The sequence below is a fragment of the Bradyrhizobium sp. LA6.1 genome (assembly GCF_040547805.1).
In the GTDB taxonomy this organism is placed as follows: domain Bacteria; phylum Pseudomonadota; class Alphaproteobacteria; order Rhizobiales; family Xanthobacteraceae; genus Bradyrhizobium; species Bradyrhizobium barranii.
Window position 1 is genome coordinate 227264 of record NZ_JBEPQK010000005.1, and the last position, 56415, is coordinate 283678.

51 protein-coding genes (2 of these 51 only partly in view) are annotated in these 56415 nt (G+C 63.9%); 22 read left to right on the forward strand and 29 right to left on the reverse strand.

Annotated elements, in window-relative coordinates; genetic code table 11:
- Window positions 1-91, reverse strand: the start of a protein-coding gene (locus ABIB99_RS14870; RefSeq protein ID WP_354176351.1) for a bifunctional transaldolase/phosoglucose isomerase. It extends 2759 nt beyond the left edge of the window; only the first 91 of its 2850 coding nucleotides appear in the window; its start codon is at window positions 89-91; the stop codon falls past the left edge of the window.
- A gap of 304 nt (window positions 92-395) precedes the next feature.
- Here ABIB99_RS14870 and ABIB99_RS14875 point away from each other — a divergent pair, with 304 nt between their 5' ends.
- The 4 genes from ABIB99_RS14875 (at window position 396) to ABIB99_RS14890 (ending at window position 6139) form a co-directional block, all read left to right on the forward strand.
- Entirely contained in the window at window positions 396-1115 is a 720-nt protein-coding gene (locus ABIB99_RS14875; RefSeq protein ID WP_354176352.1) for an STM3941 family protein, read from the forward strand.
- A gap of 242 nt (window positions 1116-1357) precedes the next feature.
- On the forward strand, window positions 1358-3301 hold the full coding sequence (locus tag ABIB99_RS14880; protein WP_063981411.1) for a PrkA family serine protein kinase: 1944 nt from the start codon (window positions 1358-1360) through the stop codon (window positions 3299-3301).
- A 28-nt stretch (window positions 3302-3329) separates the two neighbouring features.
- Window positions 3330-4607 carry a YeaH/YhbH family protein gene (locus ABIB99_RS14885; protein ID WP_208089552.1) on the forward strand — a complete coding sequence of 426 codons (1278 nt, stop codon included), beginning with the start codon at window positions 3330-3332 and terminating at the stop codon, window positions 4605-4607.
- A complete protein-coding gene (locus ABIB99_RS14890; RefSeq protein ID WP_028147051.1) occupies window positions 4604-6139 on the forward strand; it encodes a SpoVR family protein in 1536 nt (511 codons plus the stop codon). Before ABIB99_RS14885 ends, ABIB99_RS14890 begins: the two co-directional genes overlap by 4 nt.
- 230 nt (window positions 6140-6369) lie before the next feature.
- On the opposite strand, the gene ABIB99_RS14895 is transcribed toward ABIB99_RS14890, so the two are convergent.
- The 5 genes from ABIB99_RS14895 to ABIB99_RS14915 form a co-directional block, all read right to left on the reverse strand.
- On the reverse strand, window positions 6370-6810 hold the full coding sequence (locus ABIB99_RS14895) for a DUF1801 domain-containing protein (RefSeq protein WP_354176354.1): 441 nt from the start codon (window positions 6808-6810) through the stop codon (window positions 6370-6372).
- Between the two features lie 2 nt (window positions 6811-6812).
- The gene (locus ABIB99_RS14900) at window positions 6813-7031 is read right to left on the reverse strand and encodes a hypothetical protein (RefSeq protein ID WP_071910157.1); all 219 of its coding nucleotides are present in this window, start codon (window positions 7029-7031) and stop codon (window positions 6813-6815) included.
- A 44-nt stretch (window positions 7032-7075) separates the two neighbouring features.
- Window positions 7076-7507: an SRPBCC family protein gene (locus tag ABIB99_RS14905; RefSeq protein WP_014492803.1), complete on the reverse strand. Its 432-nt coding sequence runs from the start codon at window positions 7505-7507 to the stop codon at window positions 7076-7078.
- Complete coding sequence (locus tag ABIB99_RS14910; RefSeq protein WP_028147048.1) at window positions 7504-7827, reverse strand: ArsR/SmtB family transcription factor; 324 nt, start codon at window positions 7825-7827, stop codon at window positions 7504-7506. Before ABIB99_RS14910 ends, ABIB99_RS14905 begins: the two co-directional genes overlap by 4 nt.
- Before the next feature lie 87 nt (window positions 7828-7914).
- Complete coding sequence (locus tag ABIB99_RS14915) at window positions 7915-8346, reverse strand: DsrE family protein (protein ID WP_354176356.1); 432 nt, start codon at window positions 8344-8346, stop codon at window positions 7915-7917.
- 229 nt (window positions 8347-8575) lie between these two features.
- Between ABIB99_RS14915 and ABIB99_RS14920 the strand changes: the two genes are divergently transcribed.
- The 3 genes from ABIB99_RS14920 (at window position 8576) to ABIB99_RS14930 (ending at window position 11503) form a co-directional block, all read left to right on the forward strand.
- Window positions 8576-9160, forward strand: coding sequence for an STM3941 family protein (locus ABIB99_RS14920; RefSeq protein ID WP_354176358.1), 585 nt, complete (start codon window positions 8576-8578; stop codon window positions 9158-9160).
- Between the two features lie 262 nt (window positions 9161-9422).
- Window positions 9423-11039, forward strand: a complete 1617-nt coding sequence (locus ABIB99_RS14925; RefSeq protein ID WP_354176360.1) for an SUMF1/EgtB/PvdO family nonheme iron enzyme — start codon at window positions 9423-9425, stop codon at window positions 11037-11039.
- A gap of 17 nt (window positions 11040-11056) precedes the next feature.
- Window positions 11057-11503 (forward strand): DUF4399 domain-containing protein, encoded by a 447-nt coding sequence (locus tag ABIB99_RS14930; RefSeq protein ID WP_063981418.1) that lies wholly within the window; start codon window positions 11057-11059, stop codon window positions 11501-11503.
- Here the strand turns inward: ABIB99_RS14930 and ABIB99_RS14935 are convergent, their stop codons facing one another.
- From ABIB99_RS14935 to pqqA, 10 genes are all read right to left on the reverse strand, one after another.
- Window positions 11504-12559 (reverse strand): 2-oxoacid:ferredoxin oxidoreductase subunit beta, encoded by a 1056-nt coding sequence (locus tag ABIB99_RS14935; RefSeq protein WP_063981419.1) that lies wholly within the window; start codon window positions 12557-12559, stop codon window positions 11504-11506.
- The gene (locus tag ABIB99_RS14940; protein ID WP_071910167.1) at window positions 12556-14403 is read right to left on the reverse strand and encodes a 2-oxoacid:acceptor oxidoreductase subunit alpha; all 1848 of its coding nucleotides are present in this window, start codon (window positions 14401-14403) and stop codon (window positions 12556-12558) included. Before ABIB99_RS14940 ends, ABIB99_RS14935 begins: the two co-directional genes overlap by 4 nt.
- Entirely contained in the window at window positions 14373-16172 is a 1800-nt protein-coding gene (locus ABIB99_RS14945) for an FAD-dependent oxidoreductase (protein WP_354176361.1), read from the reverse strand. Before ABIB99_RS14945 ends, ABIB99_RS14940 begins: the two co-directional genes overlap by 31 nt.
- A 235-nt stretch (window positions 16173-16407) precedes the next feature.
- Window positions 16408-17085, reverse strand: coding sequence for a hypothetical protein (locus tag ABIB99_RS14950; protein WP_354176363.1), 678 nt, complete (start codon window positions 17083-17085; stop codon window positions 16408-16410).
- Between the two features lie 143 nt (window positions 17086-17228).
- Window positions 17229-18215 (reverse strand): prolyl aminopeptidase, encoded by a 987-nt coding sequence (gene pip / locus ABIB99_RS14955; protein ID WP_166102366.1) that lies wholly within the window; start codon window positions 18213-18215, stop codon window positions 17229-17231.
- Window positions 18205-19398, reverse strand: coding sequence for a pyrroloquinoline quinone biosynthesis protein PqqE (gene pqqE, locus ABIB99_RS14960; protein WP_354176364.1), 1194 nt, complete (start codon window positions 19396-19398; stop codon window positions 18205-18207). Before pqqE ends, pip begins: the two co-directional genes overlap by 11 nt.
- The gene (pqqD, locus tag ABIB99_RS14965; protein WP_028147039.1) at window positions 19395-19706 is read right to left on the reverse strand and encodes a pyrroloquinoline quinone biosynthesis peptide chaperone PqqD; all 312 of its coding nucleotides are present in this window, start codon (window positions 19704-19706) and stop codon (window positions 19395-19397) included. The genes pqqE and pqqD overlap by 4 nt, the downstream gene beginning before the upstream one ends.
- A 12-nt stretch (window positions 19707-19718) precedes the next feature.
- The gene (gene pqqC, locus ABIB99_RS14970; RefSeq protein ID WP_175618535.1) at window positions 19719-20474 is read right to left on the reverse strand and encodes a pyrroloquinoline-quinone synthase PqqC; all 756 of its coding nucleotides are present in this window, start codon (window positions 20472-20474) and stop codon (window positions 19719-19721) included.
- A 20-nt stretch (window positions 20475-20494) separates the two neighbouring features.
- Entirely contained in the window at window positions 20495-21424 is a 930-nt protein-coding gene (gene pqqB, locus ABIB99_RS14975) for a pyrroloquinoline quinone biosynthesis protein PqqB (protein WP_354176365.1), read from the reverse strand.
- Window positions 21425-21548: 124 nt separating this feature from the next.
- Window positions 21549-21629, reverse strand: coding sequence for a pyrroloquinoline quinone precursor peptide PqqA (gene pqqA / locus ABIB99_RS14980; RefSeq protein WP_007595659.1), 81 nt, complete (start codon window positions 21627-21629; stop codon window positions 21549-21551).
- Window positions 21630-21878: 249 nt separating this feature from the next.
- Between pqqA and ABIB99_RS14985 the strand changes: the two genes are divergently transcribed.
- From ABIB99_RS14985 to tarD, 5 genes are all read left to right on the forward strand, one after another.
- Window positions 21879-22136, forward strand: a complete 258-nt coding sequence (locus ABIB99_RS14985; RefSeq protein ID WP_063981427.1) for a DUF6894 family protein — start codon at window positions 21879-21881, stop codon at window positions 22134-22136.
- A 213-nt stretch (window positions 22137-22349) separates the two neighbouring features.
- A complete protein-coding gene (locus ABIB99_RS14990; protein WP_354176367.1) occupies window positions 22350-23750 on the forward strand; it encodes an amidase family protein in 1401 nt (466 codons plus the stop codon).
- A gap of 2 nt (window positions 23751-23752) precedes the next feature.
- A complete protein-coding gene (locus ABIB99_RS14995) occupies window positions 23753-24229 on the forward strand; it encodes a glutathione peroxidase (protein ID WP_354176369.1) in 477 nt (158 codons plus the stop codon).
- Window positions 24226-24483 carry a DUF3297 family protein gene (locus ABIB99_RS15000; protein WP_015684132.1) on the forward strand — a complete coding sequence of 86 codons (258 nt, stop codon included), beginning with the start codon at window positions 24226-24228 and terminating at the stop codon, window positions 24481-24483. Before ABIB99_RS14995 ends, ABIB99_RS15000 begins: the two co-directional genes overlap by 4 nt.
- A gap of 136 nt (window positions 24484-24619) precedes the next feature.
- Window positions 24620-25789: a D(-)-tartrate dehydratase gene (tarD, locus tag ABIB99_RS15005; protein WP_071910182.1), complete on the forward strand. Its 1170-nt coding sequence runs from the start codon at window positions 24620-24622 to the stop codon at window positions 25787-25789.
- Between the two features lie 133 nt (window positions 25790-25922).
- On the opposite strand, the gene ABIB99_RS15010 is transcribed toward tarD, so the two are convergent.
- From ABIB99_RS15010 to ABIB99_RS15025, 4 genes are all read right to left on the reverse strand, one after another.
- Window positions 25923-27068, reverse strand: a complete 1146-nt coding sequence (locus tag ABIB99_RS15010; protein WP_354176371.1) for a DUF418 domain-containing protein — start codon at window positions 27066-27068, stop codon at window positions 25923-25925.
- 189 nt (window positions 27069-27257) lie between these two features.
- On the reverse strand, window positions 27258-28706 hold the full coding sequence (locus ABIB99_RS15015; RefSeq protein WP_354176372.1) for an MmgE/PrpD family protein: 1449 nt from the start codon (window positions 28704-28706) through the stop codon (window positions 27258-27260).
- A gap of 208 nt (window positions 28707-28914) precedes the next feature.
- Window positions 28915-30267: a malonyl-CoA decarboxylase gene (locus ABIB99_RS15020; protein WP_085405200.1), complete on the reverse strand. Its 1353-nt coding sequence runs from the start codon at window positions 30265-30267 to the stop codon at window positions 28915-28917.
- 268 nt (window positions 30268-30535) lie between these two features.
- Window positions 30536-31342, reverse strand: a complete 807-nt coding sequence (locus tag ABIB99_RS15025; RefSeq protein WP_502917501.1) for an AraC family transcriptional regulator — start codon at window positions 31340-31342, stop codon at window positions 30536-30538.
- A 53-nt stretch (window positions 31343-31395) separates the two neighbouring features.
- On the opposite strand from ABIB99_RS15025, the gene ABIB99_RS15030 reads away from it, so the two are divergent.
- The gene (locus ABIB99_RS15030) at window positions 31396-32568 is read left to right on the forward strand and encodes an MFS transporter (RefSeq protein ID WP_354176375.1); all 1173 of its coding nucleotides are present in this window, start codon (window positions 31396-31398) and stop codon (window positions 32566-32568) included.
- 276 nt (window positions 32569-32844) lie between these two features.
- Here the strand turns inward: ABIB99_RS15030 and ABIB99_RS15035 are convergent, their stop codons facing one another.
- Both ABIB99_RS15035 and ABIB99_RS15040 read right to left on the reverse strand, forming a co-directional pair.
- A complete protein-coding gene (locus ABIB99_RS15035; RefSeq protein ID WP_354176376.1) occupies window positions 32845-36003 on the reverse strand; it encodes an efflux RND transporter permease subunit in 3159 nt (1052 codons plus the stop codon).
- 13 nt (window positions 36004-36016) lie between these two features.
- Window positions 36017-37210: an efflux RND transporter periplasmic adaptor subunit gene (locus tag ABIB99_RS15040; RefSeq protein WP_354176378.1), complete on the reverse strand. Its 1194-nt coding sequence runs from the start codon at window positions 37208-37210 to the stop codon at window positions 36017-36019.
- A 240-nt stretch (window positions 37211-37450) separates the two neighbouring features.
- On the opposite strand from ABIB99_RS15040, the gene ABIB99_RS15045 reads away from it, so the two are divergent.
- Together ABIB99_RS15045 and ABIB99_RS15050 are read left to right on the forward strand one after the other, a co-directional pair.
- Window positions 37451-38242, forward strand: coding sequence for an ABC transporter substrate-binding protein (locus tag ABIB99_RS15045; RefSeq protein WP_354176379.1), 792 nt, complete (start codon window positions 37451-37453; stop codon window positions 38240-38242).
- 13 nt (window positions 38243-38255) lie between these two features.
- Window positions 38256-38774 (forward strand): GNAT family N-acetyltransferase, encoded by a 519-nt coding sequence (locus ABIB99_RS15050; RefSeq protein WP_354176380.1) that lies wholly within the window; start codon window positions 38256-38258, stop codon window positions 38772-38774.
- A gap of 38 nt (window positions 38775-38812) precedes the next feature.
- On the opposite strand, the gene ABIB99_RS15055 is transcribed toward ABIB99_RS15050, so the two are convergent.
- A complete protein-coding gene (locus ABIB99_RS15055; protein WP_354131750.1) occupies window positions 38813-39988 on the reverse strand; it encodes a beta-propeller fold lactonase family protein in 1176 nt (391 codons plus the stop codon).
- Window positions 39989-40257: 269 nt separating this feature from the next.
- Between ABIB99_RS15055 and ABIB99_RS15060 the strand changes: the two genes are divergently transcribed.
- The gene (locus tag ABIB99_RS15060) at window positions 40258-42003 is read left to right on the forward strand and encodes a phospholipase C (RefSeq protein ID WP_354131749.1); all 1746 of its coding nucleotides are present in this window, start codon (window positions 40258-40260) and stop codon (window positions 42001-42003) included.
- 16 nt (window positions 42004-42019) lie between these two features.
- The gene (locus ABIB99_RS15065) at window positions 42020-43363 is read left to right on the forward strand and encodes a cytochrome-c peroxidase (protein ID WP_354131748.1); all 1344 of its coding nucleotides are present in this window, start codon (window positions 42020-42022) and stop codon (window positions 43361-43363) included.
- A gap of 113 nt (window positions 43364-43476) precedes the next feature.
- On the opposite strand, the gene ABIB99_RS15070 is transcribed toward ABIB99_RS15065, so the two are convergent.
- The 4 genes from ABIB99_RS15070 to ABIB99_RS15085 form a co-directional block, all read right to left on the reverse strand.
- On the reverse strand, window positions 43477-44244 hold the full coding sequence (locus ABIB99_RS15070) for a hypothetical protein (protein ID WP_354176382.1): 768 nt from the start codon (window positions 44242-44244) through the stop codon (window positions 43477-43479).
- Window positions 44245-44563: 319 nt separating this feature from the next.
- Window positions 44564-45637: a hypothetical protein gene (locus ABIB99_RS15075; protein WP_354131747.1), complete on the reverse strand. Its 1074-nt coding sequence runs from the start codon at window positions 45635-45637 to the stop codon at window positions 44564-44566.
- A 102-nt stretch (window positions 45638-45739) separates the two neighbouring features.
- A complete protein-coding gene (locus ABIB99_RS15080; RefSeq protein ID WP_354176383.1) occupies window positions 45740-47251 on the reverse strand; it encodes a flavin-containing monooxygenase in 1512 nt (503 codons plus the stop codon).
- 88 nt (window positions 47252-47339) lie between these two features.
- The gene (locus tag ABIB99_RS15085; RefSeq protein ID WP_063981444.1) at window positions 47340-47789 is read right to left on the reverse strand and encodes a cupin domain-containing protein; all 450 of its coding nucleotides are present in this window, start codon (window positions 47787-47789) and stop codon (window positions 47340-47342) included.
- A gap of 186 nt (window positions 47790-47975) precedes the next feature.
- Between ABIB99_RS15085 and ABIB99_RS15090 the strand changes: the two genes are divergently transcribed.
- Complete coding sequence (locus ABIB99_RS15090; RefSeq protein WP_354131769.1) at window positions 47976-49001, forward strand: AraC family transcriptional regulator; 1026 nt, start codon at window positions 47976-47978, stop codon at window positions 48999-49001.
- Between the two features lie 11 nt (window positions 49002-49012).
- Here ABIB99_RS15090 and ABIB99_RS15095 read toward each other — a convergent pair whose 3' ends face one another.
- Both ABIB99_RS15095 and ABIB99_RS15100 read right to left on the reverse strand, forming a co-directional pair.
- On the reverse strand, window positions 49013-50863 hold the full coding sequence (locus ABIB99_RS15095; RefSeq protein WP_354176384.1) for an ATP-binding protein: 1851 nt from the start codon (window positions 50861-50863) through the stop codon (window positions 49013-49015).
- Between the two features lie 134 nt (window positions 50864-50997).
- The gene (locus ABIB99_RS15100; protein WP_063981448.1) at window positions 50998-51630 is read right to left on the reverse strand and encodes a cupin domain-containing protein; all 633 of its coding nucleotides are present in this window, start codon (window positions 51628-51630) and stop codon (window positions 50998-51000) included.
- A 203-nt stretch (window positions 51631-51833) separates the two neighbouring features.
- Between ABIB99_RS15100 and ABIB99_RS15105 the strand changes: the two genes are divergently transcribed.
- The 4 genes in view from ABIB99_RS15105 to ABIB99_RS15120 are tightly spaced (at most 55 nt apart) and all read left to right on the forward strand, a layout consistent with a single transcriptional unit that may run on beyond the window.
- Window positions 51834-53525 carry a peptide ABC transporter substrate-binding protein gene (locus ABIB99_RS15105; protein WP_063981449.1) on the forward strand — a complete coding sequence of 564 codons (1692 nt, stop codon included), beginning with the start codon at window positions 51834-51836 and terminating at the stop codon, window positions 53523-53525.
- A 27-nt stretch (window positions 53526-53552) separates the two neighbouring features.
- Window positions 53553-54503, forward strand: a complete 951-nt coding sequence (locus tag ABIB99_RS15110; RefSeq protein ID WP_063981450.1) for an ABC transporter permease — start codon at window positions 53553-53555, stop codon at window positions 54501-54503.
- 2 nt (window positions 54504-54505) lie between these two features.
- A complete protein-coding gene (locus ABIB99_RS15115) occupies window positions 54506-55381 on the forward strand; it encodes an ABC transporter permease (protein ID WP_063981451.1) in 876 nt (291 codons plus the stop codon).
- Between the two features lie 55 nt (window positions 55382-55436).
- Window positions 55437-56415: the 5' portion of an NAD(P)/FAD-dependent oxidoreductase gene (locus ABIB99_RS15120; RefSeq protein WP_354176385.1), read on the forward strand. Its footprint extends 350 nt past the window's final position; only the first 979 of its 1329 coding nucleotides appear in the window; its start codon is at window positions 55437-55439; its stop codon lies beyond the right edge, outside the window.

Sequence of the window (56415 nt, forward strand, 5' to 3'; positions counted from 1 at the left end):
GCTTCAGGTCGCCCTTGGCGATGAAGCCACGGGCCAGGAAGTCCAGCCAGACGGCTTGTCCGTGCTTTTCCAGTTCTTTGACAGGATTCATGATGTTTATTTATCTCCAAGCCTGCGGGCGAGGGGTTTCCGCGCCGGTCCTGACGCGCTATCCTCTAGCCTACATGCTCCCGGGAGGGAACCAATCAAGGGGATAGGCGTCTTACCCTCCAGTGTAACTCCGTCGCGATCATGGCGATCCAGGCGGAAGTAGCTGTATTGCGTAAAAAGTCGTCGGCCGGAGCAATGGCCAAGGGCTCGTTTCGCAACGTAGCCGCTTCGTCTCGTCAGCCCAGTCTGCGCGGAGTGTCATCAGCGGATTACGGTCCGCCTGATAGATCGTCGCTCGGCCGCGAATGGCCATGCTGGGGAAAAGCATGCACGCACATCATGACCGCCTGACGCTCGCTGTTGCCGACAGCCCGCAATCGGTCGCGCCAGCCGCATGCATCGATGCGACCCACGATCTCGAAATCAGTCCATGTACGACCCAGCTGCGGCTGCTGGTCGCGGCGGGTTTCGCATTGACCCTGTTCAGCGCGACCCTTGCCTTCGACTGGTGGGACGGTCTGGGCGACTACGATACGACGGTCGGCTATGCCGGCGTCGTGCTGTTCGGCCTGGTGACCGGCCGGCTGATCTGGCTGCTGCCCGCCGAGCGGGGACCGGTGGTGATCGTCACCCCCTATGGCATCCGCGACCTCCGCATCGGCAACGAATTTCTGCTGTGGGACTCGATTGCGGAGATTTCGGCTGAGGAAGGCCGCGGCCACAAGGCGATCGTGCTGACGCTGACGCCGGCCTTGCAGCGGCAGCTCTGCACCATCAGCACCTTGGCGACCCGTGCGGAGAATGAACGGCAGAATGAACGGATTGTCATCCGCTCCGAGGGTTTGGCGACCGATTTTGATACACTGCTGCGCGCTTGCCGCGATTGTCATGCTGCGAGCGCTGCGCGCACCGCATTGCAGCAGGAAGATGAACGCGGCACGCAAGGCTTCGCCGTACAAGCGTCACAAGATTGCCGCTCGCAGATCGCTCCATGTTGCAGTGCCGGATGGGCTCATCCCCGGTAATGCCCGGATGTTGCGACCAAGTGACATTTTCTGGAAATGAGCGAAGATAGATACAGATTCGCACAAATTACAGGCATGTGCCTGTTCGTAACTCAACGAGTGCCTACGTTGTGCGTTGCGTCGTGTTGGCACCAGGGTGTCCAATGATCGTCATGTGCTCACGCTGATTCGAAATGGCCTGAGGAACGGTCCGGTAACTGCTTTCGTTTCAGCTTGTGGCGGAACTCACGCGGAGAGGGATCATGTATAACGATTCTCTATTCAACGCTTTCGCTAAGTCGTTCGAGGCGAGAAGCCAACACGACATGTCGATGGCGGAATATCTGGAATCGTGTCGAAGCGATCCCATGAAATACGCGAACGCGGCCGAACGACTGCTAGCAGCGATCGGTGAGCCTCAGACGATTGACACGGCCAAGGACCCACGCCTTGGCCGTATTTTTTTGAACCGCACCATCCGGACCTATCCGGCCTTCGCCGGCTTCTACGGCATGGAAGAAACCATCGAGCGCATCGTCGGTTTCTTCCGTCACGCGGCGCAGGGCCTGGAGGAGCGCAAGCAGATCCTCTATCTGCTCGGCCCCGTCGGCGGCGGCAAATCCTCGCTCGCCGAGCGGCTCAAGTCGCTGATGGAAGTGCAGCCGATCTACGTGCTCAAAGCCGGCGATGAATTGAGCCCGGTGTTTGAAAGCCCGCTCAGCCTGTTTGATCCCGATCATCTCGGACCGATGCTGGAAGAGAAGTACGGCATTCCGCGCCGTCGCCTCACCGGCCTGATGAGCCCGTGGTGCTACAAGCGGCTGGAAGCCTTCGGCGGTGACATTTCTCAGTTCAGAGTCGCAAAAATCCAGCCGTCGCGGCTGCGCCAGATCGCGGTCTCCAAGACCGAGCCTGGTGACGAGAACAACCAGGACATCTCCTCGCTGGTCGGCAAGGTCGATATCCGCAAGCTCGAGACCTACGCGCAGAACGATCCCGACGCCTACAGCTATTCGGGCGGCCTCAACCGCGCCAACCAGGGCATCCTTGAATTCGTCGAGATGTTCAAGGCGCCGATCAAGATGCTGCACCCGCTGCTCACCGCAACGCAGGAGGGCAACTACATCGGCACCGAGAATATCGGCGCGATCCCCTTCACCGGCGTGATCCTCGCGCACTCGAACGAAGCCGAGTGGTCGAGCTTCAAGGCCAACAAGAACAACGAGGCCTTCATCGACCGCATCTGCGTGATCAAGGTGCCGTACTGCCTCCGGGCCACCGAAGAGCAGAAGATCTACGAAAAGCTGATCCAGGGTTCGGAGCTGGCGGCCGCGCCGTGCGCACCCTCGACCCTGGAGACGCTGGCGCGGTTCTCGGTGATGTCGCGTCTGCGCAAGCACGAGAACTCCACGCTGTTCGGCAAGATGCGGGTCTATGACGGCGAGAGCCTGAAGGAATCCGATCCGAAGGCACGGAGCGTCCAGGAATATCGCGATGCCGCCGGCGTCGACGAAGGCATGGACGGCGTCTCCACCCGATTTGCCTTCAAGATCCTGGCTGCGACCTTCAACCACGATCCGCAGGAAGTCGCCGCCGACGCCGTGCATCTGATGTACGCGCTGGAGCAGTCGATCCGCCGCGAGCAGCTCCCCGAGGAAGTCGAGAAGCGCTATCTCGAATTCATCAAGGCGGACCTGGCGCCGCGCTACGCCGAGTTCATCGGCAACGAGATCCAGAAGGCCTATCTCGAATCCTACTCGGATTACGGCCAGAATCTGTTCGACCGCTACGTCGACTACGCCGATGCCTGGATCGAGGATCAGGACTTCAAGGATGCCGACACCGGCCAGCTGCTCGATCGCGAGCTTTTGAACCAGGAACTGACCAAAATCGAGAAGCCGGCGGGTATCGCCAACCCGAAGGACTTCCGCAACGAGGTGGTCAAATTCTCGTTACGGTCGCGGGCCCAGAACGGAGGCAAGAATCCGACCTGGATTTCCTACGAGAAGATTCGCGACGTGATCGAAAAGCGGATATTCTCGCAGGTCGAGGACCTGCTTCCGGTCATCTCCTTCGGGTCGAAGAAGGACGGCGAGACGGAGAAGAAGCACGGCGAGTTCGTCGCACGCATGGTGGAGCGCGGCTACACCGAGCGTCAGGTTCGCCGGCTCGTCGAATGGTACATGCGTGTGAAGCAGGCCGGTTGAGGCGGATGGAGCGGATGGAAAAGTGCCCATTCACATTATTGACAGGCGCCTGAATCCAGGCGGCAAGAGTCTTGAGAACCGGCAGCGGTTCTTGCGTCGGGCCAAATCCCTGGTGCAGGGCGCCGTCAAGAAGACCTCGCAGGAACGCGACATCAAGGACGTCCTGGAGGGTGGTGAGGTCACGATACCGCTCGACGGCATGCACGAGCCGCGTTTCCGCCGTGAAGGCGGAACGCGCGACATGGTGTTGCCCGGGAACAAGAAGTTCATCGAGGGCGATTACCTCCAGCGATCCGGCCAGGGCAGCGCCAAGGATTCCGGTCCCGGCGAAGGCGACAGCGAGGACGCGTTCCGCTTCGTCCTCTCCCGCGACGAGTTCGTGGATCTGTTCCTCGACGACCTCGAGCTGCCGGATCTTGCCAAGCGCAAGATCGCGCAGACCGAGAGCGAGGGCATCCAGCGCGCCGGCTACACCACGTCCGGCTCGCCCGCCAACATCTCGGTCAGCCGGACGGTGAAGCTCGCGCTGGCGCGCCGCATCGCGCTCAAGCGTCCCCGCAAGGAGGAGATCGAGGAGCTGGAAGCTGCGATCGCGGCATGCACCGACGAGGACGAGCGTGTGGTGCTGCTCGCCGAGCTCGAAAGGCTGAAGGCGAGGACGAAGCGCATTCCCTTCGTCGATCCGCTCGATATCCGCTACCGCCGCTACGAGAAGGTGCCGCGGCCGGTCGCGCAGGCGGTGATGTTCTGCCTGATGGACGTCTCCGGCTCGATGTCCGAGCACATGAAGGATCTCGCCAAGCGTTTCTACATGCTGCTCTACGTGTTCCTGAAGCGGCGCTACAAGCATGTCGAGATCGTCTTCATCCGCCACACCGACCGCGCCGAGGAGGTCGACGAGCAGACCTTCTTCTACGGTCCGGCCTCGGGCGGCACGCTGGTCTCCAGCGCGCTCCACGCCATGCATGAGATCGTGCGCGAGCGCTTCAACCCGGCGGACTGGAACATCTACGCAGCGCAGGCCTCCGACGGCGACAATTCCTATTCCGACGGCGAACTCACGGGCATGCTGCTGACCGACAAGATCCTGCCGGTCTGCCAGTTCTTTGCCTATCTCGAGGTCGGGGAGTCCGGCGGCAGCGCCTTCGATCTCTCCGACTCCTCGCTCTGGACCCTCTACGACCGCCTGCGCAACAGCGGCGCACCGCTCTCGATGCGCAAGGTCAGCGAGCGCAGCGAGATCTTCCCGGTGTTCCACGATCTGTTCCAGCGCCGCGAAACTTCCCAGGAGAAAGCCGCTCCATGACGGAACGCTTGTTCGAAGGCGCCGATTGGGATTTCCACACCTTGCAGCGCATCACCGATGCCTGCGAGGAGGTGGCGACGAAGGATCTCGGGCTCGACGTCTATCCGAACCAGATCGAGGTCATCACCGCCGAGCAGATGCTGGATGCCTACTCGTCGGTCGGCATGCCGCTGTTCTACAAGCACTGGTCGTTCGGCAAGCACTTCGCGTTCCACGAGGCCTCGTACCGCAAGGGCCTGATGGGGCTCGCCTATGAGATCGTGATCAACTCCTCGCCCTGCATCTCCTATCTGATGGAGGAGAACACGGCGACGATGCAGACGCTGGTGATCGCCCACGCCGCCTTCGGCCACAACCACTTCTTCAAGAACAACTATCTGTTCAAGCAGTGGACCGACGCCGACGGCATTCTGGACTATCTCGACTTTGCCAAGAACTACGTGATGACCTGCGAGGAGCGCTACGGCCGCGTCGAGGTCGAGCGCACCCTGGATGCCGCGCATGCGCTGATGTCGCACGGCATCGACCGCTATCCCGGCAAGAAGAAGCTGGATCTGCGCGCCGAGGAGAAGCGGGCAGGGCGCCGCCGTCAGCACGAGGAGGAGGTCTTCAACGACCTCTGGCGCACCGTGCCGAAGGGGGCGTCGAAGACCCGCTCCGCGCTCAGCATCGAACGCCGCCGCAAGCTGCTCGGCCTGCCGCAGGAAAACCTGCTCTACTTCCTGGAGAAGAGCGCGCCGCGGCTGGCGCCCTGGCAGCGCGAGCTTTTGCGCATCGTCCGCCACATCGCGCAATATTTCTATCCGCAGAGCCAGACCAAGGTGATGAACGAGGGGACGGCGACCTACGTCCACTATCGCATCATGACCAAGCTGCATCAGCAAGGCCGCATCTCCGACGGCAATTTCCTCGAATTCCTGCAGTCGCACACCAACGTGGTGTTCCAGCCCGAATTCGACGATCCGCGCTTCTCCGGCTTCAATCCCTATGCGCTCGGCTTTGCCGTGATGCAGGACATCGAGCGCATCGTCACCAGGCCGGAAGACGAGGACCGCGAGTGGTTCCCCGACATTGCCGGCAAGAACGACGTGATGGGCGTGCTGCGCGACGTCTGGGCCAACTACCGCGATGAAAGCTTCATCGCGCAGTTCCTGAGCCCGAAGCTGATGCGGCACTTCCGCATGTTCCACTTGCACGACGATCCCGAGGAGCGCGCCGGCATCCGGGTCGATGCCATCCACGACGATCGCGGCTTCCGCCGGGTGCGGCGCGAGCTGGCGCGGCAGCATGACGTCGGCTTCATCGACGCCAATATCGAAGTGGTCGACGTCGATCTCTCCGGCGACCGCCGGCTGATCCTGCATCACCACGTCATCAAGGGCTCGCAGCTCAACGAGACCGACGCCAAGCGCGTGCTCCAGCACCTCGCCGATCTCTGGACTTACGACGTCTCACTGATCGAGGTCGATGCCAACGACAAGGTCCTGCGCGAATATGTCGTAAGCCCGCGCCCGATCCCGGCGGCGGCCTGAGACGGCTGGTAGCTGCTGGAACATCGACGTGGCGGTAGCTCGCCCGCGGCCCATCCTTCGAGGCGCCCGCCTCTGGCGGGCCCTCAGGATGAGGACGGAGTGTGCGGGAGCTATGTCGACAGACAGCGCTTCTGCTTAGCCTCATCCTGAGGAGACCGCGGAGCGGTCGTCTCGAAGGACGAGGCGCTTGCTCTGGCCGTCACCAAGAATTTGCATCGACTTGACGTGGTCTAAGTCGATCGCTTCTTCGCCGGCTTCTTCTTGGACGCGTTCAGCTCCACCCCCGCGCGAATGAGCGCCTTCAACGCCTTCTCGTTGATCTTTTCGCCTTCGCGAATGTCGATCGCGCGGCGCACGTTTCCCTCGAGGCTGGAATTGAACAGGCCGGCCGGGTCATCCAGCGCCGCGCCCTTGGCGAAAGTCAGCTTCACGACGGCCTTGTAGGTCTCGCCGGTGCAGATGATGCCGTCGTGCTCCCACACGGGAACGCCGCGCCATTTCCATTCCTCGACGACGTCAGGATCGGCCTCCTTGATCAGGCCGCGGATTCGCCCCAGCATCTCGCCGCGCCAGTCGCCGAGCTCCTTGATCCTGCCGTCGATCATCCTGGAGGGCGAAGCGCCGTCCGTCTTCGTCGCGCTGCCTGTCTTCGCGGTCACAGCCTTCTTCATGATCACGCCTCTTGCCGCGCGCCGCTGCGGCGGCTGACATAGGGCAGCGCGAACATGTAGAGCCCGGTCGCGAGCAACGGAATCAGCGGGACGAATGCCAGCAGCCCGATCCACGTGGCCTGGATTTGCAGCGTCAGGGCAACAATGTTCGCGATCACGGCGAGCGTGAAAGCGATGGACAGCCAGCGATGGATTTGTCGAACCCACATATTCCCGGTCAATGAAACCTCCTCTTGAGATGATCGAATAAAGGCCGGCGACGGACCTAGTCAGCCCGCGCCAGCACCTCGTCCAGCTTGGCGAAAAACTGCTTCCAGCCGGCATGCGCGCCGCCATAGGCCTGCTTCTGCGTCGGGCTGAAGCCCGCCTGCTCGACGCGCAAATGCGTGCCCGCGTTCGTCGGTGTCAGCGTGAAGGTCACCACGCTTTTCAGATCGAACGCCGCGTCCTCATGCGAGAAATTCCAGGTATAGGCGAGCGCGCGCTGCGGCTCGATGGTGAGGACCTCGCAGTCCAGCACGCCGCCCCATTCGCCGCGAAGATTGAAGCGATGACCGACGACCGGCTTGAAGTCGTTCTTCATCAGCCATTCCTCGATCAGATGCGGCTGCGTCAGCGCGCGCCAGATCCGCTCGGCCGGAAAGGCAAATTCGCGCTCGATCACCACGGAGCGCATCTCGGCGGCAGCTTCGGTCATTGGTCCATCCTCTTCAGGAGATCGTCGAGAGCATCGAGCCGGTTCTGCCAGAAGCCGGCCATCTGGCCAGTCCAGTCGATCAGCGGATTGAGCGCGCCGGGCTGCGCGCTGTAATGGGTCTGGCGTCCTGCATGGCGGTCGCGCACCAGCCCGGCCTGCTTCAGCGCGCCGAGATGTTTTGAGACCGCCGGCTGGGAAACGCCTGACGTCGCCGTCAGTGCCCCGACCGTCTGCTCGCCCTCCCGGCACAGCCGCTCGAAGATCGCCCTCCGGGTCGGATCGGCGAGCGTCCTGAACAGAAGATCGTGCGCGGCGGACATGTGAAATCCATAACCTATAAGTTATGGATTAACTCATAACCGTAGAGTTATGGATAAGTCAAGCCCGAGAATGGAAGGCTTCGACGCCTAGGGCCGCAGGTAGAGATAACCCTGCGACTGGAGCTCGGCCAAGCGGACCATGCCGCCCTTCTCCGCGCTGACGAAGCCCGGCAGCAAACCTGTCAGCGTGACGTTCTGCGCCTTCATGGTGTTGACGCACGCCGCGAGCTCGATATCGTCCCTGGAGAAATCGCCGACGCGCTTGCCGACGTCGGGGTTGGTCTGTGCCCGGTGAAACGCCTTCAGCGCCGGCCCGTGAATCACCAGCGCGATTGTGACGTGTTGGGGACCGCCGACACCGTCAATGTGGTTCTGGATGTTGCCGAGCACGAAGTTGACCTTCTCGGCGTCGCTGAGGTGATAGACGACCTTGAGCTTGTTGGCCGTGCCGGCTTCCGTCGCGGCCTTCGCGCTGGAGCCGCCAAGCGCCGCGCCCAGGGCCGAGACGGCGCTCCACAAGATGCTCCGGCGGTTTTCATGATCGCACCGGGCGCGTGAACCATTGACGGCCGCATCGGAGGGGGGTGAGAGCCGACTGGCGGTTAGTCGCAAGCCGAACGCCGCGCGTTCAAGTGCCGATGCCTTGCATTCCCGTGGGCAGCCTCGCGCAAGGTTCCAGTCCTAATAACTCGGGAGAAGGGGCGTTCGTAAACCCAGGGTTGCTGCAAAAGGCTGGTGGCGGTCGAACATGTCCGTAGGTCAGAACTTGCCCAACATTACGATCGGCTATTCCCGGGGACGGCTGCTGATGTTTTTCGGCGCCGGTCTGCTGCTGACGCTGCTCTGCGCTGCGCTCGCATTCATGTGGCAGCAAGGCAAGAACATCACCACGTTCGAGGTCGCCGCCTGCTATGTCGGTGCGGTGTTTTTCGGCCTCGCCACCTTCAGGATGCTCTGGAGGTTGATCTCGGCCAGGTCGCCGGTCGTCTTCATCAGCCGTGTCGGCATTCGCGACCTCAGACTCGCCGACGAGACCATCGCCTGGAGCTCCGTGCGGAAGATACAGATCTGGGAGCAGCGCCTGCAGAAGTTCGTGGTGCTCAAGCTCGATCCCCTTGTCGCCGGGCGATTCTCCGGGGGCTTCCTGAGGCGTGCCCTGTCGCTGATGAACAAGACGCTTGGCGCTGACAGCGTGATCGTCAATGCGGGCGGCCTGACCATGGACGTCAAGACATTGCTCGAGACCTGCAAGCAATATTGGGGCGCCGGACGACCGGCCCCTTCGGACCACTCCGTGCCGGAGCCTGAACCGGCGCCCGAGGCTGTCAGCTGAAGCGGGCGAGGAATCGCCAGCATCGGGTAAGATGCCGCGCATCGCAGCGGCGGTCGAAGCAGGCATAGCCTGCGTTGCCGGGTGGTCGCGCGAGCCTTAGTCCGCTGTCGGTCCGAGAAGGTTCAATCCTTGCGGCGATTCCGCCCGGGAACTCGGTGCCGCTGATTTCTACGAGATTGTCGCGGATCATCAATGTGATAGTCTTCACAGACAGCTGAAATTCGATGTCGTAAGCTCACCCGCGTTTGTGGAGTTCCCCGCAATGGGCGAGATTCGTAACTTCAGATCCGGAAATCATGACGAGCCGCCTCCACACGGCTCGATGCCTCGTCGTCTCGCCGCAATCATCGTCGGTGACATCGCTTCCTACAGCCGCTTGATGCAGGCCGACGAGGAAGGCACGCATGTTCGCGTCAAGCGGATCGAGCGGGATCTCATCGAGCCCAGCATCGTCGAACACCATGGAACGTTGGTGAAGACGACGGGAGACGGCTTCATCGCGATCTTCGACAGTCCCGTCGAGGCCGTTCGCTGCAGCATCGTCATCCAGCAGAATCTCGTCGGGCGCAACGCTTCGCTTCCGAAGGACTCCCGGATCGAATATCGGATTGGCGTCAATCTCGGTGACGTCATCGTGGAGCCGGACGACGTCTACGGCGACGGCGTCAACATCGCCACGCGCATCGAGGGTATCGCCGAGCCCGGTCAGGTCTACATCTCCGGCGCGATCTACGAGCAGATCAAACACAAGGTGGTGTGCGGCTATGAGTCGCTCGGCGACCGCAAGGTCAAGAACATCACCGATCCGGTGCGTGTCTATCGCGTGCTGCCGGACGCAGATGCGGTCGGGAGGACGCGAGGCCGGCGCGAGAATACCCTGATCTTCCTTCTGGGCATCACGCTCCTCGTGATCGCTTCCGGTGTGTTGTGGTATCTGCTGGCGCAGCCGTCGGGCAGGGTGAACCAGCAGGCCGCCGCGCCGACTGCGGCTCCGGTCGCATCACCGAGCCCGCAACCTGCACCGCGAGAAGCCGCGACACAAACGCCGCAGCCGTCTCCTTCATTGGCGGCATCATCTCCATCACCCGCTCCGGCGCCAAGTGCTTCAGCGTCAAGTGCTCCGGCGCCAAGTGCTTCCGCGCCAAGTGCTTCGACGTCAAGTGCTTCGGCGTCAAGTCCAGCACCAAGCCCATCGGCCACGTCGCTCCGCGAACCCGAGATGATCGCCATTCGCGGCGGCAGCTTCGCGATGGGAAGCAATGACGACCCGACCGAACGTCCCGTCCACCAGGTCACGGTCAAGCCGTTCTCGATCGGCAAATTTCCGGTGACCGTGCAGGAATGGAACGAATGCGCGGCTGCAAAGGCGTGCGGCTTCACCGCCATTGGCAAGGACGATGCGCCGATCACCAATGTGAGCTGGACCGACGCGCAGCAATATGCGGCCTGGCTCGCGCGGACCACAAAGAAGTCGTATCGGCTTCCGAGCGAAGCCGAATGGGAATACGCCGCGCGCGGCGGGACGCAGACGAAATATTGGTGGGGCGACAAGCTCCAGCCGGGCATGGCGGGATGCAAGGATTGCGGTGACCTCGCGGCCGAGCAGCCGGCGAAGGTCGGCAGCTTCAAGCCGAACCCGTTCGGCCTCCACGACATGGGTGGCGGTGTCGATCAGTGGGTCGAGGACTGCTGGCGCAGGACCTATCAGGGCGCACCCGGTGACGGCTCGGCATGGACCGGCGGGGACTGCTCGTCGCATGTCCTGCGCTCGGGTTCATGGAAGAACGATTCGAGATATGTGAGGCCGTCCAACCGCGATGGCTACGATACCAATGTTCGTTATCCGACGCATGGATTTCGCGTTGCGCTAAGTCCTTAAGTGGTGGAGTCATTTCGATGCAGATCATTCGTTGCGCCGCCTTGGCGGCGGCGCTCGCATTGCTTCCAGGCGTCGCCTATCCGCAGGGCAAGACCGCTCCCAAGGATGCCAAGCTTTATTTCATCACCCCGCGTGACGGGCAGAAGGTTCGGGGCGGGTTCTGGGTCCGGTTCGGCTTGCGCAATATGGGCGTGACGCACGCCGGCGACGAGTACCAGAACGCCGGCCATCATCATTTGCTGGTCGACGTCAACGATCCCATCGATCCCAAGGAGCCGATCCCGCAGGACAAGTCGCATCTGCACTTCGGGGCGGGGCAGACCGAAACCCTGCTCGAACTTCCACCCGGGATGCACACGCTGCAGCTGGTGCTGGGCGACGCGAAGCACTATCCGTTCGAGCCGCCTGTCGTATCGGAGAAGATCACCATACGTGTCAGGCAGCCGGTCGAGCGCGGTCGATGATCACCGCAGGCTGGCGTTGAACTTGTCCAGCGCAGCCGAGCCCGGGCACAGCGTGTCCGCCTCCAGCGTATTGAGCGGCGTCTCGACCGTGTTGAGATGCGTGTGCAGGTCTTCCGCATCGGGATCGACGTAGAGCAGACCGGTGACGATCTGGCCCTTGGCGGCGTGCTTCTGGAGGAAGGTCTGGGCGCCGAGGCGGTCGTGCGGGTCGTAATCCGCGTCGATCTTGCGCAGCGCGATCTTGCTGCCGTCGTGCTGCTCGACCACCTGCACCGTTCCCGGCGCATACTCGACGGCGATGGGATCGCGGCCGACCAGCACGTCGAGCCGGTTCACGGCGTCATTGTGCTCCCGCACATAGTCGAAGCTCTTGGTCGATCCGGCGTGGTTGTTGAAGGCGATGCAGGGGCTGATGACGTCGATGAAGGATGCGCCCTTGTGGCCGATCGCGGCGGCGATCAGCGGCACCAGCTGGCTCTTGTCGCCGGAGAACGAGCGCGCGACGAAGGTGGCCCCTAGCTGCAGCGCGATCGCGACGAGGTCGATCGCGTTGTCGGTGTTGGTCACGCCTTTCTTGGACTTCGAGCCGCGGTCGGCGGTCGCCGAGAACTGGCCCTTGGTCAGGCCGTAGACGCCGTTGTTCTCGACGATATAGGTCATGTTGACGCCGCGCCGGATCGAATGCGCGAACTGGCCGAAGCCGATCGAGGCGGAATCGCCGTCGCCGGAGACGCCGAGATAGATCAAATCGCGGTTGGCGAGGTTGGCGCCGGTCAAGACCGACGGCATGCGGCCGTGCACGGAGTTGAAGCCGTGCGAGTTGCCGAGGAAATAGTCCGGCGTCTTCGACGAGCACCCGATGCCCGAAATCTTCGCGACCCGATGCGGTTCGATCGAGAGCTCGTAGCAGGCTTCGATGATCGAGGCCGTGATCGAGTCGTGGCCGCAGCCGGCGCACAGGGTCGAGATCTTGCCCTCGTAGTCGCGGTGCGTGTAGCCGAGCTCGTTCTTCTTGAGGCCCGGATGATGGAACTTCGGCTTGGCAATATAGGTCATGACACGGCCTTGCGGAGCGGGGTCACCTTGAGGTGATCCTGGTGGTCGCCAATGGCTTTTGCGATGTAGCGGGCGGTGATCGGGGTGCCGTCATAATGCACGATCGGCACGAGGCGCACCGGGTCGATGCCGTTCTCGTTGACGATGAGCTGGCGGAGCTGGGCGTCGCGGTTCTGCTCGACCACGTAGACGAAGTCGTGCTCGGCGAGGAAGCTCGCCACGCTCGAGTGGAACGGGAAAGCGCGGATGCGCAGGCGGTCGAGCTGATGCCCGCGCGCCTCCAGCAGGCCGATCGCCTCGTCCATCGCGGGCGAGGTCGAGCCGAAATAGATCACGCCATATTTGGTCGGTCGTTCCGCGTTGGCCTGGAGCGGGCGCGGGACCAGGTCCTGCGCGGTCTCGAACTTGCGCACCAGACGCTGCATGTTGTCGGCATAGACCGAGCCTTCCTCGGAGTAGCGTGCATAGCGATCGCGCGAGGTGCCGCGGGTGAAATAGGAGCCCTTGGTCGGATGCGTGCCGGGATAGGTGCGGTAGGGAATGCCATCGCCGTCGACGTCGAGATAGCGGCCGAAGTCGCGGCCTTCCTCCAGCATCTCCGTGGTCATCACCTTGCCGCGGTCATACTGTTTCGCGTCGTCCCACTTCAGCGGGCGGCAAAGACGGTGGTTCATCCCGATGTCGAGGTCGAGCATCAGGAAGATCGTGGTCTGGAGCCGTTCGGCAAGATCGAATGCGGCCGCCGCGAACTCGAAGGCCTCAGCCGGATCTTCCGGGAACAGCAGCACGTGCTTGGTGTCGCCATGCGAGGCATAGGCGCAGGCAATGATGTCGCATTGCTGGGTGCGGGTCGGCATGCCGGTCGAGGGACCGGCGCGCTGGATGTTCATGATCACGGCCGGGATCTCTGCGAAATAGGAGAGGCCGATGAATTCGGTCATCAAGGAGATGCCCGGGCCGGAGGTCGCGGTGAAGGCGCGGGCGCCGTTCCAGGAGGCGCCGATGACGATACCGATCGAAGCCAGCTCGTCCTCGCCCTGGACGATGGCGTATTTCGCCTTGCCGGTCTCAGGATCATGCCGGTACTTCTTGCAGTGGGCGGTGAAAGCCTCCGCCACCGACGAGGACGGCGTGATCGGATACCAGGCGCACACGGTGGCGCCGCCATAGACCGCACCGAGCGCGGCGGCGCTGTTGCCCTCGATGAAGATGCGGTCGCCGACCTTGTCGGTTTTCTTCACCCGCAGCCCGATCGGGCATTTCAAATTCTGCAGCGCCCAGTCGCGGCCGAGATGCAGCGCATGGACGTTGGAGGAGAGCAGCTTCTCCTTGCCCTTGTACTGCTCGCCGATCAGCTGCTCGATCAGCTTCGGGTCCATGTCGAGCAGCGCCGAGAGGCTGCCCAGATAGATGATGTTCTTGAACAGCTGGCGCTGGCGCGGATCGGTGTAGGTCGAGTTTGTGATCGCGGTGAGCGGCACCCCGATCACGGTGATGTCATCGCGGAATTTGGTCGACGGCATCGGCTTGGTGGAATCGTAGAACAGATAGCCGCCGGGCTCGATGCCGGCGATGTCCTTGTCCCAGGTCTGCGGGTTCATCGCCACCATCATGTCGACGCCGCCACGGGCGCCGAGATGGCCGTCTTCCGTCACCCGCACCTCGTACCAGGTCGGCAGGCCCTGGATGTTGGAGGGGAAGATGTTGCGGGGGGAGACCGGAACGCCGTGACGCAGGATCGCGCGCGCGAACATCTCGTTGGCGCTGGCCGAGCCCGAGCCGTTGACGTTGGCGAAGCGGACGACGAAGTCGTTTACGCTGCTGAGCGGCTTTTTGTCGGACATGTCGAACCTGCGTAAGTCATCTCGATGAAATATTTCTGCATGTCCCAGGCTCCGGTGGGACAACGCTCGGCGCACAGCCCGCAATGCAGGCAGACGTCCTCGTCCTTGACCATCACGCGCCCGGTCTTGAGGTCGCTGGAGACGTAGAGGTCCTGGTCCGGATGCGGCGATGGCGCCTTCAGGCGATGGCGTAGGTCGCTTTCCTCGCCATTATCAGTGAAGGTGATGCAGTCCATCGGGCAGATGTCGACGCAGGCGTCGCACTCGATGCAGAGCGAGGTCGAGAACACGGTCTGGACGTCGCAGTTCAGGCAACGCTCGGCTTCGCCCAGCGCCAGCTTGACGTCATAGCCGAGCTCGACCTCGGTGCGGATGTCCTTCAGCGCAATCACCTTGTCGCGATGCGGAACCTTGAAGCGCTTGTCGTTGGAGATGTCGTTGTCATAGCTCCATTCGTGGATGCCCATCTTCTGCGAGGAGATTTGCACCTCCGGCAGCGGCCGTTCGGTGATGTCATCGCCCGAGAGCATCTTGTGGATCGACAGCGCGGCGTCGTGGCCCTGCGCCACGGCCCAGATGATGTTCTTCGGGCCGAACGCGGCGTCACCACCGAAGAACACTTTCGGATTGGTCGAGACGAAGGTCTTCGGATCGACCTTGGGCATGTGCCATTTGTCGAACTCAATGCCGCAATCCTGCTCGATCCAGGGGAAGGCGTTCTCCTGGCCGACCGCGACCAGCACGTCGTCGCAGGGAATGGTCTGATCGGGGTCGCCCGAAGGCACCAGATTGCGGCGGCCTTTGGCGTCGTATTCGGCTTTGACGTGCTGGAAGGTGACGCCGATGAGTTTGCCGGCGACATGCTTGAATGCCACCGGCACCATGTAGTTGAGGATCGGGATGTCCTCGTGGATCGCGTCTTCCTTCTCCCAAGGCGAGGCCTTCATCTCCTCGAAGCCGGAGCGCACAATGACCTTCACGTCTGCGCCGCCGAGACGGCGCGCGGTGCGGCAGCAATCCATCGCGGTGTTGCCGCCGCCGAGCACGATCACGCGCTTGCCGATCTTGTCGGTGTGGCCGAACGACACCGAGGACAGCCAGTCGATGCCGATATGGATGTTGGCGGCAGCTTCTTTCCGGCCGGGAACATCGAGCTCGCGTCCGCGCGGTGCGCCGGAGCCGACGAAGATCGCGTCGTATTTCTCCGCGAGCAGCGCCTTCATGCTCTCGATGCGATGACCGCCTTTGAACTCGACGCCGAGACCCAGGATGTAGCCGGTCTCCTCGTCGATGACCGAATTGGGCAGGCGGAATTTCGGGATTTGCGTGCGCATCATCCCGCCGGCCTCGGGATCGCCGTCGAACACGGTGCAGTGATAGCCGAGCGGGGCAAGATCGCGCGCCACCGTCAGCGAGGCGGGGCCGCCGCCGACGAACGCAACGCGCTTGCCGTTCTTAGGCGAGGGGCGCGGCAGGCGCTGCCTGATGTCGTCCTTGAAATCAGCGGCGACGCGTTTGAGGCGGCAGATCGCTACCGGCGTTTCCTCGACGCGTCCGCGACGGCACGCCGGCTCGCATGGACGATCGCAGGTGCGTCCCAGAATGCCGGGAAACACGTTCGATTTCCAATTGATCATGTAGGCGTCGCTGTAGCGGCCTTGTGCGATCAGTCGGATGTATTCGGGAACCGGGGTGTGTGCAGGACAGGCCCACTGGCAATCGACCACTTTGTGAAAGTAGTCGGGGGCCGCGATGTCGGTCGGTTTCATTCCTACCCTGTCCGCACAGGCCCAAAGACCCCGCGGCCTTTTCTTGAGCTTGGCGAACGCTAATGCGCGTCGATCTGGTTTATGAATGGCGTCATTGGGTTAGCTTATTAGAACCGTTCCGAAGTACAACGGCAAATTTACGCGATCACCTGCTTTCATAGGTGCTGCGCGCGCCCAGCATTAACGGCCGCACGCAAGGTGCGTGCGGTGCAATATGTTGCGTTGCGGATGGCCGCTAGCCGGGCGCGATATCGCTCTTCGCGAGATCCCACATCAGGCTGTAAGTGCCGACGGAGACGGGAAGCGGGAAGGGCGATGCGGCGGGGCCGGTGAAGCGTTCGGCAATGACGGCGGAGACCGCGCCGACATGCGTGCCGTCGATCAGCACGAACCAGTCGCGCGCGCCCTCATTGCGCACCGCTGGAATGTCTGCGGTCGCACCCGACAATTCCGGCTCGCTTTCGAGCAGATGCATCGAGATGATGCCCTCGCGCTCCCCGGGCGTCAGCTTTTCGTGCAGTGCATCACGCCATGTCCCGGCATTGTCGGCGCTCGGCCGCAGCCGCACCACGCCGAGTGCTGCGCCGCGACCGGTGCCCTTGCTGATGGTGATGCGCGCGACCACGCGCAGCATGTTCTTGAAATGCGCCATGGTCCGCCGCGACCATTCGGTCTGGTTGGCGAGGCGGGCCCGGTAGGCGGGACTGTCGAGCACGTCGAGCGTCGCGGTCGAGTACAGCGAGAGATATTTGGGATTGGCGGCATGCGCGACATAGCGCCGCGCCTCCAGGAAACCCTCGATCGCGACGCGCTCTTCCAGATGCTCGCGATCGTACCAGCGGTTGAAATCGGCCTCATCTGGAACGTCGATGTTCATCGACGTCAGCAGCATGCCTTGCCCGGCGAGCGGCATTGTTCTTGTCCTTCCCATTCAGACCCTCATGGCGAGGAGCCACGAAGTGGCGTCGCGAACCATGAAGGCCCCGGTGCTAGATCCGGGCCTTATCCTTCGAGACGCGCTCCTTTTGGAGCGCTCCTCAGGATGAGGAGATGGATCTAGCGCGCGGCTTTCGACGCGAGATCGGCGATCGACTTCATGACTGCGTCCCGCACGCCGGCATCATAGAGCGAATGTCCGGCTTCTTCCACGATCCGAATCTCGGAACCCGGCCAAACTTTCGCAAGCCGCTCGGATGTCTCAGGAGGGCACAACAGATCGTAGCGGCCCTGCACGATGATGCCGGGAATGCCGGCGAGCTTGCCCGCATTCCGCAACAGCTGGTTGTCCGTCATGAAGCTGTCGTGGACGAAATAATGCGCCTCCATGAACGGCGTCGCAGGCAGCGTGCGCCACACGTTCAGCGATGCGAGGTCCAGCCGCGTCTTGGCCGCCTTGTGCTCAGACAGGACGCGCTCGGTGTCGTGCCAGGCCCGCGCGGCGGGACCATGCACGGCCGGATCGGCATCGAGGATGCGGCGCCAATAGGCGTCCACCGGGTGTGCGCGCTCATCGGGCGGCAGCACGCTCAGAAAATCCTCGAAGAGCGCCGGATAGAATTGTGACAGGCGCGATGTGAAAGCGGTTTCGACCTCGGCGCGGGTGCCCAGGAAGGTTGCGCGGAGCGCAATGCCGGAGACACGCTCGGGATGCGCCTCGGAATAAGCCAATGCCAGCGTCGCACCCCAGGAGCCGCCGACCACCATCCAGCGGTCGAAGCCAAATTTCTCGCGGATCTTCTCCATGTCCGCGATCAGATGCGCCGTCGTGTTGTGCTCGCGCGATCCCTTGGGCCGGCTGCGACCGCAGCCGCGCTGGTCGAACAGCACCGCGCAGAAGCGCTCGGGATCGAACAGCTTGCGATGGTCGGGTTGGCAGCCGCTGCCGGGCCCGCCATGCAGATAGATGGCGGGGACGCCGTCAGCACGACCGACGCTCTCGACATAGAGCTCGTGGCCGTCGCCGACGTCGAGCATGTCGGAGGTCAGCGGCGCAAAGGGATCGGCGCGTTTGGCCGCTGCGGCCGCGTCGGCGTCAGGCATCATTCCCGGATTCCAGAGTGCCGCCGGCAAAATTGCGATAGAGGAAGCGGTTGGTCTCGCCCTCGGCCTCGCGCTCGGCCTGCTTGAAGATGGTCTCGTGCAGCGGCGACAGCGCGCAGGCCGGATCGGTGTTGGCGGCGTCGCCCGTCAACGCAAAGGCCTGGCAGCGGCAGCCGCCGAAATCGATCTCGCGGAATTCGCAGGTCTTGCACGGCTCCTTCATCCAGCCGGTGCCGCGATAGCGGTTGAAGGCGTCCGAGTTCTGCCAGATCCAGGCGATCGAATGGTTGGAGCGCACGGATTCGAACTCGAGCCCGGTGATGCTCTCGGCGGCGTGGCAGGGCAGCACCTTGCCGGCGGGCGAGATGTTGAAGAACTGGCGGCCCCAGCCGCCCATGCATTTCTTCGGCCGCAGCGCGTAATAGTCGGGCACGACGTAGTCGATGGCGAGTGTGCCCTTCAGCCGCTCGCGCGCCTCCTCGACGATGCGGGTGCATTCGTCGAGCTGCGCCACGGTCGGCATCAGCGCAGCGCGGTTCTTCAGCGCCCAGCCGTAATACTGGACATTGGCGACCTCGAGCCGGTCGGCATCCAGGTCGATCGACATCTGGATGATGTCGGGGAGCTGGTGCAGGTTCTGCCGGTGCATCACCGCGTTCACGGTGAGCGGCAGATCGAGCTCGCGGGTCCATTTCGCGACTTCGAGCTTCTTGCGATGCCCGTTCTTGTAGCCGGCGACGCGGTCGGCGATGCCTTCCTCGACACCCTGGAAGCTGATCTGCACATGGCAGAGGCCGGCGTCCGCGAGCGCGCTGAGCCGCTCGCGCGTCAGCAGCACGGCCGAGGTGATCAGATTGGTGTAGAGGCCGACGTCGCTGGCATGCTTGACCAGCTCGACGAGGTCTTTCCGCGCCGTCGGCTCGCCGCCGGAGAAATGGACCTGGAGCACGCCGATCTCGGCGAGCTCGCTCAAGACCTTCTTCCACTCCTCGGTGGTCAGCTCCTTGCCGGAGCGGTCGAGCTCGACGGGATTGGAGCAATAGGGGCATTGCAGCGGGCAGCGATGGGTGATCTCGAGCAATACGGCGAGCGGAATGCCGAACGTCTCCGCTGTCGAGCGTTGCTTCTCCAGCACCGCGAGGCTGTCGCTGATGTCGGGCGGAAGATTGCCGAGCAGGTCGCTCATGACGTCTTCTCCCGGGCCTCGGTGAGGAAGCCCTTGTCGGCGAGATCCTGGAGCATAACGATGACGTCGGCCAGGATCGCCTCGCGCGGTGCCGCGTATTTCGCGGCCAATTGATCGGCGACGTCGCCGACATTGCGCTCGCCATCGCAGAGCTGCAAGACCTCGACCGCGATCTCGTCGGGGGCCAGCACCCGTTCCGGCGCCAGGATCACCCAGACCTTGCGCGTCTCGTCATATTTCAGCTTGGCATGCCGCGGCAGCACCGGGCGGCTTGCCTCGCTGACGCTGATGTTCCGCGGCCCGGCCATTGCGCTTGTCCCTCAGCTCGCTTTGGGCACGAACGCGCCCGGCGGAATGTGGCCCTCGACATAGGCGTGCTGGAGTGCGTCCAGCTGCACCCACAGCACGTTGGTCTTGAAGATCAGCGCGTTGCAGACGGAGGCGCGCTGCTCGGGCGTCGTGGCATGCGCCTTGACATAGTCGAGCGCGAAGCCGGCATCGCGCGGCGCCTGCGCCAAGCGTCGCTTGAAGTAGCTCATGATATCGGGATTGACGAAGTCGTAGTGCTCCAGCATGCCGGAGATGCGCTCCTCGTGCAGGTTCGGCGCGAACAATTCGGTGAGCGAGGAGGCGATCGCCTCCAGCGGGCTCTTCTCGCGGCAGTAATGGACATAGGCTTCGACCGCGAAGCGCGTCGCCGGCAAGATGCCTTCGGTCGATTCCACATAGGCCGTGTCGAGACCGAGGCCTTCGGTCAGCTTCAGCCAGCGTTCGATGCCGCCCTCGCTGCCGACGTCGCCGTCATGGTCCTCGATGCGGTGGCGCCATTCCAGCCGCGTGGCGCGGTCGCGGAAGCGCGAGATCACCACGGCGTCCTTGATCGGGATCGTGCTCTGGTAATAGTAGCGGTTCAGCGCCCAGGCCTGCACCTGGCCCTTGTTGAGCTTGCCGCCGTGCAGCAGCTTATGGAACGGGTGCAGGCTGTGATAGCGCGTCGCCCCGATATGGCGCAGCGTTGCTTCAAGCTCCTCGGCCGAGTTGAGCCTGATGTCCTTGCCAACAGAGAGCGCAGTCATTCCAGTCAGTGACGCGGCATTCACAGCACGATCTCCGTTCCGTCGGCGGGTATCCGCCAGCCCGCCGCCTCGAGCGCTTTACGCTCCGGCGTATCGGGCAGCAGCGCCGGATTCGAGTTATTGATATGCAGAAACATCTTCCTGTCGAGAGTGAGGTCGGCGAGGCGCGCGATCGCGCCATCGTGACCGGACATCGCGACGTGGCCCATGCTCTTGCCAGTCTTGTGGCCGAGCCCGGCCTTGATCATCTCGTCATCCTGCCAGACCGTGCCGTCAAAGAACACCAGTGCGGCGCCGTCAATCTCGGCCTTGAGCGCGTCGGTTACCTCGGCGCAGGCGGCGATGAAGTAGAAGCACTTGCCGGTTGATTTGTCCGTGATCTTCAGACCCAACGTATCGCCGTCGCCGGTCTCGCCGCCGGGATGCGCCTTGCCCTCCAGATACCAGGCCGACTTGCCGGGCACCGCGAAGGGCAGCACCTCGAGGCCTGAGCGCGCGCCATCAGGCAGCCGTGGCTCGAACGGCTCGTGGATGGAAATCGGCTGGCGCTGTACGTTCTTCTCGTTCAGCACGTTGAAGATGTTGTTGCTCTTCAGGATCGCCAGCACCTTCTGATGCGCATAGACCGTGAAGGGCGAGCCCTCGCGCATCGACAGCAGGCCCGCGACCGCATCCACCTCGCTGTTGGTCAGGATCACGCCTGCAACAGGCGTATGGCGCAGCGCGCCGGCCTTGGGATGCAGCTGCGGCGTGGCGTTCAATTGCTGGCGAAGATCGGGGGAGGCGTTGATCAGGAACCAATGCTCGCCGTCGCCACTGAACGCGACCGAGGCCTGGGTTCTCTGAAGCTCATGGCCGTTTTCACGGGCCGCCCGGCAGCCCTCGCACCCGCAATTCCATTGCGGGACTCCGCCGCCGGCCCCGGCGCCCAGGACGACGACGCGAAGCATAATACGTCTCCTGGAGGGAACGTCGCGAGGTGGATCTCAGGCCGACACGGATGCCGACAAAGTTCGTGTCTTCCGGAAACCGATCGTGACCGAAAGATCCACCTGCGCAGAAACCACCAACCGCTTACTTGCGGGTGGCGCTCACATACATGTTGATTTCCATGCCACAGGGCACTTCGACGATCTTCGGGGCTTTCCAAGCCATTTTGGCTCTCCATTTTCACGAATTCGGACGTATCCGCCCAACGGTTAAAGTAATGCGAGCAGAAAACTTCGCTAGTGAAATCTTCCCGAGAAAGTCATGTTGCGCCGCGAAAAATGATGGTGGAACATCACTTCCCGTGATGCTGCCTTGCGCGTGGCGCATTCGGTCGCGAACCCTGTCCTGATAAAGCAGTTGTGAGTGCAGTGCAGCTTTCAATCCGGTACAGGCCTCCCAATTTGGACCCTCGTGATGCCCAGATACTTCTTCAACACCCGCATCGGCGACGAATTGATCGTGGATCCCGACGGAGAGGACCTGCGTAACCCCGATCGCGCCTGGGAGGTCGCCCGCCAGATGATCCTGGAGGTGGTGAAGTCGGAGGGTGCCCAGCCGGCGCTCATGGAGGCCGTCATCGAGGTGACCGACGACGACGGGGAGATCGTGCTCGAATTCCCCTTCACCGAGGCCCTGCTGGACATCCCGGATCAGTCCGCGACCAGGCATTGAGGCCCCAGCTCTCTCCCCCGTCATTGCGAGGAGCCCTTGCGACGAAGCAATCCAGACTGTCTCCGCGGAGGGATTCTGGATTGCTTCGCTGCGCTCGCAATGACGGAGAATGAGGCGCTACCCCGACGCCAAGCCCGCTCTTCCTCCCCGCGAAATCCGCATGGCTTTGCCGCGTTCCCGGCGCTAAAAGACGCCGGTTAAACGGAGCAAGCCATGCAAGATCTCTGGCGCCTGTCGGCTGCCGACCTCGCCACCCTCGTCAAGGCCAAAAAGGTGTCCGCCCGGGAGGCCGCCAAGGCCGGCCTCGCCCGCCTGGACGCCGTCAATCCCCAGCTCAACGCGGTGATCGACCACCGGCCGGAGGACGTGCTCAAGCAGGCTGACGCCGTCGATGCCGCCATCGCCCGGGGAGAAGATCCCGGTGTGCTCGCCGGCGTGCCCGTCACCATCAAGGCCAATGTCGACCAGGAAGGCTTTGCCACCACCAACGGCCTGAAACTCCAGCGCGACCTGATCGCGCGCGAGGACAATCCGGTGGTCGCCAATTTCCGCAAATCCGGCGCCATTCTCCTTGGCCGCACCAATTGCCCGGCCTTCTCCTACCGCTGGTTCACCACCAATCTGGTCCATGGCGACACCAAGAACCCCCGTGACGCCTCGCTGACGCCGGGCGGCTCGTCCGGCGGCGCCGGCTCGGCGGTCGCGGCCGGCATCGGCCATATTGCCCACGGCACCGATATCGCCGGCTCGATCCGCTATCCCGCCTATGCCTGCGGCGTGCACGGCCTGCGCCCGACGCTCGGCCGCATCCCCGCCTTCAACCCGGCGCTGCCGGAGCGTCCGATCGGGCCGCAGATCATGGCCGTCTCGGGCCCGCTGGCGCGTACGGTCAACGATCTCAGGATCTCGCTCGAGGCCATGTCGGCCCGCGACATCCGCGACCCCTGGTTCGTGCCGGCGCCGCTGGAGGGCCCCGCGCGGCCGAAGCGCGCCGCGCTTTGCCTCAACCCGGACGGGCTTGCCACCAAACCGGAGGTGAAGGCCGCCGTGACTGACGCCGGCAAGCGGCTGGAGCGCGCCGGCTGGACTGTCGAGGTCATCGAGAACACGCCGCCGATGCGCGAGGCGGTCGAGTGGCAGAGAAAACTCTGGCTTGGCGACGGCTATGAGGCGCAGCTGGAGATGGCTGAGCGCGAAGGCGATCCCGGTGCGCTGGCCTGCCTGCGCGGCAATCGCGCCAAGGTCACGCCGATGGACCAGGCGGACTACGCCAAGGCGCTCACGCGCCGCGCCACGCTGACCCGCGACTGGATGCTGTTCTTCGAAAAATATGCCGTGGTGCTCACGCCGGTGTCCGGCGAGTTGCCGTTCCCGGATCATCTCGACCGCAAGGACAACGAATCCTTCGAGCGCGTCTGGGAGGCGCAGATGCCGCAAATCGCGACCCCGTTCATGGGACTGCCGGGCCTCGTGGTCTCCACCGGTCTGGTCGGAAAGGCGCCGGTCGGCGTACACATCGTGTCCGGCCGCTATCGCGAGGATCTCTGTCTGCTCGCAGGCGAAGCGATCGAGGCGGGCGGCGTGCCGCCGTCGCCGATCGATCCCGTGGGTTAGCGATGTCTGTGATCTACGACTTCAAGGCCAACTCGCTTCTCGGCGAGGAGGTGCCCATGCGCCGTTTCGAAGGGCAGGTGCTGCTGATCGTCAACACCGCGAGCAAATGCGGCTTCACGCCGCAATATCGCGGGCTGGAGGATCTCTATCGCGACCTCTCGCCGCGCGGCTTCTCGGTACTTGGCTTTCCCTGCAACCAGTTCGGCGCGCAGGAGCCGGGGCCGGCGAGCGAGATCCAGTCATTCTGCTCGACCAACTACGACGTCACCTTTCCCCTGTTCGAGAAGATCGACGTCAACGGCGCCCATGCGCACCCTCTGTATGACTACCTGAAACGCCAGCAATCCGGTCTGCTGGGCGCCTCCATCAAATGGAATTTCACCAAGTTCCTCGTGGACCGTGCCGGCAAGGTGATCGCGCGCTACGCGCCGACCGCACGGCCGGAAGGACTGCGAAATCAAATCGAGACCCTGTTATGAGCGAGACAATCATGAGCGACGAATTTCCGGACCGCCTGTCGGTCGACCCGAACAGCCCCTATTACAACGCGGATATTCTTTCGCGCGACGTCGGCATCCGCTTCAAGGGTGTCGAGAAGACCAATGTCGAGGAGTACTGCATCAGCGAAGGCTGGGTCCGCGTCACCGCCGGCAACGCCAAGGATCGCCACGGCAATCCGCTGACCATCAAGGTGCATGGTCCGGTCGAGCCGTATTTCAGGGATAAGAAATAAGCGCTCGCATACTCTGTCCTCGTCATTGCGAGGAGCGCAGCGACGAAGCAATCCAGGGTCTTTCCGCGGTGACAGTCTGGATTGCTTCGCTCCGCTCGCAATGACGAACGTTTCTCCGTTAGCGAAAGCCAACCCCATGTCCGTCCGCATCGTTGACGTCCGCGAGATCACGAAGCCGATCTCTTCGCCGATCCGCAACGCCTATATCGACTTCACCAAGATGACGACGAGCCTCGTCGCCGTCGTCACTGACGTCGTCCGCGACGGCAAGCGCGTCGTCGGCTACGGCTTCAACTCCAACGGCCGCTACGGGCAGGGCGGCCTGATCCGCGAGCGCTTTGCCTCGCGCATCCTGGAGGCCGATCCGAAGTCGCTGCTGAATGCGGCCGGTGACAATCTCGACCCCGACAAGGTCTGGGGCGCGATGATGACCAACGAGAAGCCGGGCGGCCATGGCGAGCGCTCGGTCGCGGTCGGCACCATCGACATGGCGGTGTGGGACGCCGTTGCGAAGATCGCAGGCAAGCCGCTGTTCCGGCTGCTCGCCGAACGTCACGGCGTGAAAGCCAATCCGCGCGTGTTCGTCTACGCCGCCGGCGGCTACTACTATCCCGGCAAGGATCTCTCGATGCTGCGCGGCGAGATGCGCGGCTATCTCGATCGCGGTTACAACGTCGTGAAGATGAAGATCGGCGGCGCGTCGATCGAAGACGACCGCACCCGCATCGAGGCGGTGCTGAAGGAGATCGGCAAGGACGCGCAGCTCGCGGTCGATGCGAACGGCCGCTTCGATCTCGAGACCGGCATCGCCTACGCCAAGATGCTGCGGGACTATCCGTTGTTCTGGTACGAGGAGGTCGGCGATCCCCTCGACTACGCGCTGCAGGCCGCGCTCGCCGAATTCTATCCGGGCCCGATGGCGACAGGCGAAAACCTGTTCAGTCACCAGGACGCGCGCAACCTCATCCGCTACGGCGGCATGCGCCCGGATCGCGACTGGCTGCAATTCGACTGCGCGCTATCCTACGGCCTCTGCGAATACCAGCGCACGCTGGAGGTCCTGAAAACCTACGGCTGGTCGCCGAGCCGCTGCATCCCCCACGGCGGCCACCAGATGTCCCTCAACATCGCAGCCGGCCTCGGCCTCGGCGGCAACGAGAGCTATCCCGACCTGTTCCAGCCCTACGGCGGCTTCCCGGATGGTGTGCGCGTCGAGAACGGCCACATCACCATGCCCGACCTGCCGGGCATCGGCTTCGAAGGCAAGTCGGATCTCTACAAGGAAATGAAGGCGCTGGCGGAGTAGGATTGGGCTCGACGGCCGCGCCGACACACTCCGTCTTTGCGAGCGTAGCGAGGCAATCCAGAATCTTTCCGCGGAGGCAGTCTGGATTGCTTCGTCGCAAGTGCTCCTCGCAATGACGGCGGAGGGACCTTGGTCACTGCACGCCCTCCACCCGTGACAACAACATCGGCTGCAGTGCACCATACATTAGCGTGCGCCACAGCCATTCGATCGGGCCGTATCGGTAGTGGCGCAGCCACCATGCGCTGAACAGCACCTGTCCGACGTAGACGGCGATGCCGATAGCGAGGGCCTGGGTGATGCCGAGCCGTCCGAACAGGCCAAAGCCGTAGCCGTAGAAGATCCAGCCGAAGATGAGCGATTGTGCGACGTAGTTGGTGAATGCCATCCGGCCGAGCGGCGCGGCCCAGCCGAGCAGCCTCCTGCCGCGTCCGAAACTGGCGATGAAGAGGATGGCGGCACCATAGCCCAGCGCCAGCAGGATGTTGCCGAGCGGCTCGATGCCGACGTAAAGCAAGGCCGCGCCGAGACAGATAGCCGGAAGCGCGATGACGAGCAGGCCGCGGGCATTTTGCAGAATGCCGCTCCGCCAGGCCAGCGCTCCGACGAGAAACAGCCCGATCGTGCGCAAGAAGACGAACGCGTGCAGGGACGCGATGAGAGGAATTTCGCGGAGACGAAACGCCAGCACGTCGAGGAAGCCGCCCGTCGCATAGATGCGATTTGCATCTATGACGTCCCGCCAGATCGCGGTCCTGCCGGGAAACAACCCCGCGGGCGGAAAGGCCTGCATGGCCAGATACAGCGCGAGAGATGCCAGCGCGGCGAGCGTCAGCAACCAGCGCGGGCCAAACAGGAACGGCAGCACGATGAATCCCGCCAGTGCATATTCGGTGAGGATATCGCCGTTCCAGATCAGGCACAAATGAATGACGCCGAACACCAGCAGCACAGCGAGCCGCCGCAGGAGCAGGAAAGTGCGGCGCTCGCTGTTCGCGAGCCGGTCGAATTGAATGGCAAGGCCTGCGCCGAACAGCAGCGAGAACAGCGCAAACGCCTTGAGCTCCACGGCCTGCGTCAGGATCGTTTCGACGGCGCGATCAACCGGCGAAGCGAGCGTCCTGGCACCAAGAAACTGCTCGAAGATCGAAATGCGAAATTCCATGACCACGTTGATGGCCATGACGCCGAACAGGGCAATGCCCCGCAGCACGTCGATGGCGTCGATCCGGTCCGAGGGGCTTATTGGCCGAGGAGATGCGGCACCATCGGATGTCATGGAAGAATTCCAATTGTAGCTCGACGACGCGTGGCGCGGGGCGAGATGCCTGCCACACGCTCCGTCATTGCGAGCGCAGCGAAGCAATCCAGAATCTCTCTGTGGAGGCAGTCTGGATTGTTTCTTCGCAAGAGCTCCTCGCAATGACGATGGGGCGAAAGTCTGCCATCCCTTACGAAATTTCGCTCCTCACACGCGTTGCAGCAGCGGCCGCAAGCTGCGGATGTCGGTCACAGCCTCAATCTCATACACCGACTTGATCAACCGCTCGGCCTTCTCGCCGCCGACCACTGGGGCAATCAGATCGCGCGCCTTGTCGATGACCTCGTCGCGCGTCATCGGGTTGCGCGGCGTGCCGCGCACGGCGGTGACGCGTTCGGAGAGGCGGCTTCCATCAGTGAGCTCGATCTCGACGACGGCGACGCGCACCGGCAATAGTTTGGCCAGCTCCTCGTCGCGCACCAAATTCACCTTGGCGCGCTCCTTCAAAACCGCCGCGTCCTGCATGCGCGGCTTGTCGTGCGCGGCGTGGAACGAGGCGGTTTTGTCGAGCAGCATCACGGCGACCATGTGCTGGAGACAGATGTCGGGGATGTCGCGGTTGTCCACGACCTCGGCGACCGACGGCGCAAGACGTACGGTGACGCGCTTGACCTCTCCGGCCTCGAACGCCTGCTTGCTGCGGATGGCGTAGACCGCATCGAGCGGTCCCTGGATCGGTGAACCCACCGTCCATTTCTTGATGTCGGTGCCTGCGATCTCGTAACGCTCGCCAAGCTTCTCCACGAGTTTGCCGGTCGCAGCCTTCGGCGCATAGGCCAGGAAGTAATTGTCTGGCCCCGAGAACACGTCGTCGACGCCGTTCCAGTCCGAACGCACCAGCAGTGCCGACGTCACGCCGTTGCGGGCCGGCATGCCGGCGAACACAAACCCTTTCTCGATATGGTCGACGTCGCGCCGCCACACGATGAAGCCGGAGGATTGCTGCGCGGCATAGTCGAGCAACCAGCGCATCCGGCGCGCGTCGAAGCCGGCGATGCTAGCCGCCGCAGCGGAAGCGCAGAACGTACCGGAAATGCTGTGCGTGCTCAGCACGCTTTCATAGCTGAAATCGGCCCCGCCCATCGCCATCACCACGCGCGTGCCGACGTCATAGCCGAGCGTCACCGCACGCAGAAAATGGGCGCCGTCGATTCCGAGGTGTTCGCCGAGCGCAAGTGCCGCGGGCACAGTCGAACTGCCGGGATGCGAGCGCGACGGGCTGTGCGAATCGTCGGTCTCGTCGGCATGCGCCATGACGCCGTTGGCAAGCGCAGCTTCGACTGGCGACGCGGTGAGCGATGTGCCGGCGATGGTCGATGTCCCCTGCGCAGCATTGGCGCGAATGTAGCGCTGCGCCGCCTGACCGGGCGGCAGCTCCGATCCTGATATCATCGACGCCAGCGTGTCGAGGATGTGGTGCTTTGCTTGTTCGACGACTTCGGGCGGCAGCGCGCGGGTTTTCGCAGCGCTCATGTAGTCGCACAGCGCCGTCATTTCTGGCCCGGAGCCAGATCCCTCCGCGAAACTGCGTGCGGGCGAAAGCGAGAGGCTGGTTGCCGCCGCTGCGGTCAGGCCGAGAAAGTCGCGTCGTTTCATGGTGTCCCGTCTTTGGTGCAGGAACTGATGAAACGTCTAGCGCTTAGGACAGCCGCGTGTCTAGTCGCCGACGCGCTCCGCTGTCATGCCCCGCGCAGGCGGGGCATCCAGTACGCCGCGGCGGATGTGGTCAGAGCGAGTTTCTCCAACGCCGGCCTCTGGAATACTGGATCGTCCGCCTTCGCGGACGATGACACCGCAATTGCCCCTACGACAACCGCATATCCAGCAGCCGTCGTCCCTCGCCCTTCAGCAGCTTCTTCACCGCGCTCGACGCCACGACCTCGCCGTCATTGGCGTAGGCTTCGTGGTTCTTCTCGATGTCGTCGAGGCGGTAGAGGTAGTTGACCATCACGCCGGCGGACTCGCGCGCGCCTTTCGGCGAGAGGTCGCCGAGCCAGTTGATGCGCTCGAGCCGTGCGCCGTTGCCGAGATGGAAGCGGGCGACGGAATCGATCAGCTTGCCCTTCGGCGTGCGCGCCTTCAGGAAGTAATAGGCCGCGAGCGGCTCGATCACGGTGCGGAGCAGCGTCGTCGTCTCGGGGTTCTCGAACCATTTGGGATCGTCGAGGCGCTTCAGCACCTCGCGGTCCTCGTCCGAGAGCGGCAGGTCCCTGTCCTGCTTCACCCATTGCATGAAGCCCGGCACCGGCGACAGCGTCACGAAGGTGTCGAGTTTTGGCGTCTCGCGGCGCAGCTCTTCGACCACCTGCTTGATCAGGAAGCTGCCGAAGGAGATGCCGCCAAGCCCGCGCTGGGTGTTGGAGATCGAATAGAACACCGCGGTGCGCGCGCGCTCGATCGGCAGATGCTGGCGGTCGACCGCCAGCAGCGGCGCGATCGCACCGGGGATCGTCTCGGTCAGCGCCACCTCGACGAAGATCAGGGGCTCGTCGACCATGGCGGGATGGAAGAAGGCGTAGCAACGCCGGTCGACCGGGTCGATGCGGCGGCGCAGATCGTCCCAGTCGCTGATCTCGTGCACGGCTTCGTAACGAATGATCTTTTCGAGGATGTTGGCCGGGGTCGACCAGTCAATCCGGCGCAGCACGAGAAACCCCCTGTTGAACCACGACGAGAGAAGGTGCGAGACGTCGCGATCGAGCGCGGCGAGATCGGTGTGCCCGTTCATCATGCCGAGCAGATCGGCGCGCATGTTGACGAGATCGCCGGTGCCGCCCGGCGCGCGGTTGAGGCGGCGGATCAGCTCCTGCCGGCGCGGCTCGGAGGCGAAGTGCAGCGAGCTCGCGTCTTCGTCACTGGGCTTGGCGCGCCATTTTTCGATCGCCTTGGACAGGCGTTCGCGATCGGGGCCGAAATCGCGCACCAGGGCTTCGAAGAAGGCGCGGCGTCCTGCCGCATCCAGCTCCTGGTAGATGTCGAGCACCTCACGCGCCATGGCAGTGCCCGAAGCTTCGCCCCGGCCCGACAGCAGCGCACCGCAGAGCTCGATCAGCCCGTCGGCATCGTGCTTGGTGTCGTCGGAATCCCCGCGGCGCAGCAGCGTGCGGCCGCGATCGGAGATGGTGGCGAGCAGGTCTGAGAAGAAGGCGTTGGCCATCTGGTCGTTTCGATTCCGGTTTGTGCGCTGCGGAAGCTTACACGGGATTTAGGCGGAAGCCGATCACAATCAAGCAGGGGAATTTTGTATCTTTCGTGGTGCCATGCGCCACCAGGAAAGCTGTCATGCCCCGCGAGGGCGAGAGCGCCACCAAAGCTGTCATGCCCCGGCTTGACCGGGGCATCCAGTACGCCGCGGCCTCTCGGCTCAATCACGGCCGTCTCTGCAATACTGGGTCGCCCGGTCAAGCCGGGCGACGACACCGTGACTATTTCCCCGCAAACTCCGTCGGGGTCCGCCCCGTCACCTGACGGAATGCTGCCGAAAACGCCGGCACGCTGGCATAGCCGAGCTGGGTGGCGAGCTGCTTCACCGACACATTGGGGTCGGTCGACAGCCGCTGGATCGCTGCCGCAACCCTTGCGCGCTGGCACCAGCTCTTGAAGCTCAATTGCGTCTCGGTCGAGAACAGGCGCGACAGCGTGCGCGCGGAGGTTCCGACTTCGCGCGCCAGCGTGTCGATGTCGTGCGGGCCGGTGGGATCGTCGAGCACGATCATCGCGGCGCGCCGGCAGCGCGGCTCATGCGGCAGCGGCACGAAGGTCGCTGAATCCTCGGCCTGGTGCAATTCCAGCATCACCAGGCGGACCAGCAGCTCGGTCCGCTCCTCGGTGTTGCGTGCGTCGAACAGCGCCAGGATCGCCTGGTTGAGCAGCGGTGATACCCGCACCACGAATTCCTTGGTCAGCCCCTCATAGCGTTGCTCGCGCTTGAGCCAGGGCAGGTCGAAATACAGCGTGCGCATCTCGATGTCGGCGAGCAGGTCGATGGCATGCTCGAGCCCGGCCGGCACCCAGACGGCGCGGTCCGGCGGCACCAGCCAGCGTCCCCCGGGTGTCGTCACCTGCATCGTGCCCTTGGCGGCATAGATCAGCTGCGCCTCGCGGTGCATGTGCAGATCGATCCGCATGCCCTTGGGATAGTCGCGCGCGACCAAGTGCACGCCCGCGGGCGAGCGATGGTTGCTCCGGACCTCCCGGAGGATTGGCGTTTCCAAGACAGTCATTGGCAGCATCCCGTCATGCCCAGGACATATAACTCATTTCGGAGCAGGAGAGGATTCGGGAAATGAACAGCCCCAGCCGGGTGATCAGTTTCGTCAACGCAGGCCATTTCATCGACCATTATGCGATGCTGATCTTCGCCGCCGCCGTGATCATCATGGGGCCGGCGCTCGGCATGGCCTATTCGGAACTTCTGCCCTATGCGACGCCGGGCTTCGTCGCCTTCGGCGCCGGCTCGCTGCTCACCGGCTGGCTCGGGGACCGCTGGAGCCGCCGCCACATGATGCTGATCTTCTTCGTCGGCATCGGTGCTTCCATGATCTCGGTCGGCTTCGTGCAGACCCCGGCTCAGCTTGGCGCGGCGCTGTTCGCGATCGGCATTTTTGCCTCGATCTATCACCCCGTCGGCACCGCGATGATCGTGTCCTATGCCGACCGGCTCGGCCGCGAGATGGGGATCAACGGCGTCTGGGGCAATCTCGGCGTTGCGTCGTCCGCGCTGGTCACCGGCGTGATCGGCCAGTATTTCGGCTGGCGTTTTGCCTTCATCGTGCCCGGTGTCGTCACGATCCTGATCGGCATCGCCTTTGCGATGATGGTCGTGCATGAGGACCGCAAGGGCTCGAAGCAGGCGGCAGCTCAAGCGCGCGTGGCGAAGAAAGACATGTGGCGCGTGATCCTGTCGCTGCTGATCGTGGTCATCGCGATCTCGACCACGTTCAATGCGGTCACCGTCGCGCTGCCAAAACTGTTCGCGGAACGGCTTGCCGACCTCACCAAGAGCCCGGCGCTGCTCGGCGTCATCGCCGCCTGCGTCTACGTGTTCGGCGCGATGACCCAGTACACGATCGGCCGGCTGCTCGACCGCTATTCGCTGAAGACGGTGGCGCTGCCGCTGTCCTTCATGCTGGCGCCGTTTCTGTATCTCGCCGCGAGCCTGTCCAATCTGCCGCTGATCCTGGTCTCGATCGGCATCGTCATGGGTGCGTTCGGGCAGGTCACGGTGAACGATGCCATGGTCGGCAAATACACCAGCGAGGAATGGCGCTCGCGCGCCTATGCGGTGCGCTATTTCATCGGCTTCACCGCCGCGGGCGCCTCCGTCGGCCTGGTCGCCTGGCTCTACGAACAGGGCGGCTTCGTCACCATGCTGCACGCCTTCGCCGCGCTCTGCCTGCTCGCAATCGCCGCCGCGATCATCCTGCCGCGCGAGATCAGGACGCCGCAGCCGGCGTGAGGCCGGGGCTCTCTCCGCTCGTCATTGCGAGGAGCGTAGCGACGAAGCAATCCAGACTGCCTCCGCGGAGGGACTCTGGATTGCTTCGCTGCGCTCGCAATGACGGGGGATGGACCGGCGCATCGTGCACCCCGCCCACAATGCCATTCTGCCGGTGTTTTGCCCGACGTGTCAAAGCACTGGAACGCTCCAAAAACCCCAATGCCATCAACGCCGTTCTACTGTGCATGGGGTTGTTTTCGACTTTTTTGTTTGTCGGCAGCCCGCGCGGAAAAACTACGGCTTCACCTCGGCCACCGTCTTTGCCTTCGGCGCCTTCTTCGACGCTCGCCAGTTCTCGAAGCGCTGCACCACCACGAAGAAGGCCGGCACGAACAGCACCGCAAGGCAGGTCGAGGCCAGCATGCCCGAGAACACGGTGATGCCGATCGACTTGCGGGCGCTGGCGCCGGCGCCGGTCGCGATCACCAGCGGCACCACACCGAGGATGAAGGCGAACGACGTCATCAGGATCGGGCGGAAACGGGCGCGCGCCGCCTCGATCGCGGATTCCAGCACCGGCTTGCCGTCGCGGTTATGCAGCTCGAGCCCGACCTCGACGATCAGGATCGCGTTCTTGGCCGACAGCGCGATCAGCAGGATCAGGCCGATCTGGCAATAGAGGTTGTTGTCGATCTTCAAGGCGTTGAGGACCAGCATGGGCCCGATCAGCGACAGCGGCACCGCGAGGATCACTGAGATCGGCGCGTACCAGCTCTCGTACTGGCCGGCGAGCACGAGATAGACCAGCAGCATGGCAAGGCCAAACACCCAGTAGATCTGGTTCGAGACGGCCTTCTCCTGATAGGACATCGCGGTCCACTCATAGCCGGTGCCCGGCGGCAGCGTCTTGTCCGCGATCTCCTCCATCAGCTGCAGCGACTGGCCGGACGAGTAGCCCTGCGCCGGTAGGCCGACGATGGTCGAGGAAGGGTAGAGGTTGTAGAGGCTGATCAGCGACGGACCGGTGGCCGGCGTGATCGTGGCGACGGTGCCGATCGGGATCATGTCGCCGTTCGAGTTGCGTACCTGCATGTTGGCGATGTCGCGCTCGGTGACGCGGAATGCCGGATCGGCCTGGGTATAGACCTGGAACACGCGTCCGAACTTGTTGAACTGATTGACGTAGGACGAGCCGAGATAGGTCGACAGCGCCGCGAACACCTGATCGGTGGTGACGTGCAGCGTCTGGGTCTTGATGCGGTCGATCTCGACGTTGAACTGCGGCACCGACGAGCGGAACGAAGACGATACGCGCTGCAGCGCGCTCTGGCTCTGGGCGTTGGAAACCATCGCGCCGGTGATGGCTTGGAGCTTTGCAAAATCGCTGTTGCCGTCGCGCAGTTCGATCTGCATCGAGAAGCCGGCCGCGTTGCCGATGCCCTGGATCGGCGGCGGAGGCAGCACCAGGGTGCGCGCCTCCATGATGGTCGCGAGCTTGTCGTTCAGCCCGTAGACCAGCGAACGCAGATCCTCGCCGGGCCCTTTGCGCGCCGACCAGTCCTTCAGGATGATGTAGGCGACGCCGGCATTGGCAAGGCTGGCGCTGTTGTCGAGCGCGGAGATGCCGGCGATGGTGATGACCTGCTGGACACCAGGCGTGTCCTTGATCAGCTCGCTCGCCCTATCGAGCACCGTCTGGGTCCGCTCCAGCGAAGCGCCGTCGGGCAGTTGCACGGCGGCGATCAGATAGCCCTGGTCCTCGATCGGCAGGAAGCCGGTCGGCACCCGCGACAGGCCGTAGCCGCCGATCCCGATCAGCACCAGTGCGAATGCGACCGAGATCGTGCTGTTCCTGCACAGCACGCCGATGAGGCGCGTGTAGCCCCGCTCGACACGGTTATAGACGGCGTTGAAGCCGCGGTAGAAGAAATTGCGCTGCTCCGGCGGCACCGTCGGCCGCAGCCAGAGCGCGCATTGCGTCGGCTTCAGCGTGGCCGCGTTGATGGCGGATAGCAGCGCGGTCGCTGCGATCACCAGCGCGAATTGCGAATAGATGCGCCCGGTGAGGCCGGCGAGGAACGATGCCGGCAAAAACACCGAGATCAGCACCAGTGTGATGCCGACGATCGGCGCGAACAGCTGGTCCATCGCCCTGATCGCGGCGTCGTGGCCGTTCATGCCCTGCTCGATGTTGTGCGCGGCACCTTCGACCACGACGATGGCGTCGTCGACGACGATGCCGATCGCGAGCACGATCGCGAACAGCGTCGACATGTTGATGGTGAAGCCGAGCGCCGCCATCGCCGCGAACGCGCCGATGATGGTGACGGGCACGGTGGTCGCCGGCACCAGCATTGCGCGCCAGTCCTGCAAGAACACCAGGATCACGACCAGCACCAGCAGGCCGGCCTCGATCAGCGTCATGTAGACCTCGTGCACCGAGGCTTCGACGAATTTGGTGGTGTCGAACGGCGTGTCGTATTTGATGCCTTCGGGGAATCGCTTTGCAAGCTCCGCCATCTTCTTCTCGACGGCCTGCTCGACCTGGAGCGCGTTGGCGCCAGGCGACTGGAACACGCCGATGCCGGTGGCCGGCTGATTGTTCAGCGAGAAGATCTGGCTGTAGGTCTGCGCGCCCAATTCGACCCAGCCGACGTCGCGCACGCGCGTGACGTCGCCACTGGTGCCGGTCTTGACGATGATGTTCTCGAACTGGGTGGTGTCGTCGAGCCGGCCGTTGACGTTGAGCGTGTACTGGAACGCCTGTCCCGGCGGCGTCGGCGGCGCGCCGACCTGGCCGGCCGAGACCTGCTGGCTCTGCTGCTGGATCGCCGTGACGACGTCCGACGGCATCAGTCCGCGGACCTGGAGCTTGTTCGGATCGAGCCACACCCGCATCGAATACTGGCCGGCGCCGAACACCGTGACGTTGCCGACGCCGGGCAGACGCGAGAGCTCGTCGCGGATGTTGATGGTGGCGTAGTTGCTCAGATAAAGGCTGTCGAACGTCCTGTCCGGCGAGGTCAGCGTCACGAACAGCAGGATCGATGTCGATTTTTTCTGGACGGTGACGCCCTGGTTCTGCACGGAGGTCGGCAGCTGCGACAGCGCGCTGGAGACGCGGTTCTGCACCAGCACCTGTGCGAAGTTGAGGTCGGTGCCGATCTTGAAGGTCACGGTCAGCGTATAGGTGCCGTCGGAGCCGCTGTAGGACTGCATGTAGAGCATGTCCTCGACGCCGTTGACCTGCTGCTCGATCGGCAGCGCGACGGTGTCGATCACGGTCTTGGCGCTGGCGCCGGGATAGCGCGTGGTGACCTGCACCGTCGGCGGCACCACGTCCGGATATTGCGCGACCGCGAGGTTGAACAGCGCGACGCCGCCGATCAGGATCATCAGAAGCGCGATGACATTCGAGAGGACCGGCCGTTCGATGAAGAATTTCGAGATCATGGCTGGCGACCCCTCACTTGGCCGACGCCTGCGGCTGGTCGATCCTCGTCGGTTGCGGATCGATCTTCTGGCCCGGGATCACGCGCAGTAGCCCCGCGATCACCACGCGGTCGTCCGGCTTCAAGCCGCTTTCGATCACGCGCAGGCCGTTGTCGACCTGACCGATCTGCACCTTGCGCTGCTCGACAATGTTGTCGCTGTTGACCACCAGGAGATAGCGGCCGCCCTGGTCGCTGCCGAGCGCGGTGTCGGGGACGAGGAGGGCGTTCTTGTCCTGGTCGAAGGGCACCCGGACCCGGACGAAATAGCCGGGCAGCAGCGCTCGCTTGTCGTTGGGCAAGACGCCGCGTACCGCGAGCGTGCCCGTTGATGTATTGAGGGTCGGCGAGACGTAGTCGAGGTGGCCTTCATGCGGATAGCCGGTCTCGGTCTGGAGGCCTACCTGGATCGGCAACTGTTTGAGGTCGGCCACGGTCAGCCCGCGACGGGCCGCTTCGGCGCGGATGCGAAGGACGTCCTGCTCACTGACCGTGAAGTTCACCCAGATCGGATCCAGCGCGACAATGGTTGCGAGCTGGGTCGGGGAGGAGACGCCGACGAGCTCGCCGATCGAGACCAGGTGCGCGCTGACGATGCCGTCGAACGGCGCGCTCACCTTGGTGTAGCCGTAATTGACCTCGGCGAGCCTCGTATTGACCTGGGCTTGCTGGAGACTGGCCTGGGCGTTGTCGCGGGTGGATGTCGAGGTGTCGAGAGTCGCCTGCGAGACAGCCTGGCGCTGCACGAGGTCGACCTGCCGCTTGAAATCGGCCTCGGCCTGCTTGAGCGTGGCCTGCGCACCGACCTCGGCCGCCTGCGCCTGCTCGAGCTTGAGCTTGTAGGTCTCAGGCTCGATTAAGAAAAGCTGGGTGCCCTGCTTGACGAAGCTGCCGTCCTGATAGTCGATCGATTGCAGGAAGCCCTGCACGCGCGCCACCAGATCGACGCTCTTGACCGGCGCGGTGTTGCCGGTGGCTTCGACATAGCGCGTCACGGCCCGCTGTACCGGCGTGGCGACGTCCACCTTCGGCGGCGGCGGTGCCACGAACGTGTTCTTGTCCTCGCAGCCGGCGAGCGCCACCACGGCCGCCGCGGCAACGAGTGCCCGCCCGACATCTCTCCACGCTCCGTTCCGTTGTGCGAGATCAGCGGGATTCGCGCAGGTCATTCGGTGGCCCCCGATTATTGTCTGTCGGTGTGGCAGGCTACCAACAAATGCCCGGCCGTGGAACACCATAGCCATGGCGGTCACCAGCCTTGCACTGCAAATGGCGCAGTGGCCTTTGACACGTTTGTCATGGCAAACCGCTTTTCATCGGGTGCATGATCGACCAGAATTGTGTCAAAGGCCGAGTGACGGAAACGAAGCGGTCGAGAAGCAGAGAAGAAAAGGTGAGGAGAACATGACATGCCCACGTCCCTCCAGGCGGCCCTTGCCGGCCTCGTTTTCGCAGCGGCAGTCGCCATGCCCGCGCTAGCCGATGGCCTGAAGGACGAGATCGCGCCGACCGGCAAGCTGCGGGTCGCGATCGCGATCAGCCCGGCGGGCGGCGCGTTCTGGTCGACCAAGACCGAAGCCGGCTATGCCGGCGTGCCGGTCGACCTCGGCAAGGAGATGGCCGGCCAACTCGGCGTGCCCGTCGAATATGTCGTGCACCAGAATTCCGGGCAGATCACCGACGCGGCCGGCAAGGGGACCTGGGACGTCACCTGGCTGCCAAAAGATCCCGAGCGCGAGACCAAGATGATGTTCGGCCCGATCTATGAGGTCGCGGATGCCACCTACATCGTCAAGCCCGGCTCAGCCGTCACCAACTTCGCCAGCCTCGACCTGCCCGGCATCAAGGTCGCGGCCGTCAATGCCACCACGACCATGCGCGGCGCGATCGCGCACCTGAAGAATGCGAAAGTCACGGGCTATCAGACCTATGACGAGATCTTCGGCTTCCTGAAGAGCGGCGAGATCGACGCCTTCGCGCTGTCGCGCGACCAGCTCAACAAGATGGCGCAGAAGATCCCGGGCACGAAGGTGCTGGACGAGACCTTCAAGAAAACGGTGACGGCCGTCGCCGTCCCGCTCGGTCATCCCCAGGCGCTGACGTTCGTTTCCAGGTTCATGACGGAAGCCACGACGAACGGCACCTTGCGCAAGGCCTATGACAACAACGGCCTGAAGGACACGCCGATCCGGACTGAGTAGCGGCGCCGCCTCCATGGCAAGCGAGATTCGGTTCCGCGCTTTCTTGCCCGCCGATGCAGCCGCCGTGCGCGAGCTGTTCATCCAGGTCAATCGCCTGTTGGCGCCGGTGCATTTGGCGGAGGCGTTTGAAGGATACATCACCCGCTCCCTCGCGGAGGAGATAGATCGTCTCGCCGATTATTATTCGGATCGGAGCGGCGGTTTCTGGGTCGCCGTCGATGACGATGAAATCGTCGGCATGTTTGGACTGGAGGCCTCTGGCGAACACGCGATGGAGTTACGGCGCATGTACGTTGCTCCCGGCGCGCGGCGCCGGGGTATCGCGCGAAAGATGCTGGCGTTTGCGGAAGAGGAGTCCCGCCGCCGCAATCGTCCGCAATTGCAGCTGAGCACGTCTGAACTTCAGCAGGATGCGCTGACGCTGTATCGAAACGCGGGATACGAGAATGTGCGCGAAGAGATCGCCGATGCCGCCAGCAACAAGACGCTAGGTGGTGGCATTCGCCGCTACCATTTCACCAAGCGGCTCTGACGGCATCTCGCGGCGCTTCGCCCGTTATTAGGGCTGACTCACGGCTCCGCGGTGCGAATGCCTGCGGGGCTCACCTGCAGCTTGAGTGTGGACGTCCTGGTCAGCGTCTTGCCGTCGAACGAGAACGCGATCAGCTCGTTCTCGACCATGCACTGCGCCACGACATGTTTTGAGTCCTTTGACCACACCATGCCCTGGCACCAATGGCCGATCTTGGCCTCCGCCACCGGCGTGAGGTCGGTGCCCGAGATCTTGTAGACTTTGAGCAGGCCGAAATCGTTGAAGAAGGGCGAGGCCGATGGCTTGTTCGAGCCGTTCATGACGGTGACGGCGACATGGCTGCCGTCCGGCGACATCTTCACGGCCTCAGGTGTCTGTCCAACGGTAACCGTCGTGACGACGCGGATCGGCTTGGCGGTCATGTCGATCAGACTGATCGTGTCACTGTCGCCGCTGCTGGCACCGACATTGCCGACGACGGCCACCGCGCTGCCGGTGAGGTCGATGTCGTAGGGGCGGATGCCGGCGGAGAGGTCGCGCTTGGTGTATTCGACCTTGGTCCCGTCCACGCTCAGAAGCGAGATCTTGCTGTCGCCGTCGCGGGTGACCAGCGCGGTGGCTCCGTCGCGGGAGAACACCACATGGCTGGGGCCGGACTTGGCATCGCCGAGTTGAATCTTCCCGCCTGCGGTCAGCGTATTGCCGCTGATCGCGAAGACCGAGACGGTGCCTTCGCTGCGGTTGGCAACCAGAGCCAGCGTGCCGGCACGGTTGATCGAGACGCCGGCGGCGCCTGGGCCGGCCTGCAATGTCGCGAGCACCTTTGGCGGGCTGGATTTGAGGTCGATCACCGAGAGCTTGTCGTCGGGGACCGTCTTGGTCGTATCCGCGGGATCGAGCTTCATCGCCCCCGTGACCAGCGCAAGCGAGCCGTCCGGCGCAATCGCGACGCTCGGCGGCGGACCGACTACGCTGGCGGGTGCCGGCACCTCGCCCAAAAGCTTCAGCGCACCATCGGTGAGATCGATGACGCTGACCGTGTCCGGGAGCGGCTGCTTGCGCACCACGGCATTGCCGTTCTCCAGCATCATCTTGCCGTCATTGGCGGTGACGACGATCTCGGCATGAGCGGCGAAATTTGCAAAGCCGGCAAAGGACGTTGCGACCAGAGCCGACGCGACATCGCGCGTGCGCCTGCGAACAGCGGCTTTCATGTTTCCCCCTGAGACTTTGTTCTTGTCCGGTCAAGCTAAATGCAACCGGGGGCATCGCGCAACAATCTGAACGCGATCATTTTTGCCTTCGCCCTTGGAATAAAACGGCAAGACGCGCTCCGGCACGGCCGAAGCGGGTGGCTGCATAAAAAATTATGGCTCGACCACTGCGCAAAGTGTCTCGTGCGTCAAACTGACACGGCTCTGTCACTCGCGATGTTTAGAACATTTCTGATCGTAAACATCCTCATTTCCGGGGCGTCAAAAAAATGAAATCGAGACTACTGACGACGGCTGCGATTGTCGCGGCCGCGACGGCGCTTGCCTGCACGCTTCCCGTCCTTGCGGACGATTTCGGCCGTGACCGCGATCACGGGCATGATCAAGGTCGCGACAACGATCACGATCACGACCGCGATCATCACCGTCATCCGCATGACATCCACACCGAGACGCCGATCAAGCATCTCGTGATCATCTTCAACGAGAACCGCTCGTTCGATCATTACTTCGCGACCTATCCGAACGCGGCCAATCCGTCGGGCTCGATCCCCTTCGTGCCGAAGCCGCATACGCCGAAGGTCAACAATCTCGCCAACGCGCATTTGCTGGTGAACAATCCGAACAACAGCGCGGCCAACGGCACCGGCGCGACGGATCCGTTCCGCCTCGACCGCACCCAGGCCAACACGCGCTCGCAGAACCACTCCTACACGCCCGAGCAACAGGCCGTGGACAACGGCAAGGAAGACCTGTTTCCGAAATTCACCGGCCGCGGCACCGCCGGCGGCGCCGGTGCGTTCGGCACCAACGGTCAGGTCATGGGCTATTTCGACGGCAACACCACCACCGCCTTCTGGAACTACGCCCAGCACTTCGCCATGAGCGACAATGCCTGGACCGACACTTTCGGTCCGTCGACGCAGGGCGCGCTCGCGGTGATTTCCGGCCAGACCAATGGCGCGCAGAACATCGTCGGTACCTCGGCGTCGATCGCCGACGGCCAGGGCGGCCTGACGCTGATCGGCGACACCGACCCGGCCTACGATTCCTGCTCGAGCACGAGCAGCACCGTGCTGATGACAGGCAAGAACATCGGCGACCTGCTCAACGACGAGCGCATCAGCTGGGGCAGCTTCATGGGCGGCTTTGACCTGACGCTCAAGAATGCCAACGGCACCACCGGCTGCGCGCGCACCACGTTCTCCAGCAACGTGAACGGCACGATCGTGGACTACAGCCCGCACCACGCCTGGTTCCAGTACTACAAGTCGACCGCCAACCCGACCCATGCGCGGCCGAGTTCGGTCGATGCGATCGGCCACACCTACGAGAAGGGTGGCAAGACCGTCGATCCGGCCAACCACGCCTACGACCTCGAGGACTTCTACGCCGCCGTGAAGGCCGGCAATTTCCCGGCCGTCTCCTACATCAAGATGTCGGCCTACCAGGACGGTCACGCCGGCAACTCCGATCCGCTCGACGAGCAGGTCGGCAATGTCGAGCTGATCAACTTCCTCCAGAAGCAGCCGGAGTGGCGCGAAACCGCGGTCATCATCACCTATGACGACTCCGACGGCTGGTACGACCACCAGTACGTTGCGCCGAAGACCGCCTCCTACGATCCGACCGCCGATCAGGTCAACGGTCCGGGCCTGTGCGGCCTCGGCCCGCAGAAGCAGCCGGCACCGAAGGGTCTCTCCGGCAAGCCGGTGAACGGCCGTTGCGGTCCGGGCACGCGCATTCCGTTCATCGTGGTCTCGCCCTACGCCAGGACCAACCACGTGAGCAGCACCTACATCTCGCAGGCGTCCGTGGTGCGGTTCATCGAGGACAACTGGCTGCGCGGCCAGCGTATCGGTGGCGGCTCGTTCGACGCCAGCTCCGGCTCGATCATGGACCTGTTCGACTTCGATCAGGATCACAGCCATGACTACCGGACCGACGCGCTGTTCCTCGATCCGACCTCCGGCACGGCGATCACCAGCCCGCCGGACGAGCACCACCACCACTAGTCCGACGGGACGCTTGATGAACAGCCGCACCATGTGGCTCCTCGGCGCCGGCCTGCTTTGTCTGGCCGGCGCCGTCTTTGCGGCCGGGACGCAAGGACTTGCGGAGACGAGCCAGCTCGGCGCGAACCCGAATCCGGTTCGCCTCATGCGCCCGCCCGTCACGCCATTGTCCGCGATGGCGCAGCTCGGCAAGGAGATCTTCTACGACGCCTCGCTGTCGTCGTCCGGCGCGCTGTCCTGCGCATCCTGCCACAGCCCGGATCACGCCTACGGCCCGCCCAACGACGGGCCGGTGATGCTCGGCGGCGCCGCCCTGTCGCGGCAAGGCGCACGCGCGGTGCCCTCGCTGACCTATCTCGATCGCCACCCCAATTTCAGCATCGGCCCCGACAAGGGCGACGACGACAACGTCATCGACCTCGCGCAGATGGCTGCGATCGGCCAGCAGGCCGCGCGTACGACGAAGACCGCCGGCGGCAGCGGCGCATCGGCGAACATCGTGCCGCAAGGCGGCCTGTTCTGGGACGGCCGCGCCGACACGCTCCAGGACCAGGCGCTGTTCCCGCTGCTCGACCCCAACGAGATGGACGGCGGCAGTGTCGAGATCGTCGCGGACAAGCTGCGCCGTGCGCCTTACGCCAATCGCTTCGTCGAGCTGTTCGGCGCCGGCGTGCTCAGAAATCAGCGGCTCCTGATCGCGGAGGCGATGTTCGCGGTGGCGCGCTATCAGGTGGAGGAAGTGAGCTTCCATCCCTACACTAGCAAGTATGACTACTGGCTCGAGGGCAAGGCGCGACTGTCCGAAAGCGAGCTGCGCGGCCTGCAGATGTTCAACGACCCTGATAAGGCCAATTGCGCCGGCTGTCACACCTCGGCGCCGACCCGCGACGGCCTGCCGCCGCTGTTCACCGACCACCAATACGAGGCGCTCGGCGCGCCGCGCAATGCCGCGCTCGCCGGCAATCGCGATCCCAGCCATTTCGATCTCGGCGTCTGCGGCCCGCAGCGCACCGACATTCCCGAGCAGACGCAATATTGCGGCATGTTCCTGACGCCGACGCTGCGCAACACGGCGACGCGCCACGCCTTCTTCCATAACGGCGTTTTCAGTACCCTCGAGCAGGTCCTGGATTTCTACAATTTTCGCGACACCAATCCGGAAAAGATTTTTCCGCGCGGCGCCGACGGCGCGATGCGGAAATACGACGACCTGCCGCAAAAATATCATGTCAATGTCGACGTCACCGATCCGCCCTTCGATCGCCACCCCGGCGACAAGCCGGCAATGACAGAGCAGGACGAAGCCGACATCATCGCGTTTCTGAAGACACTGATCGACGGCTACAAGGCGGAGAATTAGAGTGCCGACGAATTAGAGTGTCGACGCATGATTCCGGGATGCGGATGCGGCGAAAAAGTCAGTCATCGCCTGCATGAACACTCCTGCCGCCGTGTCGGATCGCGTGGCCGTATTCAAAAGAACTCAAGCGAAGGAAAGTGATTGACCAGTCTGTCCCAGAGCGAGGACGGCGGCCGTGGCTGCCTTTTGGCATCCTGGAGGGACAGGCACCGCGGTGCCAGTCTCATTCCATAATAGAGGTTCGCTCCAGAGAGGCTCTGACCGCCCTGTATGCTGACAGTCGGATCGAAATTATTCCTTATCAAGTCCGTCGTTTGCTCCACGGAGCCCGCCGCTGAATTGTCATAGGCCGCGACGTATTTCGTCGACGCCTTGAGAACCCGCTGTCCCTGGCAAACGTATTCCCCGTTTTCCAGATAACGTTTCACCTCCCGATCGCAGGACTCGCGGCGGAACAGCTCCTCCGCGATGATTGATAGATCTTCAAGTGAGATTTCCAACACTTGAACGTCATCAAGCTCGAGCTTTACAGCTTCTGCCAATTTTGCATCGGTATGTGACTGAATCGAACGCACGACTTTTGAGTCGAGCGAATACTGTGTCTTTCGTAGCTCCGAAGTGACCTGGGTCGCTGAAGATGAAGTACGAGTGACGCCGACCAGCCGATCCGGCGAGACTTCGCACAGCATGTCGTAATCCACATGATAGATGGAGCCTGGAGCGCGCAGGAGGACCGGTGGCGTTATCGGGTGAAAGCCGATAGCGGTGATTGCTTCGTTGAGCCTATTTGGGGGCGTGCGTAGATGTATCGCGGCCACGGATGCCAGTGGTGCGATGCTCACGATCGCGACTAATGCCCCCCACTTGACCAATGGGCGCATTGGAATTCTCCGCCGATTATCCGCAACAATAGTGTCCGCAGGGGCGCGCGCACGCGTTGGCCGAATCTGCAGGAACAGTCGTCGTGAGTGCGGCGAGAGTGAAGACAAAAAGCAGTGCTGCGAACTTCATGGCCTGTCCTCCTATGGATTGACAGATGTTCGCTCGGCGCGACGTCCGGAAACCCGCAACGCTTTGGCGCCGGGACGCGAGACATCTCCTTGCAAAACTACGCCCGGCATGGGGTCGCTGATATGAACTAGCTCACACTCTATCTATAATTGTGCTGAGTCTCGCGGGGCGTCGCCCTTCTGTATGTCCTCAGCGCCCCTTGATCTCCGAATACTTCACCATCGCGCGCTCGAACTTGCGGTTGAACAGCCACATCGCAGCGAGGATCTCCCGGAAGCTGGCCGAGTTGCGCGCCCGGTCGGACTGTCCAAACGCGAAGATGCTGTTGTTGCGCAGGTGCTTCATGATGGTCGGGCTGGACACCCTGTAATTCAGGACATCGCCGGACTTGAGCGCGGACCGCGTCGGGGTCGGCACGATCTGGATCAGCTCGAACAGCTTCATCTGGTCGATCGGGTCGGGCAGTGTCTTCACGATTCCCGGAATCTCCCGGAAGACCTCCGCATGCGCGTTCATCAGGCCGTCGCGCACGTTGGTCCAGTGGTTGAAGCGATAGTCCGTGCCGCGGGCGCGCGCCTCTTCCTTGTCGTCGCGCGCGCTCAATTCGGGGTCGGCTGCCGCGATGTCTCCCTTGATGGCCTCCCACTTCCTGCGGCCGTTGCGGTCCTCGGACGGGCCGGTCTGGAAGCTGCCCATATAGGTGTTCGAGCGCCCGTTGCGGACATTCTGCTTGCCGTTGGTCTCGGCGAAGAATAGCCCGAGGCTGATCCGGCCCGCAGCTTCGGCGTGAGGCGGTGCAAGCCCCTTGGCGCGGGCGATCGCTGTGGCGAGATCGACGACGTCCTTGAACGGCGTCGCCGAGTTCTGCGCGCCCGCGGGCGGCGCCTCCATGACGTCGAACAGCTTTGAATATTCGTCGATCAGCGGCTCGATGTCGGCGTCGAAATAGGCCGGTGGTATCTCGAACTTGTTGGGCTTGCCGATCCGCGACGGCATGGCGTCGGTGAGATCCTTGTAAGAACTGATGACAGCGACGCGTGCCAGATAGAGCGCCTGTCCCGGCAGGTTCGGCAGCGGCTCCTTCGCCTCGATCTGTCGGCGCCGCTCGGCAAGGATGGATTTGAAATCGCCGAGCGCGCGATCGTAGGTGGCGAGCGCCTCCGATTGCTTCGCGTTAAGCGTTTGTGCCCGGCCGACTGTGAACGTCGTGAGGATCAGCCCAAGCACCGCCAGGGCTATGGCGGCGTGACATCGTCGTCCCATGGCGGGTTCCCATGTGCCGGAGATTCGTCGGTCACGGGATCGTAAACATCAAACGCGCGGACTGGCGAGTTGCAAATCACGCACAGCCCGGGTTCTCCGACCTTACGCTGTGGCCCGGTACTCCTGCGCCGAGGCCAGGAATTTCGCATAGGCATCCGCATCCGGCGGCTGGAAGTGTCCGGCGAGCCCGCCGCGCTTCTGGTTCTTGGCGCCGATATCGGCCATGAGCTCGTCGAAATGGCGATAGTGATAGGGCGCGACGCAGAGGCCGCCATAGACGCCGGCAGCCGGCCGTTCGACGCGCTTGAAGTGCAGCATCATCTCGATGTTGTCGCGCATCGCTTGCGCCGTCGGCTGGTTTGCGAGCTGGCCGTCGGCGTAGCGCACCAGCCAGTTCGCCGCGAGATCGGCACAGAGCACGGTGCAGAACGACGAGTTGAAGCCGACGAAGCCCATCTCCGGCAGATCAGGGTTGGCGATCAGGCGGTAGAGCCGGTATTGCCCGTCCGCATCGACAAGTTTCTGCCGATAGGCCTCGGGCAGGAACGGCACGCCGAGCTTGTAGCCGATCGCGAGCACGGCGACGTCGGCCGCGACGCGCTCGCCGCCGCTCATCACGATGCTGTCGCCTTCATAGTGGTCGAAGCTGCCGAACACCGCCTTGATGCGGCCGTCGGCGACCATCGGGTAGAAGTCCGGCGTTGCGATCGGCACCGAGCAGTTGACGCCGTCCTCGATCCGCTCCTTCGGCACCATCTTGCACCGGTTCAGCTTGAGCTGCGCCTTCAGCAGGCTCTCCAGCCCGCGCCAGTTCGCCCAGATCAGCGGCGCGGCGATGCGGTGCGCGAGCCGTGCCATGGAGCTCGCGCCCCAGCCCGGAAACATCTCCTCCTGCGCGCGGATGTAAAGGATGCGCTTGAAGTTCACGAGCCCGCCGATGAAATAGGGAATGCGCCACACCGGCTCGCGCATCACGATGGTGACTTCGCGCGCGCCCGATTTCACCGCGTTCACGGCGATGTCGGTCGCCGACTTCGAGCCGCCGAGCACGACGACGCGCCGCCCTTTCGCCAGCGTCGGATCGCTGTATGTCGACGAATGCAGGATCTGGCCGCCCTGCGCCAGAAAGCCGTCCTCGCCCGGGCAATGCAGCTCGCGCGGCTCGTTGAACTGCCCGGTGCAGACCGCGACGAAATCGAAATTCTCGTTCGTGGTCGCGCCGTCCTTGCCTGATAGCGTGAGCGTCCAGCCCGGTTTGCCATCGGCGCGGCGCTCCATGCCGGCGACCCCAGTGTTGAGGCGCAGCATGTGATCGAGGCCAAAGTTTTTCGCATAGTCGCAGAGATAGGCATGGACCTGCGGCCCGGTGGGCCATTCCGGATAACTGTCCGGCATGGCGCGATCGGTGTAGCGGTAGAGCTCCTTCGGGCTCTGGGTCTGCACGTCAGGATAGGAGCGGGCCGGCTCCCAGACGCCGCCGAGATCGGCACTGCGCTCGACGATGGTGACGCGGTGGCCGTGGCTGGAGAACGCCTTTGCGGCGGCGAGGCCTGAGACGCCGGCGCCGATCACGCAGACATGCTTGGGGCTGACCATGGGATTCCTCGCGATCAATGTGTTTCGGGCGCAAGCGGCCACGTTCGGCCGCAATGCGCGGCCGGCGGACCTGCAAGCAGATGAAAGTGGACGGGGAGGCCGCTGCCTAGTCGTTGGCCTCGGGCGGCAGGAAGTCGACCTCGTGCAGCGCCGAGATGCGCACGACCTCGGCGGGGTCGGTCAGATTGTGGAGCTGGTTGAACAGCGCCTCCAGCTTCTGCATCGGCGAGACCCAGAACAGCGCGCGGCACGGCTTGTCGGACTTGTTGAAATAGCCGTGCGGGATGCCGCGCGGCATGCGCACCAGATCCCCGGCATGGGCCTTGACCCATTGGCCGTCGAGCTTGAGGTCGAGCGTGCCTTCCTGCACCAGGATGAACTCGTCCTGGGTCGGATGGATGTGCACCGGCACGAACTGGCCGGGCTCGCTGTTGGTCTCGAACGCGAAGGTGGAATCTGTGACGGCCTTGGGAAAATAGACCTGACCAAGGATGTTCCAGCTCTTGCCACCATAGCCCGTGCCAACAGCGGTTATGCCCTTTTCGAGTGCAGTCATGGCTCGCTCCTCATGGATTCCGGCGAGGATGGAGCTTCGACCCGTCGACGGTCGGTGTCTATCCGCTAAACGAATCCGGACGCGACTGTTGCCGTGCAGCATGATGATTTTGCGACGCGGCCCTTTCCGCGTTCGAGGAACCATTATAGGCTTAAAGCAATTCCGTGACGCGAAGCGTGGTCGATGATGTCCGCAGCCGTGCTGGAAATGACCGCAAGAACGTCTGCAGCCGAACGGCTTGCGGACTTCGCCCGCGTCACCACGGACGATGTCGACGAAGCGGCAGAGCAGATCGGACGCATCTTCTGCCCGCACAATCTCGAGCCGGTACGGCCGCGCGGACCCGGTTTCTCCGCCCGGCACAATTGCGCGGCGTTCGACGGCTTCTCCATCAACTATGTCGCCTATGGCGGGTCGGTGAGCATCGATCCCGGCTGCCTCGAGCGCTTCTTCCTGGTGCAGGTCCCGCTCACCGGCACCGCCCGCATTCGTGCCGGCGTCAGCGAAATCGATGCCGCGCCGGGCCGAATGGCGTCGCTGCTGTCGCCGACCATCCCGACCCGGATGATGTGGAGCGACTGTGCGCAGGCGATCCTGCTGCTCGACCGTCGCATGGTCGAGCAACGCGCTGCGTCGCTGTCGGGCAGGGCGGCCGGCCCAGTCGAGTTTGATGCCGCGATCGACCTCGACGCCCCGGCGGGGCAGGCCCTGCGGACCAGCCTTGCCGAGCTGATGCTGCTCGCCGAGCGTCTCGGGCCGTCCGGCAGGCTTTCACCGGTTGCGATGGGCGATTGGCGCGAGGTGCTGCTCGATCATCTCCTCAACGGCCGGCGGCATGGCCTGTCGGATGCCATCAGGAGGTTCTCGGGGCAAGCCGAGCGTCTGCCGCGTGCACTGCGCGCCGCGCGGGATCATCTTGCGGAAAATGCCGGTGAGCCGCTCGACCTGGCGCAGCTCGCCTGCGCGTCCGGGATCGGCGTCCGCGCGCTCCAGCTCGGCTTCCGCCGCCACTTCGGCGTATCGATCTCGGAGATGCTGCTCGACATGCGCCTCGCTGCTCTGCACGCCCGGCTCGCGCAGGCTTCGCCGGATGTCTCCATCACCGAGATCGCCTTCGATCTCGGCTTCACCCATCTCGGCCGCATGGCGGGGGCCTACCGCGAAAAATTCGGCGAGACGCCGTCGGCAACGCTGCGGCGAAGGATGAGCTAGGCGGCAGGCATCTATTTTCGCGATCGCGTCGTGCCGCTGTCTTCAGCCGCCTGCCGGCGCAAAAAGCCCTCGACATCAGCCTGCACCGAGTACGGCGTCGGGATCGGATCGCCCGCGGCGTCGACGGCGGTGTCGAGGGAGCGGCGCAGCATGCGCGCGAGCTCGGCTTTTCGGTACGGCTTTGCCAGCAGGGGCGCGCCCATGGTGGCGCGTCCCTGCGCGTGCAGCGAATCGTAGGCATAACCCGACGTGAACAGCACCCGCAGCGAGGGCCGCGCAGCCACCATCTGTTCGGCGAGCTCGCGTCCGTTGACGCCGCCGGTCATCACGATGTCGGTGAAGAGCAGATCGAACGGCGTGCCGTCGGCCACGATGGCGAGCGCTTCGGTTGCGTTGGCGGCGGAGATGACCTTGTAGCCGAGGCTTTCGAGCTGGACGGTGACATATTGGCGGACGTCGCGATCATCCTCGACGCAAAGGATGGTCTCCGTGCCGCCCACCACCTTGCGCTCGTCATAGCCGGCGGGGCGGAGCGTGCTGGTCTCGGCCTTCGGCAGGTAGATCGTGAAAATCGTGCCGCGGCCTTCTTCAGAAGTGACCTTGATGCCGCCGCCGGACTGCTTGACGAAACCGAACACCATGCTGAGACCGAGCCCGGTGCCCTTGCCGACATCCTTGGTCGAGAAGAACGGATCGAAGATGCGTTCGAGAATGGCTTGCGAAATACCCGTGCCGGTATCGGCGATCTCGATCTCGACATAGTCGCCGGCATAGCCGGCGCCCACCGCCACGGCCTCGCGCACGCCGAACACCACGTTGCGCGTCGTCAGCGTGAGCTTGCCGCCATCCAGCATCGCGTCGCGGGCGTTGATCGCGAGGTTGAGCAGCGCTGCGCTCAGTTGGCCGCGGTCGGCGAAAGCCAGCCAGACGTTGCGGTCGAGCCTGGACACGATCTCGATCTTCTTGTCGAAGGTCGCCAGCAGCAGCTTTGCCACTTCTTCGAGCAGTTCGTTGACGTCGATCTCGGCCGGCTGGAGCGCCTGCTTGCGGGCAAAGGACAGCAGGCTCGATGTCAGCGCGGCGCCGCGATCGGCCGCCTCGCTGATCAGCTTGGTGATGGTCGCAAGCGGCGGGTCGTCCTTCACGGCGTCGGCGAGGATCTCGATCGTGCCCGTGATCACGGTGAGCATGTTGTTGAATTCGTGCGCGATGCCGCCGGTGAGCTGGCCGACCGCCTCCATCTTCTGGGCCTGGATCAGCTGCTCCTCGGCGGCGCGCTTCTGGGTGACGTCCTTGACGAAATTGTTGATGATGGTGCGCCCGCCGAGCTGGAGCGCCGTGCTCGACGCCTCGATCAGGATCTGGTCGCCGTTCCGATGCAGCAGCGTCGCTTCGAACCGGATGCCGATCGGCGTATCCGACAGTTCCGGCAAAAGCCGCATCATGCGTTGCCTGAAGCCGTCGCGGAGCGACTCGGCGATGAGGAGGTTGACGACGTCGGCGCCGAGCGCCTCCTTGCGCGTCCATCCGGTGAGGGCCTCGGCCTGGACACTCCATTCCAGGACGATGCCGTTCGCATCGGTCTGAACGAAAGCGTCGAGCGCGGTCTTGATGACGGCCTGGGTCATCTGTGCGCTGGCCTGGGCCTGCTCGGCCAGTTGCGCGGCGGCGCGTTTGTCCTGCGCCGTTTCGATCGCGCGCGTGCACAGCCGTGCGAGCAGGACCGCGACGGCGCCGCTTACCAGCAAAGCGACGACCTGGGCCAAGCCGAACCCGGTCCCGGCATAGGAGGCGAGGAGGGCCGCGGCGGTCACGGCGACCTGCGCGGCCATCGCGAGTGTCAGAAGCGGTCTGAGTTTCATGGTCTCACACCAGCGACGTCAATCGCGGGACCCTCGCGTTCGCGCTGTAGATTGCTCCGGCTTCACGTCAGCTACAGGCTCCGCGAGCCTGCGTCGAGGGGCAATTTCCGGCGGGGCGCCGGCGTTCCTCGCGCTCAACCTGCCGGCGAATCGGTCTGGCGCAGCGTCGTGACCCAGATCACACGCGCGGCCTGCTGGGTCGGGTTGTCGAACATGTGCGGCACGATGCTCGGAAAGCGGAAACTGTCGCCGGCCTCGAGCAGATGAGCCTGGTTGTCGAGCCACAGCCGCAGGCTGCCGGACAGGATGTACCCGGCCTTCTCGCCGGTGTGCTGCAAGAAGTCGGTGCCGGACGAGGCGCCGGGGTTGAGCGTCAGCTCGTAGAGTTCGAGCTGGCCCTCGTCTGCCGGCGTCAGCGCTTCCTTGACGACGCCGCTGGCGGTGAGCCGCAACAGGCGCCGGCTGTTCTTGCGCACGATGTAGCGCTGCACGTCGGCGGGATCGGTGGTCTCGAAGAAATAGGAGATGGGAACGTCGAGCGCGATGCTGAGCAGGCGCAGCGTCCGTATCGACGGCATGGCCCGCGCGCGTTCGAGCTGGCTGATCATGCCGTTGGAGAGCCCGGTCTTGGTGGCGACGTCCTGGATCGAGAGGCCGGCGCGCTGCCGCAGCAGCCGCACGGTTTCGCCGAGCCGCTGGTCGACCGCATCGTCAGCCTCGATCGCCGGGGCGTCCTTCGGGCTGTTGGTCTCGCCGCGACCATCCATGTCGCTCTCCCATGCATTGCCTCGCCGCCGGAATGGCCGGCGGCGTGAAAAGGTCGCGCATCCTAGCAATGTGATTGACAGCTGTATTTAGTCATGATGAACTTTTGACTGAAAAATTTAGAAGCACTAAAGCCCACTCCTGTCCCTTTGCCGGGTCTCGGGGGCGCGGGAGACGGTGCCGTGTGCGGGAACGGAGACTGGTCATGGCAGACAGCACCGGCAAGTTCGGCGTTGGCGGACTGCGTCATCTCGGCATTCCGAATCGCCGACAATTCTTCCAGCTCGGCGCGGGTGCCGCGGCGGGATGGACCCTTGCAGGCAACGCCTTTGCGCAGAGCGAACGCCCGACCAATCCGCCGGACAAGCCGCGCGGGCAGGTGATCGCGGCGCTGTCGCAGGAGCCGACCGTCTTCCATCCGCTGATGCCTGGCATCGAGGTCGATCAGGGCATCTGGTGGCAGGTGTTCTCGCCGCTCTGGTTCATCGAGCCCGATGGCAAGTTCGTTCCCGACCTCGCGCGCGAAGTCCCGACCATCGAGAATGGCGGCCTGTCGGCCGATGGCCTGACCTGGAAGATCAAGCTGCGCAGCGACGTGAAGTGGCATGACGGCACGCCGTTCACGGCCGAGGACGTGAAGTTCTCGCTGGACCTGATCAACAATCCCGACTTCCGCGTCCGCAACCGCGTCGGCCACAACCTCGTCAAGGACATCAAGGTCGTCGCGCCCGACGAGATCCACTGGCGGATGGAGGCTCCCTATTCGCCCTACATGTCGATCCTGTCGCTCACCTTCATCGTGCCGAAGCACATCCTGGAGAAGCTGTCGGATCCGAACGCCTCGCCGTTCCACAATGCGCCTGTCGGCACCGGGCCGTTCCGCTGGGGCGAGCGCGTGCCCGGCGACCACATTCAATTGAATGCCCACGCCGGCTACCACGGCAAGGGACCTTACGTCGAACGCGTGGTCTTCAAATACATCCCCGACCTCACCGTCCTCTACACCCAGTTCCGCACGGGGCAGGTCGACTACACCGGCCTGCAAGGCATTTTGCCGAATTTCGTGCAGGAGGCGAAGACGCTGAAGGGCCGCAAGATCTTCGTCTCCGCGACGTCGTCGGTGGAGCACGTCGCGCCCAATCTCGAATTCGGCCCCTTCGCCGATCGCGCGGTGCGCGAGGCGCTCTACCTTGCCATCAACAAGCAGGCGATCATCGATGCGCTGAACTACGGCCTGCCGACGCAGACCGAGAGCTTCGTGCCGCAACAGGCCTGGTCGTTCCAGCAGGGCCTGCCGCAACACAAATACGATCCGGCCAAGGCCAACGCGTTGCTCGACGCGGCCGGATGGACCCGGGGCTCCGGCGGCATCCGCGAGAAGGGTGGGGTCAAGCTCGAATTCACCAACTCGACGACGTCGGGCAATGCGGTGCGCGAGCAAACCCAGCAGCTCCTGATCCAGGACTGGCGCGCGATCGGCGCGGCGATGCGGGTCAACAACATGCCGGCCGCCGTGATCTGGGGCGATTTCTGGCAGCAGTCGAAGTTCAATTCGGTGCTGGTGTCCGTGAACTTCATGCTCGGCAGCGACCCCGACGTGACGCCGCGCTTCGGCTCCGGCGCTATCCCTGCCAAGGGCGGCCGTGGCTTCAACACCTATCAGTACAACAGCGCCGAGGCCGATCGTCTGCTTGCCGAGGGCGCCAGACAGTTCGATCTCGCCCAGCGCAAGACGACCTATGGCGATCTGCAAAAGCTGATCCGCAACGACCTCGCCATCCTGCCGCTGTTCCAGGGTTTTATCGCCGAGGGCGTGAAGGAGGGGCTGCAGGGCTTCCGTCCCAACATCAACACGTCCATCAATTGCTGGAACATCCGCGAATGGTACTGGGCCTGATGCCTCAGGCTCGCTGGATCGCCTGAGATGGCCCGTTACGTCGTCAACCGCCTGGCGCAGGCGATCATGCTGCTCGTGATCGTCTCCGCGATCGGGTTTGCCATCCTGCATCTGGCCCCCGGCGGTCCGCTGTCGCAATACGCGGCGTCCGCGCAGATGACGCAGGAGGACCTCGACCGCGTCACGAGGCAGCTCGGCCTCGATCGCCCGTTGCCGATCCAGTATCTCGACTGGTTCGGCCGTATGCTGAGAGGCGATTGGGGCAAGTCCTATCGCGACGGCGAGGCGGTGCTGTCTGTGATCTCCTCCCATCTCGGCGCCACGCTGGAGCTGATGGCGACGGCGACGATCATCGCGGTTTTGCTCGGCTGCTGGATCGGCGTGCTAGGCGCGCTGCGCCGCTATTCGCTGTTCGATACGCTGGCGACCGTCGGCGCCATGATCGCGCTGTCGATCCCGACCTTCTGGTTCGGCCTGGTCACCATCTACGTGTTCTCGGTGAAGCTCGGCTGGCTGCCGGCCGGCAATCGCCAAACGGTCGGCGATGGCTCCTTCCTCGACCTGCTGCATCATCTGATTGCGCCGGCGCTGGTGCTGGCGCTGGTCGAGACCGCGATGTGGGGTCGCTTCATGCGCTCCTCCATGCTCGAGGTGATTAACCAGGACTACATCCGAACCGCGCGCGCCAAGGGCATGCCGGAATGGCGCATCCTCACCGTGCACGCGCTGCGCAACGCCCTGCTGCCGATGATCACTGTGGCCGGCCTCCAGTTTCCGACGCTGCTCGGCGGTGCGCTGGTCGCCGAGACCGTGTTCACCTGGCCCGGCATGGGCCGGCTGTTCCTGGATTCCATCGGCTACCGCGATTATCCCGTGGTGATGGGCATCCTGATGTTCTCGGCGACCATGGTGCTGATCGGCTCGCTGCTTGCCGACATCCTCTATGCCGTCGTCGATCCGCGCATCCGGGTGGGCTAGGAATGACGGCTGCGACCCTCTCGACCGCTCAGCTCGCGCCCGGCCAGGCCGCATGGCGGCGCTTTCGCCGGCACCGGCTTGCGCTTGCGGGGGCTGTCATCATTCTGGTTCTCGTCCTCGGCTCGGCGTTCGGTCCCTATCTGCTGCCGTTCGACGACACCCATATCGACATCATGAAGCGGTTCGCGCCGCCCTTGTCGGGTGCGCATATCCTCGGCACCGACGAACTTGGCCGCGATGTGCTGGCGCGACTGATGATGGGCGGACGCGTCTCGCTCACGATCGGCATCGTCGCGATGGTGATCGCGATGGCGGTGGGAATCGCCGTCGGCGCCTTTGCCGGCTTCTATGGCGGCGTGGTCGGCGCGGTCCTGATGCGGCTGGTCGACGCCGTGCTGTGTTTCCCGACGATCTTTCTCCTGCTGGCGCTGGCGGCGCTTACCGAGCCCGGCCTGATCACCACGACCGTCCTGATCGCGGCGACCGCCTGGATGTGGGTGGCCCGCGTCGTCGAGGCCCAGGTGCGCTCGCTGCGAGAACGTGAGTTTGCGGTTGCTGCGCTCGCCTTCGGCTCGTCGAACCTGCGGATCATGTTTCGCGAGCTCGTGCCCAATGCGATCGCGCCAATTGTGGTCGCGGCGACGCTGAACGTCGCCAAGGCGATCCTGCTGGAATCCTATCTCAGCTACCTCGGCTACGGCGTCCAGCCGCCGGCCGCGAGTTTGGGCAACATGCTCAACAACGCGCAGATCTATCTCACCAGCGCGCCGTGGCTTGCGATCGTGCCGGGCGTCGCCATCACGCTCGCGGTGACGAGCTTCAATTTCCTCGGCGACGGCCTGCGCGACGCGCTCGATCCGCGAATGAATATCCCATGACGAGCCTGCCCCCGAGCCGACTTGCTTCGATCGAACTGAATAGCTGGAGTGTCCCATGTCCCCGCCGCTCACCCGTATAAACAGCGACGAACGCCTGCCGGCGCAGGTGGACGTCGTCGTCATCGGCGGCGGCGTCATCGGCGTGTCCGCGGCCTACCATCTGGCAAAGAAGGGTGTCTCCGTCGCCCTCGTCGAGAAAGGCCATGTCGGCGGCGAGCAGTCGAGCCGCAATTGGGGTTGGTGCCGCCAGCAGGGCCGCGCCCGTGAGGAGATCCCGCTGGCCCGCGAGGCGCTCCGGCTGTGGGAGGACATGCAGAACGACGCCGGTGTCGATGCCGGCTTCCGCCGCACCGGCGTGCTGTTCCTGACCAAAAGCAAGGACGAGCTGGCCAGTTGGGAGCGATGGGCCGCAACGGCGCGCGAGATGCAGGTCCACTCGACCGTCCTGACGCCGGCGGAAGTCGCCGAGCGCCTGCCCGGCAATTCCGAGAAATGGGTCGGCGGTCTGCACACGCCGAGCGACGGGCGCGCCGAGCCGTCGATGGCCGTGCCCGCGCTCGCCACCGCTGCACGCAAGCACGGCGTGACCATCCACCAGGGCTGCGCTGCACGCGGGCTGGAAACGCAGGGCGGACGGGTCAGCGCCGTCGTCACCGAGAAGGGCACCATTCGCACCCAGTCCGTGCTGCTGTCGGGCGGCGCGTGGTCGTCGCTGTTCTGCCGCCGTCACGGCATCGAGCTGCCGATCGGTCTCGTCAACGCCACCGCATGCCGAACCACGCCGGGACCGGAGATCACGTCCGGCGCGCTCGGCACCGACTTCTACTGTATCCGTCGCCGCCTCGACGGCGGCTTTACACTGGCGCTGCGCGGCCGCGGCACGGTCGAACTGTCGCCAGACCTGTTCCGCTACGCGCGCACCTTCTGGCCGACCTACCTGCATCGCAAGAACGGGCTGAAACTGTCGTTCGGCAAGTCGTTCTTCGACCAGATCGTGCGCGGCACGAGCTGGAGTTTGGACAAGCCGTCGCCGT

What these genes read in the sequence shown, in the direction of transcription:
- ABIB99_RS14875 (WP_354176352.1), top strand. Translation starts at nt 396, where the DNA reads ATGGCCATGCTGGGGAAAAGCATGCACGCACATCATGACCGCCTGACG.
- ABIB99_RS14880 (WP_063981411.1), top strand. Translation starts at nt 1,358, where the DNA reads ATGTATAACGATTCTCTATTCAACGCTTTCGCTAAGTCGTTCGAGGCG.
- ABIB99_RS14890 (WP_028147051.1), top strand. Translation starts at nt 4,604, where the DNA reads ATGACGGAACGCTTGTTCGAAGGCGCCGATTGGGATTTCCACACCTTG.
- ABIB99_RS14895 (WP_354176354.1), bottom strand. Translation starts at nt 6,810, where the DNA reads ATGAAGAAGGCTGTGACCGCGAAGACAGGCAGCGCGACGAAGACGGAC.
- ABIB99_RS14905 (WP_014492803.1), bottom strand. Translation starts at nt 7,507, where the DNA reads ATGACCGAAGCTGCCGCCGAGATGCGCTCCGTGGTGATCGAGCGCGAA.
- ABIB99_RS14910 (WP_028147048.1), bottom strand. Translation starts at nt 7,827, where the DNA reads ATGTCCGCCGCGCACGATCTTCTGTTCAGGACGCTCGCCGATCCGACC.
- ABIB99_RS14920 (WP_354176358.1), top strand. Translation starts at nt 8,576, where the DNA reads ATGTCCGTAGGTCAGAACTTGCCCAACATTACGATCGGCTATTCCCGG.
- ABIB99_RS14925 (WP_354176360.1), top strand. Translation starts at nt 9,423, where the DNA reads ATGGGCGAGATTCGTAACTTCAGATCCGGAAATCATGACGAGCCGCCT.
- ABIB99_RS14930 (WP_063981418.1), top strand. Translation starts at nt 11,057, where the DNA reads ATGCAGATCATTCGTTGCGCCGCCTTGGCGGCGGCGCTCGCATTGCTT.
- ABIB99_RS14935 (WP_063981419.1), bottom strand. Translation starts at nt 12,559, where the DNA reads ATGACCTATATTGCCAAGCCGAAGTTCCATCATCCGGGCCTCAAGAAG.
- ABIB99_RS14940 (WP_071910167.1), bottom strand. Translation starts at nt 14,403, where the DNA reads ATGTCCGACAAAAAGCCGCTCAGCAGCGTAAACGACTTCGTCGTCCGC.
- ABIB99_RS14945 (WP_354176361.1), bottom strand. Translation starts at nt 16,172, where the DNA reads ATGAAACCGACCGACATCGCGGCCCCCGACTACTTTCACAAAGTGGTC.
- ABIB99_RS14950 (WP_354176363.1), bottom strand. Translation starts at nt 17,085, where the DNA reads ATGCCGCTCGCCGGGCAAGGCATGCTGCTGACGTCGATGAACATCGAC.
- pip (WP_166102366.1), bottom strand. Translation starts at nt 18,215, where the DNA reads ATGATGCCTGACGCCGACGCGGCCGCAGCGGCCAAACGCGCCGATCCC.
- pqqE (WP_354176364.1), bottom strand. Translation starts at nt 19,398, where the DNA reads ATGAGCGACCTGCTCGGCAATCTTCCGCCCGACATCAGCGACAGCCTC.
- pqqD (WP_028147039.1), bottom strand. Translation starts at nt 19,706, where the DNA reads ATGGCCGGGCCGCGGAACATCAGCGTCAGCGAGGCAAGCCGCCCGGTG.
- pqqC (WP_175618535.1), bottom strand. Translation starts at nt 20,474, where the DNA reads ATGACTGCGCTCTCTGTTGGCAAGGACATCAGGCTCAACTCGGCCGAG.
- pqqB (WP_354176365.1), bottom strand. Translation starts at nt 21,424, where the DNA reads ATGCTTCGCGTCGTCGTCCTGGGCGCCGGGGCCGGCGGCGGAGTCCCG.
- pqqA (WP_007595659.1), bottom strand. Translation starts at nt 21,629, where the DNA reads ATGGCTTGGAAAGCCCCGAAGATCGTCGAAGTGCCCTGTGGCATGGAA.
- ABIB99_RS14985 (WP_063981427.1), top strand. Translation starts at nt 21,879, where the DNA reads ATGCCCAGATACTTCTTCAACACCCGCATCGGCGACGAATTGATCGTG.
- ABIB99_RS14990 (WP_354176367.1), top strand. Translation starts at nt 22,350, where the DNA reads ATGCAAGATCTCTGGCGCCTGTCGGCTGCCGACCTCGCCACCCTCGTC.
- ABIB99_RS14995 (WP_354176369.1), top strand. Translation starts at nt 23,753, where the DNA reads ATGTCTGTGATCTACGACTTCAAGGCCAACTCGCTTCTCGGCGAGGAG.
- ABIB99_RS15000 (WP_015684132.1), top strand. Translation starts at nt 24,226, where the DNA reads ATGAGCGAGACAATCATGAGCGACGAATTTCCGGACCGCCTGTCGGTC.
- tarD (WP_071910182.1), top strand. Translation starts at nt 24,620, where the DNA reads ATGTCCGTCCGCATCGTTGACGTCCGCGAGATCACGAAGCCGATCTCT.
- ABIB99_RS15010 (WP_354176371.1), bottom strand. Translation starts at nt 27,068, where the DNA reads ATGACATCCGATGGTGCCGCATCTCCTCGGCCAATAAGCCCCTCGGAC.
- ABIB99_RS15015 (WP_354176372.1), bottom strand. Translation starts at nt 28,706, where the DNA reads ATGAAACGACGCGACTTTCTCGGCCTGACCGCAGCGGCGGCAACCAGC.
- ABIB99_RS15020 (WP_085405200.1), bottom strand. Translation starts at nt 30,267, where the DNA reads ATGGCCAACGCCTTCTTCTCAGACCTGCTCGCCACCATCTCCGATCGC.
- ABIB99_RS15025 (WP_502917501.1), bottom strand. Translation starts at nt 31,342, where the DNA reads ATGCTGCCAATGACTGTCTTGGAAACGCCAATCCTCCGGGAGGTCCGG.
- ABIB99_RS15030 (WP_354176375.1), top strand. Translation starts at nt 31,396, where the DNA reads ATGAACAGCCCCAGCCGGGTGATCAGTTTCGTCAACGCAGGCCATTTC.
- ABIB99_RS15035 (WP_354176376.1), bottom strand. Translation starts at nt 36,003, where the DNA reads ATGATCTCGAAATTCTTCATCGAACGGCCGGTCCTCTCGAATGTCATC.
- ABIB99_RS15040 (WP_354176378.1), bottom strand. Translation starts at nt 37,210, where the DNA reads ATGACCTGCGCGAATCCCGCTGATCTCGCACAACGGAACGGAGCGTGG.
- ABIB99_RS15045 (WP_354176379.1), top strand. Translation starts at nt 37,451, where the DNA reads ATGCCCACGTCCCTCCAGGCGGCCCTTGCCGGCCTCGTTTTCGCAGCG.
- ABIB99_RS15050 (WP_354176380.1), top strand. Translation starts at nt 38,256, where the DNA reads ATGGCAAGCGAGATTCGGTTCCGCGCTTTCTTGCCCGCCGATGCAGCC.
- ABIB99_RS15055 (WP_354131750.1), bottom strand. Translation starts at nt 39,988, where the DNA reads ATGAAAGCCGCTGTTCGCAGGCGCACGCGCGATGTCGCGTCGGCTCTG.
- ABIB99_RS15060 (WP_354131749.1), top strand. Translation starts at nt 40,258, where the DNA reads ATGAAATCGAGACTACTGACGACGGCTGCGATTGTCGCGGCCGCGACG.
- ABIB99_RS15065 (WP_354131748.1), top strand. Translation starts at nt 42,020, where the DNA reads ATGAACAGCCGCACCATGTGGCTCCTCGGCGCCGGCCTGCTTTGTCTG.
- ABIB99_RS15070 (WP_354176382.1), bottom strand. Translation starts at nt 44,244, where the DNA reads ATGCGCCCATTGGTCAAGTGGGGGGCATTAGTCGCGATCGTGAGCATC.
- ABIB99_RS15075 (WP_354131747.1), bottom strand. Translation starts at nt 45,637, where the DNA reads ATGGGACGACGATGTCACGCCGCCATAGCCCTGGCGGTGCTTGGGCTG.
- ABIB99_RS15085 (WP_063981444.1), bottom strand. Translation starts at nt 47,789, where the DNA reads ATGACTGCACTCGAAAAGGGCATAACCGCTGTTGGCACGGGCTATGGT.
- ABIB99_RS15090 (WP_354131769.1), top strand. Translation starts at nt 47,976, where the DNA reads ATGTCCGCAGCCGTGCTGGAAATGACCGCAAGAACGTCTGCAGCCGAA.
- ABIB99_RS15095 (WP_354176384.1), bottom strand. Translation starts at nt 50,863, where the DNA reads ATGAAACTCAGACCGCTTCTGACACTCGCGATGGCCGCGCAGGTCGCC.
- ABIB99_RS15100 (WP_063981448.1), bottom strand. Translation starts at nt 51,630, where the DNA reads ATGGATGGTCGCGGCGAGACCAACAGCCCGAAGGACGCCCCGGCGATC.
- ABIB99_RS15105 (WP_063981449.1), top strand. Translation starts at nt 51,834, where the DNA reads ATGGCAGACAGCACCGGCAAGTTCGGCGTTGGCGGACTGCGTCATCTC.
- ABIB99_RS15110 (WP_063981450.1), top strand. Translation starts at nt 53,553, where the DNA reads ATGGCCCGTTACGTCGTCAACCGCCTGGCGCAGGCGATCATGCTGCTC.
- ABIB99_RS15115 (WP_063981451.1), top strand. Translation starts at nt 54,506, where the DNA reads ATGACGGCTGCGACCCTCTCGACCGCTCAGCTCGCGCCCGGCCAGGCC.